Source organism: Bifidobacterium catulorum, assembly GCF_003129925.1.
Taxonomy (GTDB): Bacteria; Actinomycetota; Actinomycetes; order Actinomycetales; family Bifidobacteriaceae; genus Galliscardovia; species Galliscardovia catulorum.
In genome coordinates, this window is sequence record NZ_QFFN01000011.1 from 1 (window position 1) to 57,671 (window position 57,671).

The window sequence follows — 57,671 nt, forward strand, 5'->3', positions numbered from 1 at the left end:
AAGGACTAGGATTTCGCGCTCACCCCAAGTGAGGCACCACTCCGGATTACGCGCTCACTTTCAAATGAGGCACCTCGGTGTTTCCGGGGAGGCCGCGGAGTCCATGCGGCGAACCGTCCCGGACGTCCGACGCGCGGACATGTCACCGGGCGCGCGGATGCGAGGCGGCGTAGGTCTCCATGAGGGTCTGCGGGCTGACATGCGTATAGATCTGCGTGGTGGTGACGGAGGCGTGGCCGAGCAGCTCCTGCACGCTGCGCACGTCGGCGCCCCCTTGGATCAGATGAGTGGCGAAGGAGTGCCTCAGCGTATGGGGGTGCAGGGGTTTGGTTATGCCGGCCCGTCGCCCGGCGAGGCGGACGATGTCCCATACGGACTGCCGGGAGAGACGACGCCCGCGCTTGTTGAGGAATATGGCCCTCATCTCCGGATTGGTCTTCGACCGGCCCATCAGATCGGTTCGTGCGCCGGCCAGATAGTCGCGCATGGCGGCACATGCGTAGGAGCCCACGGGCACGAGCCGCTGCTTCGACCCCTTGCCCATGAGTCTGGCCACATGCGATTCGAGGTCGATGTCGGACAGGTCCGCGCCCACGGCCTCGGAGACGCGGCATCCGGTGGCGTACATGAATTCGAGCAGCGCCCTGTCACGCACCCCGACCGGGTCGTCGGACCCCTGCGGGCAGGCGGCGTCGAGCAGGGAGGCCACTTCGTCGATGGTGAGCACATCCGGCAGGGTTCCAGGGCTTTTCGGCGCCTTGACGTCTTCGGAGACGTCGGCAGGGGCCTTGCCTTCGGCGACGATGAACCGGTGCAGCTCATGCACCGCGGCGAGGCGGCGCGCACGGCTCCGGGCGCTTTCGCCGGCGAGCGATGCGATGAAATCCTCGACGTCCCGTCTGTCGATGCCGTCCGGAGAGTCGATGCCGCGTGAGGCGAGCCACGCCGTATAGCGCGTGAGATCGGAACGGTATGCGGCTATGGTCGACTTCGCCAGCCCCCGTTCCACGTCGATGTGCGCGAGGAACCGTTCGACGAGTCCTTCCAATTCGGTCACCGGGATCGCCCCCACGTCGTGCATGAATATCGGTGTGTATGGATGATATGGAAAACCCCGCAGAACGATGCTGCGGGGTTTATCGCGATGCTGATTCGCACCTGCGGGATCAGGCCTCGACCGGGGCGTTCACGTCCTCGGGGAGGGCGGCCTTGGCGGCCTCCACGATCGTCTTGAACGTGTCGGGGTCGGAGACGGCGATCTCGGCGAGGGCGCGGCGGTCCAGGTCGATGTCGGCCAGACGCAGGCCCTGGATGAAGCGGTTGTAGGTGATGCCTTCGGCGCGGACGGCGGCGTTGATGCGCTGGATCCACAGCTTGCGGAAGTCACCCTTGCGCGCCTTGCGGTCGCGGAAGTTGTAGTTGAAGGAGTGCAGCAGCTGTTCCTTGGCCTTGCGGTACAGGCGGGAACGCTGGCCACGGTAGCCCGAGGCCCTTTCGAGAACGACGCGGCGCTTCTTGTGGGCGTTTACTGCGCGCTTTACACGTGCCATATGTTATTTCCTCAGCTTTCTAATACGTCTTCTATGCGTGCAATCCACTGATCAGTGGTTGAGCATGTTCTTCAGGTTCGCGGTCTGGGTCTTGGCGAGGACCTTGTCGGCCTTCAGGGCGCGACGGACGCGAGCCGACTTGTGCTCGAGGTTGTGGCGCATGGAGCTGCCAGCGTGCATCAGCTTGCCCGTGCCGGTGACGCGGACGCGCTTGGATGCAGCGGAGTTACTTTTCATCTTCGGCATTGCTGCCCTCCTTGTGAGTGGTGTTCTTCGAGGAAGAGTTCTTCAGTTCGGCGCCGGCCGCGGCCGCGGCCTCGGCCTGGGCCTCCTTCTTGGCCGCCAGACGTGCGGCCTGACGGGCCTGACGCTCGGCGCGGGCGGAGGCGCCACGTCGACGCTGCTCGGACTGGGTGTGGACCTTCTTGCCCTTCGGGGCCAGCACCATGATGATGTTGCGGCCATCCTGGCGCGGCTGGGACTCGATGGTGCCCACTTCGGAGACCTCGTCGGCCAGACGACGCAGCAGCTCGACGCCGCCGATGGGGCGGGACTGCTCACGGCCGCGCAGCATGATGGTGACCTTCACCTTGTCGCCGCCGGAGAGGAACCGCTCCACGTGGCCCTTCTTGACTCCGAAGTCATGGTCGTCGATCTTCAGGCGGAAACGAATCTCCTTGATCTCGGCCGTGCTTTGGTTGCGACGGGCCTCACGCGCCTTGATCTTCTCGTTGTACTTGTACTTGCCGTAGTCAATAAGCTTGGCCACCGGCGGCTTGGCGTTCGGCGCCACCTCGACGAGGTCGAGGTTGGCCTCACGCGCCAGATTCAGCGCGACCGAGGTTGCGATGACGCCCACCTGCTCGCCCTTCGGGCCGATCAGGCGTACTTGCGGTACGCGAATCTCTTCGTTGATACGTGGTTCGGCGCTAATGATGACTCCAATCCCTATTGCCCGGCGAAATTCCATCTGCGTCCGAAACCACAGCCGTCGTATATGGCGCGCCCGTTCGGCTCATGCACGGCATATCACCGGACTCATGGAACAAGCGTCAATCATATGCGGACGCATTCGTATCCGATCGAATCGCCGCAATCAGGCTGTAGGCCTTGGACCCGAGGCCATGAGAGGCTTCCAGGTGGGATTTCTCCACTTTCTTGATTACTCAAGCCTTGAAGATATTACCACGGTTTTTCCGATGCGCAACCGGCGTGTCGAGTCATCGCACCGCCTTGAGCAATCCGGGGATGCCCTGCTCCCTGAGCAGCTTGCGGTACGGTCCCGCCTCCTGCGCGATGAGCTGGTCGATGGCCCTCATACCGAGCACCTCGACGGGCGCCTTGTCGTCGGTGAGGATAAGCCCGCTGCCGGAGGCGGGTTCGGGCACCTGCCTGAACCTGTGGGCCACGTCGGTCATGAACATGGCCAGTTCGGTATCGTGCGTGTTCATCACGGTCATGGCGCGCAGCGCCGCGGCCTTGGAATCCTTGGACAGGGAGCTCGTGCCGCGGAACGACCTGTCGTCGCCGATGGTCTTGGCGAACAGCTCACGGTTGGTGGTGCCCGGCACGTCGGCGGTGATCACGTTGCCCTCCTTGAACACGGAGGCTATGGTCGCCTGCAGCGCCTCGTTGATGGAGCCCTCGCCGTCGGAGATCATGTTCATGTTGACGACCATCACGCCGCCGGGGTTGAGATGCTCCTTGACCATCGTGAAGAATTCGGTGGAGCTCATCTGGAACGGGATGGTGATGTCCTGGTACGCGTCGACCATGATGACGTCGTATCGTCCATGGGTGGCCGCGAGCCATGCGCGGCCGTCGTAGGTGCTGACGGGGATGTCGGAGGGCTCGTCGAAGTACTCCCCCGCCAGCCGGGTGATCTTCCCGTCGAGCTCCACGCCCTGTATGCGCATCCCCGGATAGTATCGTCTGAGCTGACGGGCGTATGTGCCGGTGCCCATGCCCAGGATCAGCGCGGAATCGGCATGGTCGGCGAGGGACGGCGCCGCGAGCGCGGTGTCGTAGTACATGCCGGTTAGTCCGTCGCTCTTCATGGCGACGGACTGCACGCCGAACAGCACGTTGGTGGAGAGTATCGTCCGGTCGGAGAGGTTCTTGACCTGCAGGTAGTTGTAGATGGACTCGCCCTCGTAGGCGAGCGTGGCCCTGTTCTCCCAGAACGCGAATCCGGTGAGCGGCGAGACGATGGCCGTGCCGACGAACACGACGACGGAGACGGCGGATACGACGAGTCGGGTCCTTGCGGCGACGAAATACGCCAGCGGCAGAAGCAGCAGCAGTCCGGAGAAGATGAGGAACGTCACGAACGTACCGGCGGCGGGGATGGTGACGAACGTGGGCAGGAACGTGCCGAGGATGGACCCGACGGTGTTGCAGGCGGAAAGACGGCCCACGACGGACGCGTTGTCGTCGAGCGAGTCGGTGGCGAACTTGTTGAGCCCGGGGGTGACGGTGCCGAGCAGGAACAGGGGCGGCACGAAGACGACCATGCAGCTGACGAACGCGGCGATGACGAGGAAGTTCGTCGACACGGTGACGATGAGCAGTCCCGAGACCAGCAGGATGACGTACTTGCCGACCAACGGGATCAGCGATATCCATACGGCGGCGGCGAGGATGCGCAGATACAGGCGGTCCGGGTCGGGGTTGCGGTCGGCCCATCGACCGCCGAACACGGCGCCCAGCGCCAAGGCGATCATGATGGTGCCGATGATGATGGTCCACACGATCTGCGAGCTGGAGAAATACGGGGCGAGCAGCCGGGATGTGCCGAGTTCGGCCGACATGACCGCCATGCCGGAGAAGAACTCCGTGACGTATAGGAATATCTTCGACCGCAGTATCGGTCGCGCGTCCGTCGTCGCCTTGCGCATCATGCCCGCCTTTCCCGTCATTGCCCGTCCTATCATGGCCGGCCCTATCATGGCCGGTCCGACTTGACCATTATGCCGCCGTAGTGACGATTCCGTCACGCGTTTCGCTCCTACAATGAGACGTGAGTGTTCCATCGACGACGAAGGAGAGCCATCATGATCGACCATCTGACCATCAAGGTCAAGGATTTTGACAGGGAGGCGGCGTTCTACGAGGCCGCGCTCGCACCTCTCGGCTATGCGAAGGGCGTGGAGTTCCCCGGTGCCGTGCAGTTCGTGTCCGAAGACGGATCCAGCGTGTGGGTGAGTCGCACGGATGGCGACGTGCAACCGATGCACGTGGCGTTCACCGGCGACGAGGATGCGATAGCGGCGTTCCATGCCGCCGCATTGGCCGCCGGCGGCACCGACAACGGCGCCCCGGGCCCGCGTCCGAACTACGGTCCGACGTATTATGCGGCGTTCGCGCACGACCCCGAGGGCAACAACATCGAGGCCTGCCGGCATTAAGGGCCGGCCCGCCTAGAGCACGCCGAAATGACGTAGCGCCTTGATGACGCCGTCGTCGTCCACCGCGGCGGTGACGTAGTCGGCGGCGGCCTTCGCCTTGTCGCCGCCGGACCCCATGGCCACGCCGATGCCGGCGTAGGCGAGCATGTCGGCGTCGTTGCCGCCGTCGCCGAACGCCATGGTCTCCTCCCGGGAGAATCCGTAGAGGCCCATGAACGCCTTGATTCCCGCGGGCTTGCCGCCGTCGGCGGGTATGAAGTCGCAGAACGAGGGATGCCAGCGCACCGAGCGACAGCCGGGCAGCATGCCGACGATTCTCCGCTCCTCGTCCTCGCCGACGAATGCGGAGAACTGGAAGGTGGGGTGGTCGAGCACGCGGCGGACGTCGTCGACGACCAGCGACGGCGCCGTGGAGCCGAGACCGGCGTATTGGTCCCGGATCTTCGGCGTGATCCGGTTGAAGTAGACATAGTCCTCCTCCGCGAAATTCGCGCCCACATCCGGATGGGCGGCCAGATAATCGAGGAAGATGCGCAGGTCCCCCTTGCCGATGTCATGGGTCTTGAGGAAGCCGTTGCGGTCGAAGCAGTACTGCCCGGTCATGGTCACGTAGCCGTCGAATTCGATGCCGAGCCGTCTGGTGACGATCGTCATCTGCGAGGGCGCGCGCCCCGTGGCGATGAACACCCTGACGCCCTTGGACTTCAACGTCTCGATGGCGTCTTTGGTGGATTGCGGCACCTCATGGGTGGTGAAACTGGTCAGCGTGCCGTCGATGTCGAAGAACACGGCCTTGATCTGCTGCGCCATGGCAAACTCCTCCGTCGTATGCGTCGCGACCAGCTTACCAACGGCGCACGATGCGACCGCGGCCGAATACCGGGCCGGAACGCATCGGACTGTTACGCTGGACATGACGAAGGAGGATTCGATGCGCGGGACCCCCGAACATATTTGACGAGAACAAGCCGATGTCCGGATAATAACAATTCGCCGTGTACAAGCAATAGCGATAATGGGTTTTATCTGATCATCGATTGATGCATAGGAAGGTGAGTCATTCCTTCCTCTTGGATGACTGCTCTAAAATCGGATAAATTCGATTCAATCCATGTGCTGCTTGTGAAAGATCAGCATACAACGAGGACATTGTAAAACCAAACCGGTCTAAATGAATTCCGATTCGAGACTCCCAGGATGCCCCATAATGTATTAATATACGCCTGAAGAATGGAAGTGTTTCCTCCATTCTTTCAATACTCCTGTCATCATTTCTCCACATAAGGAAAGTTCCAGACTGAGCAACTAATCGTCTGTTCATTGGAAGAACCTGTACGGGGATAGGCTGGAATTTGTCTGTTGGTTCAATATCAAGAAACGGCTTCTTGTCAGCTAGGAAAGCTACTCCATCGTCTGAAAAGGTTCTTGGTACTAGATTGTCTATGGAATTTTCTGTACTGTGATCAATGAGAAATTCTGGATAGAAGTGGACCATGTATGCGGCGGCGTCAAATGAGTAAACTGCAACATATTCGGAGTTTCCGCTTTTGCCGTCTGCAGCAAAAGCCAAGGCTGCAAGAGGATTGATGGAAAAATCTAGAAGTCGTGTTTTGAGACCGTAATGTTGGCCTAATGCAAGCCAATCTATGACGCTGGCATCGGCTGGAAGACGATTGTCTTCCAATCGTAAAGCGTTTTCCTTGAATCTTTCTAAGATTCCCTCTTCTTCCTGGTATTTGAAATTCAAAGTACCTTTATATAAGGTACGGTATATTGATGGTTCCAATTTATATTCAGGGTTGCTGTGGCCGCGAAACCATATGCTCTTCCTGTGTTGCTTGGGATGCCGTAGGGCGGTGCTGATAGAGAGTTGTGAAGGGTATTTCATCCGGATTTTCCTTATCTCCTCCGTGAACTGTTCTGTGAAATCCCTATCTGCTGACTCAATGGCAGTCAAAAATTGAGGTATATCGTTAACTTTTGTTGTCTTAATTCCTTCCTCGATATGCCATGTAATGTTGATTTGATCTTCTGAAAGAAGATTCTCTTTATTTATTGTATTTCCGCTCATTGCATCACCTTGTCGTATTGGGTGCGGACGTCGTATTCGAGGTCGGGATGATCCTTGGCGAGCTCGGCGAAGTGGACTTCGGCGCAGTCAATCTTGGAGCGTTCCTCGGGCCGGGTCGCGGCGATGCCGTTCTTGCCGCCTTTGGTTTCGATGACGAAGTAGACCTTCTGCTTGCCGCTTTTCTCCTCGACGTACGCCCAGTCGGGGTTGTATGAGCCGAACGGGGTGTCGATCACGAAGCTGTCGGGCAGTTTCGCGCAGAACAGTACGTCGTCGGCGCGGTCGAGTTGTTGTGCGTAGGGGCGCTCGATGGTCGTCGAATCATAGACCACATAGTCATACAGCCACTTGTCCACATGGCTTGGCGGGAACGCGTTCTGCTTGAGATAGCCCTTCATCCCGTGCGGGGAGAGCACGTTGACTTTGTACCATTCGTCCTCGGGCAGTTTCGTGTACGTGATGCCCTTGGGCAGTACGACGCGCTTTGCCTTCTGGATGCACGCGGCTACCTGTGTGATGAATGTGACTGGGTCGATGGTGAATTCGTCGAGTCTGCCACATTCTTCGAGTATGCGCTTCAGCGTCTTGCGGGTCAGACCGACTACGTCCTGCAGCTCGCGAATCGGGTCGGGCAGATCGTAGTGCAGTCCTTGGGCCATGTCGACCATGGACATGTGGGCGTCGCCGGCCGTGACGCCGGCGTCATCGATGTCGAGCGTGGAACGGTAGCTGTGGATTTCCACAGGGCGGATCTTCTCCATCTCCCCGATGTATTCGATCGACTTCTCCACGAGCTGGTCGCTGTCCACGTTCAGCTCGAATTTGGTGCGGGGGCGGATACGCTTCCACAGTTCGCGGAAGGCGTCGCTCTGCACTGCATCCGAGTTGAGCTGTACCTCGACCTCTTCGCTTTTGTCCTTGATCTGGAGCTTTTCGGCCTTGTGTGCGATGACTTGCTCGATCTGATCGCGCATCGGTTCGAACTCGTCGGGCAGGTCGAGCGTATCCTCCTCCACCGCGGTCTTCAGCGTCTCCGTGATCTCGCCCTTGCCTGTGATGAGGCCCGTTGACGCGAGATGGTCGTACACGGCCTTGGAGTTGTCGAAGCCGAACAGCGCCTCGGTCTGTTTGCCTTCATCGTCAAGCAGATGCAGGCTGGTGAACGATTCGGGCGTGAGTACGCCGAACCGGAACCCGGACTGCTCGAACTCGGATTGCAGGCCGTTGGCGAAATCGTTGTAGGATTCGTTCGCGATTACGGTCAGCGTGTTCGCCTCCGGCTCAAAGCAGCGGCGGCCGGTCTGGTCGACGCACAGGCGCAGTCCTCGGCCGATCTTCTGCCGTTTGGTCATCGTATCCTTGGTCTCCACGAGCGTACAGATCTGGAACACGTTCGGATTGTCCCAGCCCTCCTTCAACGCGGAATGGCTGAAGATGAACGAGTAGTCCTTCTCTGGGTCCTTGCCGTCAGGGAAGGAGATCAGCGTCTCCTTTTTGCGCATGATCAACTGGAACGTGTCCGTGTCGGCGGCTGTGTTGCCTCTCGTGTCCTTGAACCGTCTCTTGCGATCCTCGGAGAAGTATGCGGTGCGCACACGCATGGGGTCGTCGATGAGCGGGATCCCCGCTTTCTCGTAGCGACGCTCCCATTTCGTGCTGTTCACGAGGTCACGGTACTCCTCGTCGAACATGCACGCGTACTCGCCGTCCGCGGTGGTGCCGTCGTCCTGGTATTCGCGATATTTGCCGACCTTGTCGATGAAGAACAGGGACAGCACCTTTACGCCACGCGCGTGCATCTCCAACTGGGATTCAAGATGGTCCTCGATCGTGCGGCGGATCTGCGCGCGCTTGACCAGCGTCTCGGATACGTCGCCCTTCGCCTCGCCCAGTTCCAGATAGTCGCCGTTCTGGAACTCGATCGACTCCATGCCTTCTGCCGTGTCGATGTTGCTCACGATCCAACCGGCCTTGTAGTCCGTGTTGTAGCCGCTGCGCTCGTACAAGTCCTGACCGACCTTGACCTGCACGCTCTTGCGCTTCTGGCCGCCGTCCTTCTGCTTGACGTCCAATGTGACCTTTGCCCGGTAAGGGTCGCGGCTTACAGAGTCCAATCGCACGTACGAGCCGTTCAGGTTCGCCTGCGAAAGCACTGAATCCACGCAGATGCCCTTGACCAGATGCTCTTGGAACGCATCCACCGGGGTTAGCCGGTAGACCATGTTGTACGCCTCTTTATGCGTGGCCGAATAGCGCAGCACGAACAATGGGTTCAGACTGCGGATGGCCTTCTTCGCCTTCGCGGTGTTGTCCACGCTCTGAGGCTCGTCGATGATCACGATCGGATGACATTCCGAGACCAGCTCCTGCGGGGAACGGCCACCGGCCAGCTTCTCGCTCTTACGGTGGAACAGGTTTGACTTGTCGTCCTCGCCGTTCTTGTCGAACGCTTTGTTGAACGCGCCGATGTTGATGATCATCACCTGAATCGACGAGCTCATCGCGAAATTGCCCACCGGACCCATGTTGTTCGAGTCATACACGAAATAATCCAGCGGAGCACCGTCGTACAGGGTGTCGAAATGTTCCTTCATCGTCTCGAAGGATTTCTTCACACCCTCGCGGATTGCCACGGACGGCACCACGATGATGAACTTCGTCAGCCCGTAGCGTTGATGCAGCTCGTAGATCGTGCGGATATACACGTACGTCTTGCCTGTGCCGGTCTCCATCTCGACCGTGAAATCACGCAGACGCCCGTCCGTCAGCACCTGCGTGCGAGGCAGGCAATTACGCTCCTGCACCGCATGCAAACCATCCATCAGCCGGCGTTCGGATACACGCAAATCGTTCGCGAAACCGATACCGACAGTATCGTCCGATGCTGATTGCCATCGATCGACCATCCACTGTTCCGTCTCACCGGCCGTGAACCTCGACATACGGAACTGCTGATCCTGAAACAGGTCGGTTACCGCGTTGATGGCGTCAAGCTGATACTGCTGGTCACTGGAATACTGGAACTGCAATGCCATGTCACACCGTCCGCAACTCGATCTCGTCACCGTCGGCGGAAGCACGGCCGAAGATAGCTTCCGCATTCAGCTTCAACGTATCGTCGATGACGTTGTCACGCAGCAACACGCGACGCGGACGATCTTCCATTCCAGCGATGGCCTCCAGAACGGGGACAGTCAGCCCCTTGTCCATGCAGCAGATGAGCTCGCCCTTGGCCACCGACCAGCACTGGTACCCGTCCAACACCAACGGTTCGATCGGCAACGAGAGATCAAGACCCCACTTGAGCATGACCTCGAACACGAGGTCATCGACGGAACGACCGGCCTTGACCGTGTTGTCCCGCAGATCAAAAGTACCGGCCTGCTGCTCGATCTGCTCGAAATTGGAAGAATCTAACGACAGCACGCGGAACCCGATATCCGGCACCGGCTTCGGTTCCACGCCAAGTTCCAACTGCTTGTTTGACTCGTCAACCTCGGTTTTGATCTTCTGACCGGCACGGCGAATACGTTCCTCGCCAATTTCGCAAATCGTATGATATCCGGCCTTAGCTGCTTCGGATTGAACGTCGCATTGTTCTGGCAGTTGCACCATGATGAAACGTCGATGACCGCCATCATCGGCATTTAATTTCATCACCGCGTGCGCGGTCGTAGCAGAGCCAGAGAAGAAGTCAAGAATAAGAGAATCCTGTTGCGCACCCAGTTTTACCATTTCTTTGATGTAATCGACTGGTTTTGGATTGTCGAATATCGTGAGATTACCCATGTACTCGCTCATCTCTGCCGAACCTTGAGTATTGAATGGCACAAAATCCCAAATCGAAGTGTAGGTGACTCCCTGTTTTACTTCGCTAAGAAAACGTTTTACCTTGGGACGTCCCATGCCGTCAGCGCCAAAGTAGATTTCGTTGTTTGCCAGCATCTTGTTTACAGTATCCCGGCTGTACCGCCAATTACCGTTGTTTGGCGGGAAATGCTGCTCTCCAGTATTAGGGTTAGTAATCGGATAATTCAGAGAGGCAACATAACGTCCGCCTTTCACGTTTGCGGACAAATCCCCAGCCGTCCAAGGCCCTTTGGGATGATGATCAGGGTTTTTGTATTTGGCTAGTTGCTCCTTCGAACGTTCACGCAAATTAAGGCGCACCGCATCCATATTCTTAGCATAGACGAGTGCATATTCATGCGCCGCACCGATAACCTGGTCATTGGGGGGAGTGCTTCGTTTCTTCCAGATTATTTGGACGATAAAGTTTCTTTCTCCGAATAACTCATTGAGAACCAGCCGACCGTTAACGACTTCATGGTCATCAATGCTGACGAATATGACTCCGTCATCACTGAGGAGTTCCCTTGCAAGCCTGAGTCGCGGGTATATCATGCTGCACCAGTTGGAGTGGAACCTTCCGTCGGTTTCCGGGTTGGCTTTGCTTTCCTGCCCGGTCTGACGTTTGTAGTTCTCGATCGGGTCGCCGAACTTGTCGTTGTAGACGAAGTCGTTGCCGGTGTTGTATGGCGGGTCGATGTAGATCATCTTAACCTTGCCATGGTAGGAGCGCTGGAGGAGCTTCAATACTTCGAGGTTGTCGCCTTCGATGTAGAGGTTCTTCGTGGTATCCCAGTCGACGCTCTTGTCCTTTTGCGGACGCAGGGTCGCGGTGGATGACGTCTGGGACTGGCGGATGGCATCGCGTTTGCCGGGCCAGATGAACGCATAGCGTTCCGGCGAGTCGTCGACTTCGCCGCCGAGGATCTCGCGCAGCTTGTCGAAGTCGATTTTCCTGTCCTCCATGATTTCGGGGAACAGGGCTTCGAGTTTGCCGATGTTCTCCTTGACGAGGTCGGCCGATTCGAGCGGCAGCTTCGTTGGTTCCTTACTCATGGGACAGCTCCTTGATGTGGTCCACTATGGTTTGCGCTTCTTCTTTTTTACCGGATGCGAGCACGCGCAGTTCGGCGGACTCGCCGAACGAGGTGTCCTTGTCGTATCGTCTGGCGTCCAGGCCGCGGATCTCCGTGTCCACCCGTTTCAACCGGACAAGTTCCCTGCGGATCTCCGCGCGGTGGATGAGGCCGGGCTTGGGAGTGAATCCAAGCCGGGGGTGCAGGTTGTGGAATAGGATGGCGTCCTGCATGCCGTGCACGTAGTCGAGCAGGTCGGTCTGCGGGAGCCGTTCGTAGGCGAACAGGTCCCAGAACGCGGCCGTGGAGCCGTCCACCGGGTCGAGTGTGGTCGTGGTGTCCACGTTCTCCACGACGGACGCACCCGTCTCGGCAAGGCTCTTGCGTTTCGTCGCGACGGATACCGCACACCCGTCCAACGGGCTTGCGGTGCGCATGAGCAGCACGGTGGGGTTGGCGAACGCGCGGTGCAGGATCAGCGCAAGTTCGCTGGTCCTGTCCCATGAGCCAAGCAGGCAGTCGAGGTAGATGACGGCGCGGATGTCGTACGTGTCGTCGCAGTGCGGCAGGATGCCCGTGTTCGATTTGCCGAGCATTGCGTAATTGCCCAGCTCCCTGAGATTGGCAAGAACCTTCTGCTCCTTTTTAGACAATTTCGCACGAACCGTGAGCACGGTCTTCGGGATGCGTTTGCCTCCTTGCAGTGTCATTTCGGGCAGCTGCAGGTATCGGTTCCACGTATCGGCCATAATGATTCACCTCATAATGACGAACGAAACGAGCGAATAGTCGTCAAACCCAAGATTCTCGGCCGTGCCAACAGGTTCACCGAACCCGAACAGACTATCGATGCCGTTCTTCTCTTCCGTGCCGCCTATGCGCTTGACGGCCGCGTCGAGCAGCTTGGTGTAGCGGCCCATGTCCTGCCCGTCGTTGGTCTGCCGGTTGAACCGGTCGCACAGTTCTTTGATCGGTTCGGTTTTGCCGGCGCATACGGCCCTCATGTAGTCGAGTGCGGTCTTGGGATGCGCGTGCGTGGTCTTGGTCTCGCCCTTGTCGGTCACGTAGATGATGCAGTACGGGAACGTGGGGTTCGATTCGTGGGAGCCCTTGGACTCGTCGTTCTGTTTGAGGCAGAAGATCACGCCCGGTTCAATCTCGCCGTGCAGCTGGTCGGGGATGCGGGTGACGGCGTGCAGTCCCGTGGGCGCTTCGTCGAGCAGGCCCGGATGGGCGTCGACGTAGCGTTTGAGCTCGACGCGGAAATCGTCCAACGCGAAATCGGTGATGGAGATGTTGCCCGAGATATCCTCCAAGTCCAACACCTGCTGCTGGAGCTGCTGGAGCTGACGTTTGCGGTATTGCAGGTCGTTCATCTCGTCGTTGCGTTTGCCTTCGAGCACGTTCTCGTCGCCGGTGGCCGATGAGTCGAGCAGCACCATCCTGTTTTTCACACGTCCCTCGAGTCGGATGTATTCGTCCAGATCGATGTCGGGCCAGAAGTCGACCAGTTGGATACGCGTGTTCTTCGAGCCGAGACGGTCGATGCGGCCGAACCGTTGGATGATGCGCACCGGGTTCCAGTGGATGTCGTAGTTGACCAGGCAGTCGCAGTCCTGCAGGTTCTGGCCTTCGCTGATGCAGTCGGTCGCGAACACGATGTCGATTTCGCCGTCCTTGCGGCGTTCCTCCGGCAGTTCCTTCGACCGAGGCGAGAAGTGTGCGAGCACGTCCTCGAACGTGGTGCGGGGAAGTTTCAGCGTGGACTTCGTGCCGCCGGCGCCCGTGACGAGGGCGCTTTCGACCCCGTAATCCGCTTTCAGGGCCGTGGCCAGCGTGTCGTACAGGTAGCGTGCGGTGTCGGCGAACGCGCTGAACACGAGGATCTTGCGGTTGCCCTTGTTGTACGGGGTCGTCTCGATCTTGGTCTGCATGAAATCGCATAGTTCCGCGAGCTTCTGGTCCCGTTCCGGCGTGACCAGACGCGCGTAGCCGAGCAGCCGCTCCAGCAGCTCGATGTCCCCACGCAGCTCCTCGCGCACCTTGACCGCGTCCACGTCGCGCAGGTCGACCTGCACCTTGCCGGCGGCCTGGAACTCCTCGGCGTCGTCGTCCTCGTCGAACGAGTCCGACAGACCCTGGTCGTCGAACCGGGACAGGCCACTTGACTTGACTTTCGCGAGCTGCGCGTCCAACTTGTGCGCACCGTCGAGGATCCGCTCGAGAGAAAGCCGGAAACTGGAGATGCTGCTTTCGAGGCGCTTGAGCAGGTTCACGCGCATCAGTCCGGCGATCGCCTGCGTACGGTCCTTCTGCGCCTGGAAGCTCTTGCCCCACGAGTCGCCGTACTGTTCGACGTATTTCGCCTGCCTGTTCGGCAGCACGTAGGCGAGAAGCTGGTACTGCGGGAACCTCAATGCGGCGATTAGGTCGTTCAGGTCCGCGATGGGCGGCAGTTCACCCTTCACGTCAATGCCGGGATGCTTCGAGATCGGCTTCAGCCGTTCCGGGAACCGGTCGCCGCCGTTCGATGCATAGTATTTCGCGATGTGCTTGCGTCCTCGCGCGATCGTGAAGATGTCCAATAGCTTGAAATAGTCGGCGTTGAGGGACTCCACGAACGATTGCGTCGTACGCTCGGAGTCGGGCAGTTCGCTCCACTCCTTGAACCGCTGTTGCGCGGTCTTCGTCACGTAGTTGATGCTCGGGATGCCATCCGTTTCGGCCAGGTACGCGTCGTCGTCCTCGGTGATGATGTCCAGCTGGTTGCGCAGATCCAGCAGCCGGTTGTTCACCGGCGTGGCCGACAGCATCAGCACCTTCGTACGCACGCCTGCCTTCACGATGTCGTTGATCAGACGATAGTAGCGGGATTCCGTGGTCGTGTCCGTGGGACGGTTGCGGAAGTTGTGCGACTCGTCGATCACGACCAGATCGTAGTTCGCCCAGTTCAGGGTCTCTAGATCGATGTCGCCGCTCATGCCCCGATGCCGTGACAGATCGGTGTGGTTGAGCACGTCATAGTTGAACCTGTCGGCCGCCAGGATGTTGCGCGTATCGTTGCCACGGTACATGGTCCAGTTGCCGCGCAGACGCTTCGGCGCCAGCACGAGCACGCGGTCGTTACGCAGCTCGTAGTATTTGATCACCGCCAACGCCTCGAACGTCTTGCCCAAGCCGACGCTGTCAGCTATGATGCAGCCCTTGTACTTCTCCAGTTTGCGGATCGCGCCCACCACGCCGTCCTTCTGGAAGTCGTACAAACGGTTCCACACGACCGTGTCCTTGAAGTTCAGACCCGGCTTGATCGGGTCATCCTCGGTCTCCTCCAGAAACTCATGGAACACATGGAACAGCGTGAGGAAATACACGTATTCGGGCGCGTTCTCCCGGTACAGCGTTTCCACCTGCTCGATCACCTGATCGGTCACGTCCTCCAACAGGCCCGGCGTATCCCACAACGAGTTGAACATGGACAATTGCGGCTGGGCTTCACCCGTGGTCTCGAAATGAGAAATCGGCGAGACCACGCCGGCTTTACGCTCATACCCCAGTCCCTCAAGCGTAAACGGCGCATTCATGCCCGTGAACGCCTCCACGTTGCGTGTCCCGTCCTCCACCACATACACCGATCCGGTCTGCAAACGGTTCGCCGACTTCGCCGACTTGAACCGCGCATGCCAGCGCAGCCATTCCGCGCACTCGTGCGCCAAGGCACGCTGGCTCAGGTTGTTGCGCAACGTAAGCTCCAAGCCCACCCCGCCGACGCCGCGCTCACGCGACCGCTGCAACAGCTCGAACTCCTTCGGCTCCTTCGCGTCCGCCATGCGTTTGACGAACGTCGGCTCGCTGAAGATGAACCGCAACTCCTCCACGTCCTGCAGCTCATCACGCATGCGCCCGTATGCGAAAATCGTGAAATATGAGGCAATCACCGACAGCTTTGCATTGACATCCAACGCCCTTCCCAATGCTTCGCCCAACTTCTTTGGACCGATATTGTCAAGCAGCTCCATAATCCCTGATTATATGCGACTTGTGCCATGGCCTTCGAATCCCGCCCCAGCAGAGACGGCCCAACTGACAGGCCACACCGTCCATACTCACGACGACGGAAAACAAAAAATGCCGATTACTTGTCGAAGTGGCAGTTGCCGAAGAAACTGCGCCACGCCTGTACGAAACCGTTCCAGTTACGGCGCATGTACAGCTGGATCTTCCTGGTGGTCTTGGCGTCCAGCGTGGTCGAATCCACAATAACATCCCCATCCGCTGCCAGCACGAACTTGGCAAGCCGGTACGAATTATTCCGTTTGATATGGAAATGCACACCGTGCCCGCCGTCGTTGCTGGTCACGTAGAACTCATACCCGGCGACGTCTTCAAACCATATCTCAGGCATATTCGCGATCCACTTCTCGCGCATCTTCCACGAACGGATAGGAACGCTTGAAATATCCTTCCACCAGGGGAAGCGACTCGGCAGGGAACGTGTTGCTTTTCACAGTGCCGTCGTTGTTGAACACGATCTTGAATCCGGTGGCGGGTTCGGTAACCGTCACCGTCCTCGCCGTGTAGCCCAGACGAAGGCCGTTCGCCTCCAGCAGGTTGCTCATACCGACCTTTGCCATAGGAGCCTCCCTAACGCGTCATACGGAAATTGCCGGTTCCATTGTATTTTGCCTTCACCCGTCGAATCAACCCGCCCATCGTCGGAGACGAAAAACGAAAAACGGCCCGCCCCTCCTGACGGAAGAGGCGAGCCGTCTGGTGACGATCGTCATCTGCGAGGGCGCGCGCCCCGTGGCGATGAACACCCTGACGCCCTTGGACTTCAACGTCTCGATGGCGTCTTTGGTGGATTGCGGCACCTCATGGGTGGTGAAACTGGTCAGCGTGCCGTCGATGTCGAAGAACACGGCCTTGATCTGCTGCGCCATGGCAAACTCCTCCGTCGTATGCGTCGCGACCAGCTTACCAACGGCGCACGATGCGCCCGCGGCCGAATACCGGGCCGGACGCATCGGACTGTTACGCTGGACATGACGAAGGAGGATTCGATGCGCGGGACCCCCGATGACGGACGCGGCGCGGAACGACGCTGGAGCAGTCTGCCGGCCGCCGTGAAACGGGTGTGGCTGCTCAGGGCAGTGGCGAGGGACGGCGGAGGCATCGCCCTCTGCGCGACCGCGGCCGTGATATGCCGATTCGCCGGCTGGTGGACGTTCTGGCATTGTCTGGTATTGGCTATCGCGGCCGCGGCATTGCTGCTGGACCTGCTCACCCGGCCGCTGCGCACGACATACTCATACGCGTTCAACCGCTATTCCATCGGAAAACACGACGTGATGCTGCACAAGGGCTGGCTGCTACGCGACACGACGACCATCCCCTACAACCGCGTGCAGCATGTGGAGACCAAGCAGGGGCCGCTACTGCGACGGTTCGGCCTGACCGCGGTGGAAATCCACACCGCCGTGGGCGAACATGAGATCGCCGCATTGGAAAACGCCGATGCGGCGGGGATCGTCGAACAGATCAGCGCCCGCGTGCTCGCGTCGAAGGACGACGTATGACATCCGGGAACACGGGGCATGACCCCATGGGCGTCGACGGATCCTGGCACCGCATCCACCCGTTGTCGCTGGTCATCGACATCACGGAACGCGTGCGTTCCATGATCGGCACGATGATCTCCCTGCTCGTCATCGTCGCCTGGACGCATCCGCCGCGGAGAATCGTCTGGACACTCATCGCGTCCGTCGTGGCGGCGACGGTGCTGTGGCGAATCGCGGCATGGATGCGCAAACGCTATCGGCTCGGAGACGACGACGTCGCCCTGCGGACCGGCGTGTTCAACACCGTCGTCACCACCATCCCCTATGACCACATCCATACCATCAAAGTCAGCAGTCCGGTGTTCTTCCGCCCGTTCGGCCTGGTCGGCGTCACCATCGACTCCGGAGGCACCTCCGACGGATCGGCCATCGTGCTCGCCGCGGTTCCGGCACGGCTGGGCGAGACGCTGGAACGGCTCCGTGAACAGGCCGCAAGCACGGAGGTTCCGGGAGGCGACGCCGTCTTCGGGCGACACTCCCCCGCCGTCGACGCCGAGCACGGGACCGTCGGAGCGGACCATGACGGCGGCCGCCTCGTATTCCGCGCCTCGTTCCGAGACACGGTATTGTTCGCACTCACCGATCTGGGGTTCCTCGCCGCGTTGGCCGTCATCTACGGTTTCTCCCAGAATCTGCGCGACCTGCTGCCCGAGGGCATGGTCGACAGGGCCGAATACGCGGTCTTCCGGTTCGCCGCCGGCAGCGTCCCGACCGCGGTCATGGTAGTGGCGGCCATGGTGGCGTCGATGCTCGTCATCAGCGTCGTCAAATCGCTGCTGCAATACCACCGGTTCGAAGTATGGCGGCGCGGCGACGACCTCATCATCGTCCGAGGCCTGCTGACACGTCGCTCCGTCACCATTCCGGTGAGCCGCGTGCAGACCATCATCATCCGGCAATCGGTGCTGCGGCGCGCATTGCATCTGAGTTCCGTACAGGTCGGGCTCACCACCCCGGGCACCGGAGGAGACGGGGACGACACCAGCACCCGGGGCGATATCCTGCCCGTCATCGCGGACGGCAGACTGTACGACACGCTTCGCGGCATGCTGCCCGAATGGGATCCGCATGAGCCGGCCGTACGACGCACCGCACGGGGGCTGGGCCGGTATCTGCTGGCCATGCCCGTGGCGTGCACGCTTGCGTCCATGCTCGCCGTGGCCGTGGCGGTGATGGCGACCGCGACGGTCCATGGATCGACCGCAGGACTTCCCCCGTCCGAGGCCACGTTCCCTGACGGCGATCCGCTGTTCGAGCCATGGTTCCATGTGATGTGGCTGATGTGGCTGGTGCTTCTGCCCGCGACGGCCGGGGCGTACGCCTGCGCCGGACGTTGGCTGCGATGGCGCACGGAGGGGTATGAGCTGCGTCCCGGAAGACAGATCATCGTCACCGGGGCCCGCGGCCTGAATCTCGTCACCATGGTCACGCACAGGTCACGCATCCAATACGTACGGCGAAGAACGTTCCCCTGGCGAATTCGGACCGGCGTGGAGTCCATGGTCATGCCGCTGTTCGTGATGAACGGCTATTCATGGCTGCGGTTCACCGTCATCCGCTCCCGCGAGGCCCGACGGCTGCATGATTGGGCGACCGGCCCGGCATCGTGATCCGATCCGGAAACGCCGGCGAATGAAAAAGGGCTTGGCCCCCTGACGTGAGGGGGCCAAGCCGTCACATGGGACCGGACGATCAGTCCTTGGCGATGGTCTTGCCGGCGTTGGGGCCGGAGGCCAGGTCCTCGATCTCGGTGATCTCAAGCACCGGGATGGCGGCGGGCTTCTTGGTGCCCTTCTCCTCGGCGACCTTCACCTGCTCCTCGTAGATGGCGTCGTCGGTGTGCAGCACCACGTTGCCGCGGAAGCGGTAGCCCTTCTTCTCGGCCAGGTTGGCGAAGGCGATGACGAGCTTGCCGTTGGCCTGCAGGTTTTTGTAAGCCTGCCCCGCGGTGCGCTCGTGGTAGGCGATGTGGTTGTCGTCGAGCACGAACAGCGACATCTTCGGGCCGAGGTCGAGCGTGCCGTCCTCGTTCTGGGTGGCGATCCAACCCAGGTTGTTCTCGATGAAGGTCTTCATCTCAGCGGTGAGCGTTGCCATAATGCGATCCTTTCAGCGTCGTTCATTATCCGGTTCCAGCGTACTCGCAAAGCATGATGACACGCATGATCGCCGCCTGTGAGAAACATCACGCGGCCGCGACGCGTCTCATTCCGGGCTCTTCAGCGCGCCGACCATGTCGATGCGGTCGAGCATCCGGTTGGTGACTAGCATGACCATCGCGGCGAACGCCAGCGCCAGAGCGCCGGAGATCACATAGCTGAGCCAGCGCACGTGCACCGCGAAGTATATCCCCGGCATGCGCAGCACCATGGTCAGCCCCTCCCCCGCGAGCCGCCCCAGAGGCAGTCCCACGGCCACGCCGATGACGGTGAGGATGAGCATCTCCTTGTTCACGTAATGCCGCACCTCGCGACGGCGGAATCCAAGCACCTTGATGGTGGCAAGCTCGCGTTCGCGTTCGGATATGTTCGTGGTGGACAGCGTGAACAGCACCACGAAGGCGAGCGCGCCGGCGAGGACGAGCAGCACGTACACCACGGTGTTGATGAGCCGGAAGTTGCCGGAGAAGTCGCGCACCAGCGCATCGGTGGATGTGACCGACAGATACCGGCCGTCCTTCGCCAGCTCGTCGCAGAACCGTATCCGTTCCGTGGCGTCGCCTTCGAGATGGGCGAGCATGGCGTTGGCGTGATAGTCGCCGTACAGCCGCTCATACAGGCTCCGTGTCATGAACACCGTATTGCCCAGATAGTTCTCGACCACCGCATCCACGGTGGCCGTGGCGTCGTGGAGCGTGGAGTCCCTGATGGTCACGGGGTCCCCCACCGCAATCCCCAGCATCTGCTGCGCGTTCTTGGTGACCGCCACGCCGGAGCCGTCGGGCCTCACCGCCGCTCCGCCTCCCATAGCCGCACTCCAGTCGCTCTGCGCCTCGCGCAGATGGATGTAGTCGGCGATGCTAGTTCCGTCGGGAATCACGACCAGCTGCACGCCCTCCTCGCCGTCGTCCGGGGCGTCGGTTCCCAGCGTGGCGGAGTCGATGCGCACGGCGATGGCGTCCTTTACCCCTGCATCGTCCCGAAGGCTCTTGAACGCCGCGGGATTGTCGTCGTCCGAGGTGACGGCCATGAGGTCGTAGGCCGTGACTCCCCCGTATTGGGCGGGGGACAACGCCACGACCGAATCCCTGATGGCGAAGCCGCACATGAGCAGCATCGTGCATCCGGCTATGCCGGCTATGGTCATCAGAGCCCTGGTCTTGTAGCGGAACAGGTTGCGTGCGGTCACCTTGCCGAGGAACGACATGCGGCGCCACACAGGCCGCACGCGCTCCAGCAGGATCGTTCTCCCCGCCTTCGGCGCCTTGGGGCGCATGAGCGCGGCCGGCGCAAGACGCAGTTCGCCCCTGCAGGCCGCCACCGCGGCGCCGACCACCACCGCAGCGAACAACGCCACCGCCCCGATGCCATACAGCCAGTCGAAATGAAGGGTGAACACCGGCAGCAGGTACATGGTGGAGAAGATGGTGAAGATGATCTTCGGCAGGGCGATGAAGCCGAGCAGGTCGCCCAGCAGTCCTCCAAGCAGGCATGCGAGACCGGCGTAGACGACGTATTTGCGCAGGATCTCGCCCCGGCGGTATCCGAGGGCCTTGTAGGTGCCGATCAGCAGACGCTCCTCCTCCACCATGCGGGCGATGGCGGTGAGGCCGATCAGCACGGCAACGAGCAGGAACAGCACGGGGAACGCCGTGCCGATGGATTCGATGGATTCGGCGTCGCTGTCGATGCTGGCGTAGCCTCCCATGGCGGTGCGGTCGCGGACGTGCCATTGCGCGTCGGCGATGCCGTCCACCTTGTCTCTGGCGTCGGAGATTCTCCGTTGCGCGTCCTTTTCCGCCTTGTCGAGTTCTCCGTATCGCGCGTCCAGCGTGTCCCGGGCTGCATCGAGACGGCTGCGCGCGGATTGCAGCTGGACGGCGGCGCCTACTCCATTGGCCACCGCCTGTTCCACGGTCACTCCCCCGCTCGCCTGTTCGAACCGCATGATTCCGGTCTGCAATTGCGCCCACTGCCCATCGAGGTCGCTTCGTGCCCGGTCCAGCCTCGTTCGTGACTCCGTGAGCTTCCGGGTTGCCGACCGCTCCTCCTTGTCGATTTCGGCGTTCATGTCGGCCTTGACCTCGTTGGTCCTGGCACGCTCACGACCTGCCTGGATGTCGGCGATCCGCGTCTTCACGGCGTCCACCGACGTGTCGTATCCGTCCGTGTATGCCTGCTTGTCACGGGCCCCGTCGACGGTGAGGTACGCGACGGTGTAGATGCCTCGCGCGGAATCGTCCACCGCGGATGTCGTGACGAAGAAACCGTAGTCGGCGTCGGAGGGGTTGTCACGGAACGCCGTGGCCCCTTCGCCGTTGTTGACGTCCATGGGGTCGATGACCGTGCCGACGATCGTATAGCCGTGCCGTGAGAACACCTCGCCGGAGCCCTCCTTCGCGGTGCCTTCCCCGTCCTGGGCACCGACCGTGTCGCCGAACGTCACCGTGTCGCCGATTCCTGCGCCGGAGTCCCTGAGATACGGCGCCGTGACGGCCACCTCGCTGTCGTCCACGGGCAGACGGCCGTCGATGACGTATGGCATGTTCATGCCCGAGCCGTCAAGCGACGACACGTCCGCCTTCGATGTTGCGCCGTCCATCTCGATGGAGACCTGTTCCGAGTAGCCGCCCGCCGCCCTGTGCACGCCCTCGACGCCGCCCATAGCGGAGAGGTCGGCGTCGGTGAGGCCCAGCGTGGAGACCACGGCGATGTCGTGGAGGTTCTGCGCGTCGAAGAACGCATCCGCACTGCGACGCAGGTCCACGCACGCCGCCTTGAGACCGGTCGCCATGGTCACCCCCAATGCGGTGATGACGAGCAGCGCGAGGAACCGCTTCCACCCATGGCGGATGGTGCGCCATATGTCCTTTCCGGCGGCGCCCGAGCCCGGGATCATGCCGCGTCTCTTCGTTCCCATGACGCCCCCCTACCATTCGATCCGGGATATCGGTACGGGCTCCGGATTGACGGACTCGTCGACCACCCTGCCCGAACGGAACCGTATGACCCGGTCCGCCATCGGCGCGAGCGCGGAGTTGTGGGTGATGACGAGCACGGTGATGCCGTCGCGGCGGCAGGTGTCCTGCAGGAGCTGGAGGATCTGCTTGCCGGTGGCGTAGTCGAGCGCGCCGGTCGGCTCGTCGCACAGTAGCAGCTTCGGGTTCTTGGCGATCGCGCGGGCGATGGCCACGCGCTGCTGTTCGCCGCCGGACAGCTGTGCGGGGAAGTTGCCGAGACGTTCGCCGAGGCCGACCTTGTCGAGGGTCTCGGCCGGGTCGAGCGCGTTCTCGCAGATCTGCGAGGCGAGCTCCACGTTTTCGAGGGCGGTGAGGTTGGGCACGAGGTTGTAGAACTGGAACACGAAGCCCACGTCGGCCCGCCGGTAGTCCACGAGCTCGTCCTCGTCGAACCTGGTCACGTCGCGCCCGTCCACGGTCACCGAACCGGATGTGGCGCGGTCCATGCCGCCGAGGATGTTCAGCGCCGTGGTCTTGCCCGCCCCGGACGCGCCGAGGATGACGGCAAGCTCCCCTCTGCCCACGCCGAACGTCGCATGGTCGAGCGCCGTGATGGCGGCGGCGCCGGTGCCGTACCGTTTCGTCACGCCGGCGAAGTCGATGTACGCCGTCCGAACCGCCTTGTCCTCCGTCGTTGCCATGCCGCCCCCGTCTCCCGGAACAATCATCACTACACATCATGTTGTGTTATACAATCACGATATCGCCAACGGACGAGCCCATCAATCGACATCGCCGCCGAACGATGTTGAGCGATGACGTGCCGGCCCATGCGGGCGTCGGCCATGCAGAACGGAGCATATGATGAAGAAACAGCCTCAAGTGACGGAACGCACCAAAGCCAATCTGTGCAAGGCGTTCTGGAAGCTCTATCGCACCCGGCCCATCGACAAGATCACCGTCAGGGAGATCACCGAGATCGCGGGCTACAACCGCGGCACGTTCTATCTGTACTATCGCGACGTGAACGACATGTTCTCCCAGATCGAGGACAGTCTGCTCAACATCGTCGAGGACCTCATCGACGACATGCTCGCCCAGGAGGGACGCATCGACATCGCGTCGAACATGGGCACGATCCTGACGATGGCGAAATCGCATTCGGCGTACATGTCGGTGCTGCTCAGCGACCATGGCGACCCGACGTTCGTGACCAGGTTCAAGGAGCTGCTGTGGCCGTTGGTCGACCGCTATCTCGGCATCACGCAGTCGGTGGAGATGACAAGGGACGAACGGGACCTGCTCAAGCAGTTCTATCTGGCGGGATTGATCGCCGTCGTATCGGCGTGGCTGAGCTCCGGCAACCGCATGCCGTTGGACCGTTTCATCGCGTTCGCTCTGGCGACGATGTTCCCCAGCCAATCCGAGAACATCCGATGACCGGCATGCTGAAAGACGACTGCACCATGACGACCGAGGGACGACAAACGACCGACGACCAAGGGGCGACAAACGACCAATGCCTCATCCTCGGCGCCGGCGAATACTACGACGGGACCCCGCGCATCCCCCGGGGAGCCCATGTGATCGCCGCCGACGGCGGATTCGACCATGCCAGTCCGCTGGGCATCACCCCGGACGAGGTCATCGGCGACTTCGACTCCGTAGCCGGCGAATCCCTCGAATACGTCCGAGGCGACGGCGTCATGCGTCTGCCAAGCGAGAAGGACGACACCGACATGCTCGCCGCCGTGAAACTCGGATGGTCGCGTGGCCTGCGCCGGTTCCACATCTTCGGCGGACTTGGAGGGCGGCTCGACCACACACTGGCCAACATGCAGATGCTGGCGCGGATCTCCCGTCACGGCGGCATCGGATTCCTGTACGGCGACGGCTTCGTCGCGACGGCGATCACCGATGCGACGCTGTCCTTCCCCGCATGGGACCCGCCTGAGGGGGCCGGACGTATGGTATCGGTGCTCGCCCACTCGGATGTGGCAAGGCACGTATCCATACGGGGGTTGAAATACGAGATCGATGACGCACAGCTACGCAACACGCGTGCGTTGGGGGTGAGCAACGAGTTCCTCGACTCCGCCGACGCCGTCATCACCGTGGCCGACGGCACGCTGGCCGTCACCTACCCGCTTGCGGCACCCGAACCCGGATGGCGGACGAGTCGCGGGCCGGAAGGACCGGACGCGTTGGGCGCCATCGACACCCATGTGTCGAATCTTCTGGCGCGGAGAAAGAGAATACGACCGGCCTGCGGGGCCGGAGACGAAAGGAGTGCATCATGACCGAGCCATTGTTCATCTGCTACGCACGCTGCTCCACATGCGCCAGGGCCCGCGCGTGGCTGGACGGACACGGCATCGCCTACAGGGAGCGCGACATCAGGGAGGACAATCCGAACGCGGACGAACTCGCCTTCTGGCACCGGGCCAGCGGCCTGCCCATTCGCCGGTTCTTCAACACCTCCGGCCAGCTGTATCGCGCCATGAGGCTCAAGGACCGGCTGCCGGGGCTGAGCGACGCGGAGGCCATCGAACTGCTCGCCACCGATGGGATGCTGGTACGCAGGCCCCTGCTCGTCGTTCCCGGCGCCGATGGGGATTCGCCGACCGTGCTCGTCGGCTTCCGCGAGGCGCAGTGGGAGCAGACGCTGGTGCGGGACTGACCCGCGGCGGCCGACGTCCGGCACCGAAGACGAAAAACGGCCCTTCCCCATGAGGGGAGGGCCGTTTCGCTTTCCTTACGATACGAGGCTACCGTCGCCTCGCCGTTCTCACTCGGAGATCTCGGCGAAGTACAGCAGGGTACGGATCATGTTGGAGGTGAAGCCGTACTCGTTGTCGTAGAAGGTGACCGTACGGGCCAGGGTCACGCCGTCGACGGAGTTGACGTCGGTCTGGGTCGGGTCGAAGACGCCACCGTGGGTGTCGCCGAGGATGTCGGAGGAGACGATGCCCTCATCGTTGTAGCCGAAGTAGTCGGTGTCGGAGAAGGCGGCCTTGAAGGCCTCGTTGATCTCGTCGGCGGTGGCGGGCTTCTCCAGCACGGAGGTCAGCTCGGTGACGGAGCCGTCCGGGACCTGGATGCGCTGGGCGTGGCCCTGCAGCTTGCCGTTGACCTCCGGGACGACCTTGCCGATGGCCTTGGCGGCGCCGGTGGAGTGGGCGATGGTGTTGATGCCGGCGGCACGCAGGTTGCGGCCGGTCTTGGTGCCGCGCGGGCCGTCGAGGATCATCTGGGTGCCGGTGTAGGCGTGGATGGTGGTCATGAAGCCGGCCTTGATGCCGAACTTCTCGTTCAGCAGCTTGACCATGGCGGCCATGGAGTTGGTGGTGCAGGAGCCGGCGGAGACGATGACGTCGGTCGGCTTGAGAATCTCGTGGTTCACGCCGAACACGACGGTCGGGGTGGTGTCGTCCTTGGCCGGGGCGGAGATGAGGACCTTCTTGGCGCCGGCGTTGATGTGGGCCTGGGACTTCTCGGCGGAGGTGTAGAAGCCGGTGCACTCAAGCACGTACTCGACACCGTCGTTCTTGACCCACGGGATGTTGTTAGCGTCCTTCTCGGCGTACACGGTGTATTCCTTGCCGTCCACGACGATGGAGGTGTCGGTGGAGGTGACCTCGACCGGGGTGCCGTCATCGTGACGGAAGGTGCCGTGGGTGCTGTCGTACTTCAGCAGGTAGGCCAGGGTGGCCGGGGTGGTCAAATCGTTGATGGCGGCGACTTCAATATCACCGGCCTGGCCACCGCGAGCCTGCAGCTCGAAGATGCGGCGGAAAGCGAGACGACCGATGCGGCCAAAGCCGTTGATACCAATCTTTACTGTCATTTATGTATCTCCTGAATGGAAGTTGCCCAAACGTGGGAACGGCGCTGTGCGTACGCTCACATGCTTGTGCCAGCTGTTGCCAACGCCTCTCATCCTACTGGATATTCTGTACTTTTTGGTCCTTTACGCTGAAAGTTTGTTCATTGTTTTATTCCACATGTCGTGAAAATGGCGCATTCGCCCACGACAGCCCCGGACGACGGAACGGCAAGATTCGCGGCGGCGTGTATTACTGTGCCCATGGGCAGGAAAAAACATGACAAGGGCAAGGGGTCCACGCCGGCGACGCTCCAGTTGGAGCGCGCCGGGGTGGAGTTCCGCCTGTACGAGTACGAGCATTCCAACGACCACATGGACGACGGCTATGGCGTCGAGGCCGCGGAGAAACTGGGTTTCGACCGCCATCAGGTGTACAAGACGCTGCTTGCCGACACCGGCGACGAACTGGTGACCGGCGTCGTCCCGGTGAGCGGGCATCTTGACATGAAGGCGCTGGCCGCCGCCGTGGGGGCGAAAAAGGCGGCGATGGCCGACCCGAAGAAGGCCATGCGCCAGACCGGATACGTGGTCGGCGGCATCTCGCCGCTCGGACAGAAGACGCGGCATCGCACGGTGCTGGACGAGGGCGCGCTCGAATTCGGGGAGATCCTGGTGTCGGGAGGCAAGCGGGGATTGAGCGTCGGCGTGGACCCGCGCGACCTGGTCTCCGTGCTCGACGCCGTCGTCGCCCCCATCGCCACCTGGTGACGGGCCTCGGGGCTACGGCCGCCGCCCCGCCTTGCGCAGTTCCGCCGGCAGTACGAAATGCATCCGCTCCTTCGTGGTGGTCACGTAGGACACGTCGTCATACCCCAACGGGCGCAGCGCCTGCACGACCCCGGACACCAGCTCCTCGGGTACGGATGCGCCCGACGTGACGCCCACCGTTCCGACGCCGTCGAACCATGACGGATCCAGCTCGCCGGCGTCGTCCACGCGGTGGGCGTGGCCTCGGCCGGCGAGCGCCTGCTCGGCGACCTCCATGAGACGCACGGAGTTCGAGGAGTTCGACGATCCCACGACCACCACGCAGTCGGATTGCTCGGCCACCGACTTCACCGCGGTCTGACGGTTCTGCGTGGCGTAGCAGATATCGGAGCTCGGCGGCTCGATGATCCAGGGGAAGCGCGTCTTCAACGCCTCGATGACCGCGCGGGTCTCGTCGATGGACAGCGTGGTCTGCGAAAGGTAGACGAGTTTCGTCTCCGGGCCGAATCCAAGGGCCTCCACGTCGGCGGCATGCTCGACCAGATGCACGTGCTCCGGGGACTCCCCCACCACGCCGACCGCCTCGTCGTGCCCGCGATGGCCGATGTAGACGATCTCATAGCCTTCGCGCACGTAGCGCAGCACCTCGCGATGGACCTTGCTCACCAACGGGCAGGTGGCGTCCACCACATGCATGCCGCGCCGCTTCGCCTCACGCTGGATCGCGGGCGAGACGCCGTGGGCGGAGAACACGACGGGCACGCCGTGCTCGACGGCGGAGTCGGGGATCTCGTCCAGCTCCTCGACGAACACCGCCCCCTGCGCGGCGAGGTCGCCCACCACGTGGCGGTTGTGCACGATCTGGCGGCGCACGTAGACCGGAGGCACGCCTTCGGGCAGCGAGGAGCCGTGCGCGGTCCGCAGTATCGTCTCCACGGTCTGGATGGCCCGGTCGACCCCCGCGCAGAAGCCCCGGGGATCGGCCAGAACGATTCGATTTCCCATGTCGCCGCCTTCCACGAACGTCCATCATAACGAACTCATAACATAGTAGGGCATCGGGATTCCACGGGGTAGACTTGGGCGATGACGATACCATTCGTCCAACCGCACGATTCACTATGGGAGTGATGTGATCATGGCAAAGAACCTGCCTCCGCGCACCGGCCAGCAGTATTCGATTTCATACGGCGACTACAAGGCCGTCATCACCGAGCTTGGCGCCGACATGCGCAAGGTGACGTACAAGGGCAAGAACCTGATCGTTCCGCTTGGGCCGGACGATCCGATCACCTGCTGCCACGGGCAGCTGCTCGTCCCCTTCCCGAACCGCATCGAGGCCGGCACCTACACGTTCGAGGGCAAGACCTATGAGCTGCCGATCGACGAGCATGAGCGCAACACCGCCATCCACGGCTACGGCTACCGCTCCTACTGGAAGCTTGAGGAGCTCACCGAATCATCCGTCACGCAGTCGTGGCGCGTGCCGAACATGAACGGATACCCGTTCGACGTGATCGTCACCGCGAAGCACGAGCTCGCCGAGGACGGCCTGCACATCACGGTGAGCGCCTACAACAACGGCGACGCGAACGCCCCGTGGGCCCTGGCCATCCATCCTTGGCTCGACAACGGCTTCAACGGCTACGGCGACGAGATCGACGGCCACAACGCCCAGTGCCATCTGACGGTCCCCGCCGACACGCACGTGACCGTGGACGAGAACCTCATCCCCACCGGCACCGAGGCCGTGGACGGCACCAAGTACGACCTGCGCGACGACCCGCTGCTCGTCAACCAGCCGTTCGACGACGCATGGACCGACCTGCACCGCGACGCCGACGGCGGCGCGCACGCGACGTTCACCCGCCCCGACGGCCTGCAGATCAAGGTCGGCGGCGACGAGACCATCACCTCCTTCCAGGTGTGCACCGGCACCGGCTTCCCGGCGTTCCAGCATCCTGCCGGAACCGCCGTCGAGCCGCAGACCGCCTACGCCAACGCCTTCAACACCGGCAAGGACCTCATCGTCATCAAGCCGGGCGAGACGAGCGAGACGAAGCTGTTCATCAGCGCCGCCGAGGTCTGATCCGACCGTCGCGTCCACGTTTTCCGCCCCAGGTTGTAAACTGGTGCGATGTGTGAGATAATCCACAAGGCTTATCTATCAAAGTAAAGGAGTCCAACATGGGCAAGCGCGGACGTCTGCGTCGTGACCGCCGCAAGAAGGCTGCAAACCACGGCAAGAGGCCGAACGCCTGATTCGCTCAGGCTTCATTCGAGCTCAAAGGCTCCACGGATTCCCTATGGATCACCGTGGGGCCTTTTTCATACCCGTCCATACCCGTCCGCCAGCGGGGCGCATGACCTGCCCCGCACCGCCCGTGGCCGCCGACAGTGGCCGCCGATGCCGGTTCACTGATGCCGGTTCACTGATGCCGATGAAAACCGGGATGCGACACACCCTCCTGCGCCGCGGACTGGATGCAGCGGTGAAGCCGTTCTATGAGGCATTCCGGGGCGTTGACCGGCCGCAGATAGGCGCGCAACGCCTGGATCATGGCCTTCTCCCGCGCATCGCAGCACGCGTCGATGTCAAAACAGTCACCCGTGACGCCCGCCGCATCCGAACCGGAGGGGGATGCAGGAGCGTCATCGGCCCCGTCGACCCGGACGACCGTCTCCTCCACCACCGTGCGCCGTATGTTGCCGGAAGCGTCGCCGGTGACGCTCACGCTGGTATGACGTTCCACATGCCCGTTCATCATCGCTTCCCTTTCTCGCCGTTCCCGCCGTCGTTCCTGTTCGCCGCGACGCTCTCGTGCAAGGCGACGCCGCGCGGGGCGGTTCCGCCTCCATTATCGCCCGGACGGCGTCCCCCGTCGTTCGCGGTCGGTGAAACCGCCCGTCTCCCGCGCCCGGATTCGCCGCCGTACCCGCGTTCGCGGGCGTAGGATGCGAGCTGCTGCTTGAGCTGGGCCCGTGCACGGTTGAGCCGGCTCATCACCGTGCCGATCTTCACCCCCTGCTCGTCGGCCACCTGCTGGTACGACTTGCCGTCGATCGCCGCATCGATGAACACCTGTCGGCGCTCGGGGCTGAGCTTGTCCAGGGCCGCCATGATCTCCTCGGGCGCGAACGCGTCCTGATACGTCTCCTCGGCGGATTTGAGTCCCTCCGAGCTGTGCTCGGACGCGGAGTAGATGTCCCAGTCGTCGTATTCGCCGGTCGAATCGTTGGCCCGCAGGGGGCGGCGCTTTGCCTTCTGATACTGGTTGAAATAGAGGTTGCGTTCGATGGTGGTCATCCACGCGGCGAAGTTCGTGCCCTGCTTGAACGAGCCATAGTGCTTGTACGCCCGCTCGAACGTGTCCTGCACCAGATCCTGCGCATCGTCGGGATTGTTGGTGAGCTTCATGGCCTGCCGGTAGAGCCCGTCGACCACGGGCATGGCAAGCCGTTCGAATTCGGCGCGCCTCGCGCCGTTCCCCGTCGCTCCGAGAGTCTTCGCATCAACCACGACTCCATTGTGCCACGTCGGATCGCGCCGGACCCGTATTTGTCGCGCTACGTCCCGACAATACCGTACATGACCGATTTGCTTCAGGCTATTGACAACGCATCCCCGCAGCCCGACGATTGCACGCTTGCGCAATCGTGGCTGCTCGGATTCGACACGGAGACCACGGGCGTCGCCCCCGGCAGGGACGCCATCTGTTCGGCCACGCTCGTCCTGCGCGATCCTGAGAAGGGGCATGACGGCGACGTCATCGGCGAATGGCTCATCGACCCGCATCGGCCCATCTCCCCCGGCGCATCCCGCGTCAACGGATTCACCGACGAGTTCCTCCAGGCCAACGGCGGAGACCCGGTCGAACTCGTCGAACGGATCGCCGGCATCGTGGCGGCCGCACAGAACAAGGGCATTCCGCTGCTCGCATACAACGCCCCGTTCGACGTGCACATGCTCGAAGGCGATCTGCGACGTTGGGGGCTCGCCCCGCTTGCGAAACGCCTCAACGGAGGCATCCGCGTCGTCGACCCGCTGGTCATCGACCGCAAGGTGTCCCACCGAGGCGGCAAACGCACGCTCACCGCGACGACGGAATACTACGGGGTCGTCCCGCACGGCGATTTCCACGACGCCACGGCCGACACCGTGGCCGCCGTGGACCTGATGCCACCCATCACGCGGCTCCACGCCGACGTCGCCGCATTGCGCCTCGACGAGATCATGCCATGGCAGCGGGCCGCCCACGAGCAGTGGAGGGAATCCTTCAACCGGTGGCTCGCCGACCGCGGCCGCCGACCCGTGCACGAGGACTGGTTCCCCGTCGACTGAGGCACGGCCGGAGTCCCGCGCCGACGAGCCATCACCAAATCGGTACACGTACGGCATCGCCCGACGACACGCGGGATGTAGACTGGCAGTTGGTTTCCGTGACCATTCGGCTGCGGACGTCGAACGATGCATACCCCACCGGCGCATGAAAGAACTATGGAGAACATGACCCTTACACTCACTTCGGCCGTAGACCTGCTCAAGAAGCATCATCTGCTCCGCGAAATCATCACCCCGACCACGTGGACCACCGACCCGGGGCGTCTGCCCGACACCGAGTTCACTGCGGTCTCCTACGATTCGCGGTCCATCGACGGGGGCACGCTGCTGTTCTGCAAGGGACGGTTCAAGCCGGAATACCTGGCGAAGGCCGATGAGGCGGGCCTGCCGTGCTACGTGGCGGAGACCGACTACTCCGACGCGACCGCGGCGACGGGGCTCATCGTGCAGGACGTGCGCAAGGCCATGAGCCTGCTGTCGGCCGAGTTCTACGGCCGCCCCCAGGATTCGCTCACGGTGATCGGCGTCACCGGCACCAAGGGCAAGACGACCACATCGTACTTCACCCAGGCCATCCTCAACGCCGTATCCCACGGCAGGGCCGCGCTGTTCTCCTCCGTCGACAACTGCCTCGACGGCAGGCATTACGAGGAGTCGGATCTTACCACGCCGGAATCGATGGACGCGTTCCGCATGATGCGCGCCGCGGTCGACAACGGCATGGAGTATCTGGTCATGGAGGTCTCGTCGCAGGCCTACAAGGTCGACCGTGTCTACGGTCTGACGTTCGACGTCGGTGCGTTCCTCAACATCTCCCCCGACCACATCAGCCCCATCGAACATCCCACGTTCGAGGACTATCTGTACTGCAAGCGCCAGCTGATCGCCAACAGCAGGCGTCTGGTGCTGAACGCCGATGCCATGCATGCCGACCTGCTGCGCGAGGACGCCGCGGCGCATGGCATCGACGTCGACACGTTCGCCCTGCATGGCGCCGACGGTTCCGGCACGCCCGCCGACGTGACGGCGGCCCCGGCCGACGCCGACCACATCGACTTCGACATCACGTGCGGGAAGGACGATCTCGGCAGGTTCCATCTGTCGATCGACGGCGACTTCAACTACGCCAACGCGGCGGCGGCAATCGCCATCGTCCGCGCGGCCGGCGTGCCGATCGACGATGCGGAACCGCTGCACGCCCTCGAATCGGTGCGGATCGCCGGACGCATGGAACAGTTCACCGACCCGCAGAGCGACACGCTCGCCATCGTGGACTACGCGCACAACTACGCCAGCGTCACGGCCCTGCTGGACTTCGTGGACGAACGGTACGGCGCCAGGAACCCCTATGTCACGTTGGTCACGGGCTCGGCGGGAAACAAGGCGTACGACCGTCGCGAGGAGATCGTCAAGGCGGCGCAGGACCGCATCGGGGCCTTCATCTTCACCGCCGAGGACACCGACACCGAACCGTTCATCGACATCTGCATGCAGATGCAGGGCTACATCACGAACCGGAACGTCGCCTCGACGGTCATCTCCGACCGTACGACCGCCATCACGACGGCGGTGTACGATGCGCGCGCCCATCAGGACCGTTTCGATGTGATCCTTGCCATCGGCAAGGGGGACGAGCGCTGGATCAAGGAGCATAACAGGCACGTACCGTTCGAGGGCGACGACCGCGTCATCGGCCGTCTGTTCGGCCTGGACGATGACAAGTGAGGGATCCGTCGCGTCCGTGCCGCGATCGTTTCGCTCCGCGGCCGTTGAGTAGACCATTGAATTGAGCGAACCATTGAATGGAAGACCCGAGTGGAGGTTTCATGATTTCCGTTGAGAAGACGTCGTTCGAGGAATGCGACCGGCTGGCATCGGAGGCCGGTGTAACGTTGCCGATCGAGCAGACCGAGGTATGGGCGGGATTCCAGAAGGACATCCCCGGACGTGAGCCATGGGGCGTGCTCGTCGCGAAGCGCGACGACGAACCGGTGGCCGTGCTGCTGCTCATCGACATGGAGACGCACGGCTATCATTACCTGCGTTCCATGCACGGACCGGTCTGGCTGGCGGGCAAGCCCGAGCAAGCGCTGGAACGCGACGTGGTGAAGGCCATCGTCGACTTCGTGCACGCCGAAGACAAACGTCAGGCGTTCGTGCGCCTCGACGTCTGGTTCGGGGACGACTACGACACCGTATTGTCCACCGTGCCCTACGACCAGACCGTGGTCATCGATGTGACCGGAGGAGACGAGGAGATCCTCAAACGCATGAAGCGCCGAGGACGCCGTGACGTGCGCAAGGCGCTGCGCGAATGCCCTGCCACGAGCGCGGACGAGACCGCCCAGGCGCTCGGGGACTTCTCCGAATACTACGACGTGATGGTGGAGACCGGCAAACGTGACGGCTTCACCCCGGCGCCCATCACCGACTACTCCGACATGATCGGCGCGCTCGGCGCGGACCACTGCCGCGTGTTCGCCGCCCGCATCGACGACCGCGTGGTCGCCTGGTCGATCGTCACGGTGAACGGCACGCATGCGGTGCGCTACTATGCCGGCATGCGCAACGAGGTCATGCGCCTGCACGTGACCGACAAGCTGCTGTACAACGAATGCTGCATGCTGGGTTCGCAGGGCATCACCGAATACGACCTCATGGGCATCGGCTCCGACTTCGCCCCGAGCCTCAAGGGACTCAACGAGTTCAAGTGCAAGTTCACCGATGAGATCACACCCGTGGCCGCCGGTCACGACATGCCGATCAAGAAGGCGTTCTACCGTTCGCTGAAGGTGGCCAAATCCGTGAAGGACGCGCTGAGGAAGTAGCCCGCGTCGCCGGGAGCGGGGCGCGTCACGCGGCGGCGCTGCGCACCGCGGTCACGATGCGTCCCGCCTTGTCGTCGCTGACCTCCGTGGGCAGGCTCACCGCCCCGGCGACGAGCCTGCCCGTGACCGGCACCGTCGAACGGTCCAGCACGTCAAGCCCGTAGGCCCTCTCATCGGTGACGCCGGGGAACAGCTCGGGGCGATACCAGCGTTCGGCGTATCCGCCCACGGCCCTCACCGCGGCGATGATGCGTTCCGCCTCCATGGTGTCGTGCGCGAACAGCGGGAACCGCAGCAGCGGCTGAGCCTCCCCTTCGAGGATCCGGGCGGGGATGTGAAGACCATGGCGGTCGCTCAGCCCCATGCGGTATATCTCCGTCACACGACGGCGCCCCTCCTCGTTGGCATCCAATTCGCCGATGCCCGCCACGGCGCGGCGAATCATCCACGGACTCATGCCCATGGGCTCGTAGGCAAGCTCTCCGCGTCGCTCGGACGAGGCGATCGGCGGCTCGTACAGCCCGATGTCCGTCAGCAGCGAACGCATGCGTCCGCCCAATCCACCGGGCAACCGGCCCAGTACGCGGTTCTCGTTCACATACAGCCTGGTGACCACGTCGATGCCGCGTGGAAGGGATGGCAGGAGGTCGAGATGGCGCCGGAGATGGGCGTCGAGCCGGGGATCGGTCTTCTTCAGCCTCGGATTTACCCAGATGGCGCCGCCGAACCGTGTGGGGAGGATCTTCTCCACGCCGAAGGAGTGCACGGACACATCGGCCAACGGCTCGCCGCCCGGGGTGTGGGCCATGCGAGTGACGCAATGCGCGCAATCCTCGATGACCAGGGCGCCCCGCTTAGACGCAAGGCCGGCGAGGCTCCTTGACGAATCGTCGTCGAGCAGTCCGAACGTATGCTGCAGCACGACCGCCCGAAGGGCCTGCGCGGAATCCTCCGATGCGCGACCAGCGGCGTCCACGTCGATCGACAACGTGTCGGCGTCCACGTCGACGTACCGGGGCGTGAAGCCGCAGCACACGATGGGATCGACGGCGGTGCAGCAGGTGAACAGCTGGGTCAGCACCGCCCCACGGCCATATAGCCCGTCGATGGAGCGGAACACCGTCTGCATGCCATAGCGGGCCTTGAACACGGGGAACCAGTCCCCCGCGTCCGTCCCCGTCCGTTCGGCGAGAGCGGCGCACAGCCTTGAGGCACGCTGCCGAGACGTCGGTCGATCATTCATACATCCTCTTTTCCTGACGACAACGACACCATTGTAAAATGGCCTGAGCCTCGCGGCGGGGCATCCCCTCCCGGGATGTCGCAAAACCCGCGGACGGACAGCGGAACACGACAAAGGACGTATCATCTATGGCAACCTTCCAGCCGGTAATCCTCGGCGGCGACCTCGGCGCATATGCGCTGGCCCGCGAACTCAACGACGCGTACGGCGTCAAACCTATCATGGTGACCGCATACAACCCGAACGCGATCAGGGATTCGTCGATTCTGACGCGGCACGAGTTCGCCGAGGCCAACGAGGAGCGCCCGCTGGTCGACGAACTGCTGCGGCTGGGCGAGGACCTCAGACGTCGCAATCCCCGGCGCAGACTGCTGCTGCTGGCCAACACCGACTGGCGCATCCGCGTGATGGCCACGCACCGCGAGGAGCTGGAGCGCCACTATGTGGTACCGATCCCGCCGTTGGACGTCATCGAGAAGGTGAGCGACAAACAGGAGTTCGAACGTCTGGCCACCGCACAGGGCATGCCTGTGCCGAAGTCGTTCTATGAGGACTTCTCCCATGCCGGGGACGCGGGGTGGACCCCGCAGCCGACGCCCGCGGACCTGACGTTCCCCGTGGTGGCCAAGCCCGCCGACAGCTCCGAATACGAGAACCTGGTGTTCGAGGGACGGCAGAAGGTGTACCGCATCGACACGGACGAACAGCTGACCGCGCTGTGGCGCACGCTGGCCGACGCGGGGTTCCGCGGCACGTTCGTGGCGCAGGAGCTTGTGGAGGGCGACGACACCGGGATGTATTCGGTGACCGCATACGTCGACTCCACGGGCACGGTGTCGCTGCTGTGCTCGGCCCACGTGCTGCTGGAGGAGCACCATCCCGCCACCCTGGGCAACCCATGCGCCATGATCACCGAGCCGATCGACGAGATCCTCCGGCCGGCGAAGCGGTTCCTCGAATCGCTCCCCTACCGCGGATTCGCCAACTTCGACGTCAAACGCGACCCGCGCACCGGCAGGTTCTATTTCCTTGAGGTCAACCCGCGCATCGGCAGGAACAGCTTCTATGTGGCCGGCGCCGGCATCAATCCGATGGAGGTGCTGGTCTCCGACGTGATCGACGGGCATCCGATGGCCGCACGCACGGCCGACGGCGAGGTGCTGTACTCCATCATCCCCGACCGTCTGCTGCTACGCTACGTGACGGATCCGGACCTCAAGGCGCAGGTGCGCAGGCTCCAGAAGGCCGGACGCATCAATCCGCAGCGCAATCCGAGGGACGCCGGCTTCAAACGCCGGCTTCATCTCCTCGAATCCGAGCTCAACCAGTACCGCAAGTTCGGCAGGTATTATCCCAAGCCCACCGACACCGGCTTCTAGACACGCGAACAAGGGTGCCGGGTCTGCTTTCCCAGGGGATCAGGCCCGGCACCCTTGTCGTTCAGCGCTTCGACGAACGGTCAAGCCGTTGGGAGATCACCGCGGTGACACCGTCGGCGCGCATCGTCACGCCATAGAGCGCGTCGGCGATGCTCATGGTGCGCTGCTGATGCGTGATGACAATGAGCTGGGCGTGTTCGCGCAGCCGGTCGAACGCGTCAAGCAGTCGGGTCAGGTTCACATCGTCGAGGGCGGCCTCCACCTCGTCCATCACGTAGAACGGGCTGGGACGCGCGGTGAATATGGCGAACAGGAACGCCAGGGCCGTCAGCGAGCGCTCACCTCCGGAGAGCAGGCTCAGCTGCCTCACTCGTTTGCCGGCCGGCCTTGCCTGCACGAGCACGCCGGTGGTAAGCAGATCGTCCGGGTCCTCAAGCTTCAGCGTGCCATGCCCGCCGGGGAACAGGATGGAGAACATCCGTTCGAAGGCGGTCGCCGTGTCGTCGAACGCCTTGCGGAACACGTCGACCATGGTGGAGTCGAGACGACGGACCAACGCCATCAGGTCGTCGCGGGAGGCGATGACGTCGTTGCGCTGGTCGTTGAGGTATTTGTTGCGTGCTTCCAGCGCCTCGAACTCCTCGGTGGCGAGCGGATTCACCCTGCCGAGTCTGGCGAGGTCGCGTCTGGCCCGTTCGAGTCTCGTGGCCTGCCCTTCGCGGGAATACGGTTCCGTATGGGGTTCCTCCCCGCCGTCTCCGTCGGTTCCGGCCACCGGCACCGGCTTGTCGGGACCGTATTCGTGCATGGCGTCGTCGACGCTCATCCCGAGGACATCGTCGATCTTCTGCGCCGTCTGCCGGTATTCGGCGGCGATGCGCTCCCGTTCGAGGTCGAGTTCGTGCTCACGACCACGCAGACTGGCGACGATGGGGGCGAGTTCGTCCCGCCGGGCGCGAAGGCTGACGAGCTCGTCCGCCTTGGCGTCGAGGTCCCGCTGGATCTCGTCCCGTTTGCGTTCCGCGGCGGTGATGCGTATGTCGAGCCGTGCCGCGGCGGCTCGCGCCAATGAGGCGATGGAGCCGGCGCGATCGGCCTGTTCGCGCCGTCGCCGGTTGAGTTTTTCGACGCGGTCGCGGCGCTCTGCGGCCTGCTTCGCATCGTGTCGCAGAAGGTCGGCCTGCCGCTTGTAGGACTGCACCCGATGTTCGGCCTCGGTCCATTGCAGTCTGGCGTCGGCCTCGGTACGCCGCAGTTCCGTGAGCGATGATTCGAGCTCCCGCTCGCGTTCTGCGAGTTCGTCGATGTCGGCCTGCGCGGTGTCGTGCCGCTGTTCCGCGGACAGTGACCGATGAAGCTCGTCGAGGGTGCGTCGGCGCGCCGCGACGTTTTCGGCGAGGGAATGTAGCCGGTCGCGTGTTTCGGATTGCCGGGCGGCGATGTCGTCGATGCGCCGCTGCGCCGCGTCGAGCTGCGTCTCCAACTGACTGGCCGCGATGCGTCGTTCGTTCGCCGCGGCCTGCTCGCGTTGCACACGTTCCGCCGCGGAATCGTTGACGCGTCGGGCTTCGTCCAGAAGTTCGACGAGATGCCGCCGTTCCTCCCGGAGGGATTCGGCCTGGGCGATCGTCTTGTCCCGTCGTGCGGCGAGGCTGAGGTCGCTGTGGGCCGCGGCCCCTCCACCGGTCGCTGCCACGCCGGCGGCGAAGAGCTCGCCGGTGACGGTGGCCGCCCTGCGCCATCCTGCAGCCATGGCGGCCATAGCTTCCTCGCGTGTGCGGACCGCGGCCGTGTCGATGACCAGTCGGCGTGCGGCGTCGGTGACGGCGTCGCCGACGGTTTCCGCGGGGGCGTTCGGATTGGTGTGGATCAGTTCCGCAAGGCTTCGGCCGGGTGGGTTGCCGGCCGTGTGCGGATTCCCCGCGGATGCATCCGTTGCCCGCGTCGCGTCGTCGGTGGCGTGGATGAGCACGGCACGGCCGGAGCGGTCGTGTTCGGCCGTTTCCAGGATTCGTAGCATGGTCTCGTCGTCGCGCACGACGATGGCGTCGGCGAAAGCGCCGAGCGCACGGGAGACGGCGTCCTCCCAATGCTCGTCGACATGCAGGAAGTCGACGAGACGCCCCAACGGCTTCACGGTGCCTGATGGCACGGCTTGGGATGCGCCGCGCGATTCGAGGGTGTCGGAGAGCGCGTCGGCCTTGGCCTGCAGGGAGATGATTCTGCCATCAAGCTCCCGCTTGCGCCGTTCGATGCCGTCGAGATCGGCACGGGACCGTTCCGATGCGGCCTTCGCCTCGGACAGACGGCCGTCGTCAGGCCGCCAACCATCGGACAGGGCGCGGCGCAGACGGTTTCGCGAGTCCGTGGCCTCCTCCAACCGGCGATCCGACGAGTCCAGCTGCGCGGTCAGATCGGTCTGCTGCGTCTCGATCGATTGGATGGTCGCCTCCTCGCGTGCGATGAGCTCCCGAAGACCGGAGAGACGCGCCTCCTGCCGTTGGACGCTGCTGCGGAGCTCGGCGGTTGCGGCGCGAACCGACGACAGCCTGCCTTCGGCATCGGTCCGCGCCTTCATGACCTCGTCGAACCGCGTTTTCGTCTCGTTGGCGAGGCCACGCTGCGCCTGCGCCTGACGGTCCAGTTCACTGGCCCGGGCGAGCATCGGCCCGGGGTCGTCTCCGACCGGGGCGATCTGTTCGTTCAGGGAACGCTGTCGTTCATCGGCGAGCGAGGCCAGTGAGCGCAGCCGCTCCTGGACCTGCCCCATGTCATGCCACATGGCGGTGATCCTAGCCATGGCCGGATTGGATTCGCCGGTCTGCGCCTCGATTCCTGCGATGCGCAGGCCCACATCCGCCAGCGTCTGCTGCGATCCGCGCAGTTCGCCGCGGATGCGGGTGAGCTCGTCGCGGTTGCGGATGCGCCGCGAGACCACTTGGGAGGCGTCGTCGGCGAGCAGCCTTGCCTGTGCGTCGCGCAGGGTCGCCCTGATGACGTCCGCCTTGCGTGAGATGCGGGCCTGCCGTCCCAGCGGCTTCATCTGTCGGCGGATCTCGCCGAGCAGGTCGTCGAGGCGTGCCAGGTTCGCTTCGGTGGCGGCGAGCTTGCGCAGGGCCCGCTCCTTGCGCCTGCGGTGCTTGAGGATGCCGGCGGCCTCTTCGATGAATGCACGGTGCCCGGCCGGCGTGGCGTGCAGGATCTGGTCGAGCCTGCCCTGCCCCACGATGACGTGCATCTGCGCGCCGAGGCCCGTGTCGCTGAGCAGTTCCTGGATGTCGAGCAGACGGCACGGCGCGCCGTTGATGGCGTATTCGGAGCCGCCGTTGCGGAAGATGGTGCGGGATATCGTCACTTCCGTGTAGTCGATGTCGAGCGTGCGGTCGGTGTTGTCGATGGTCAGCGACACCTGTGCGCGGCCGAGTGCCGGTCTCGATGCGCTTCCCGCGAAGATGACGTCCTCCATGGACGTTCCGCGCAGGTTCTTCGCGCCCTGTTCGCCCATGACCCAGGTCAGGGCGTCGACGATGTTGGATTTCCCCGATCCGTTGGGACCCACGACGGCGGTGATTCCCGGCTCGAACCGCAATGTGGTGGACGAGGCGAAGGATTTGAACCCCTTGAGGGTGAGTTCCTTGAGATACATGTGGTGATGCCTATGTGATGATGCGGACATCACGCATAATATGCGAATGTGCGTGTGTTACGTATGCATTCATGCGTAATGTCCGTAAGCGTGGATGGTGACGTCGCGGCCGACGCGTTCACTCCCGTTCCCCGTCGGCGCGTTCGGACTTCGGCTTGGCAAGATCCTCGTTCGGCCGTTCCTTGAGCAGGTGCCGGGCGTCGCCCGCGGTGACGAAGCTGCCGCAGACGAGCACGCCGTGACCGTAGCCGACGCCGGTCTCGTCGGCGGAGTCGACCAGGTCTACCGCGGTCTGGATGGCGTCGGGCAGGAAGTCCTTGCGGATCACGCGGTCCGGCCCGAACACGTCGACGGCGACCTTCTCCAGATCCTCGGCCGACATGACGCGACCCTTCCACGAGTTCTCGGTGACGACGATGGTGTCGAGCATGGGTTCGAGCACGCCGAGCACATCCTCCACGTCCTTGTCGGCCATCATGGAGACCACGCCGACGAGCTGCTGGAAGTCGAAGTTCTCCTCGATGGCGTCGCGCAGCGCGGTGACCGCGTTGAGGTTGTGCCCGCCGTCCACGATGATGGTCGGCGAGGTACGTACCACCTCGATGCGTCCGGGGACCTTGACGGAGCCCAGCGATTCGGCGACGACGCCGCCGTCGAGCGGCCCGTTGACGGGCACGACGACTTCGGCGGCGGCCAATGCGCTGAGCGCGTTGTGCGCCTGATGCTCGCCGAACATGGAGACGGGCACGTCCTCGTAGAGTCCGTTCGGCGTGCGCAGCGTGACGAGCTGTCCGCCGACAGCCGGCATGCGGGAGACGACCTCCATCTCCTTGCCGTCTCGCACGAGGCCCTGCGCATGCCTGTCGTGCGCCGTCTTCTCGATGATCGGCATCACGGCCTCGGCTTGCGGCTGGGGGCCGACGATCACCGTGGAGTTCGATTTGATGATTCCCGCCTTCTGCTCGGCGATCTGCTCGACGGTGTCGCCGAGCCACTGCATGTGGTCCATGTCGACCGGGCCGATGATTGCGGCGTCGCCGTCGAGCACGTTGGTGGCGTCCCACAGGCCGCCCATGCCGACCTCGACGACGGCCACGTCGACGGGGGCGTCGGCGAACGCCCAGAACGCCATGGTGGTGAGCACTTCGAAGAAACTCATCTTCGGATCGCCCACTTCGGCGGATTTGGCGTCGAGCAGGTCGATGAAATCCTTCACCTGATCCCAGATGTCGACGAATTCGTCGTCGGAGAGCTGCTGGCCGTCGATGCGGATGCGTTCGGTCACCTTCTCCACATGCGGGGAGGTGTACAGACCGGTGCGAAGACCGTAGTGGCGGCACAGGGACTCGACCATGCGGGCCGTCGACCCCTTGCCGTTGGTGCCGGTGATGTGCACCACACGGAACGATTGCTGGGGGTTGCCCAGCATGTCCATGATCGTGGCCATGCGGTCGATCTTCGGATCAAAGTCATGCTCCGGGGCACGCCCCATGATCGTGCGATACACTTCGTCGAGGGTCTTGCCCTCCCTGTTGGGATGTTCGAACGACATACTCCGCCTTCACGCCTTCCCGTATACTGCCTGCTGTCGCGCATCGAATAAAAACGCTCGTAGCATTCTAGACAACAGCTGTGACCGCCGTCCGCCTCTTCGACCTGGGCGAACGCCGCCCCTCGCCGGGACGCGGAACCGCGGATTTACGGAACAACGTCTGTCATGTTCGCGCGGATCGCGTCCGATTGCTCCTAAGATGAACGGTATCATTCGTGGTTCATCGAAAGGAGTCCAAGGTGTCGGCAGACGACGAGGCGAGGCGCCAGCAGGCGGCGAAGCGGTACGAGGCGGATGAGGAAGAGCTGACGGCGCAGGCGGTGGGCGAGCGCGTGACGAACCGCACGCTCTCCCCCAGGTCCGAATCGTTCAAGGCATTCATGACCGAAGGATGGGGCGAGGTGGACCCGGGCATCGGGCCGCTGGAATCCAGCAGGTATGTCCCGGCGCGTCTCGAAGCCCTGGGCAGGCGATTCCCCGACAGCCGCATCGTGTTGCCGGCGGGACGGCCCAAGGCCCGTAACAACGACTGCGACTACGCGTTCCGCGCCGACACCTCATTCGCCTACTATACGGGGCTGGGCGAGGATTACGAGGCAGGCGCCGTGCTCGTGCTCGACCCGGTGGCACCGGACTCCCCGGAGGCGAGGGAGGGTAAGACCCATACGGCCACGCTGTATCTGCGTCCCCGCGCCGATCAGAGCACCGAGGACTACTACCGTTCCGGCTACGGCGAATACTGGGTTGGCGCACGCCCCGGCTTGTCGGAGTTCACGACGATGACCGGATTGGACACGCGTGACATCTCGCAGCTCGACGATGCGCTGAGCAAGGACGTCGGCCCGGAGGCCGGCGCGGTGCAGCTGCGTGTGATCCGCGAGGCGGACGCCGCGGTCACCGGCGAGGTGGAGCGGATCCGCGAGCAGAACGGCTGGGATGATCCGGACCGCAACCGCGCCGCCGATGACCGTCTGCACGAGTTCGCCGCCGAGGCCCGCATGGTCAAGGACGAATACGAGGTGGGCGAGATCCGCAAGGCCGTGGCCGTCACCAGACGGGGCTTCGACCGCATGCTCGCCGCCCTGCCGCGCGCGCTCGACAGGCCGCGCGGCGAACGCATCCTCGAAGGCGCGTTCAACGCGAACGCCCGAGAGGAGGGCAACGACGAGGGATACGGGACGATCGTGGCCTCCGGCCCGCACGCCGCCACGCTGCATTGGGAGCGCAACACCGGCAGCATCGGCAGCGGCGAGCTGCTGCTCATCGACGCCGGCGTGGAGGTCAACAGCCTATACACGGCCGACATCACGCGCACCTTCCCCACCAACGGCAGGTTCACGCCGTTCCAGCGCCGGCTCTACGAGGCGGTGCTCAAGGCCCAGCAGGCCGGTTTCGACGCGGCCCGGCCGGGCGTGACCTATCATCACATCCATGATGCGGTGATGCGCTCCATCGCCGAGTCGCTGCACGAATTCGGCATTCTGCCGGTGAGCGTGGAGGAGTCGCTCTCCCCCGAGGGCCAGCAGCATCGCCGTTGGCTCGCCTGCGGCGTGGCGCATCATCTCGGCCTGGACGTGCATGACTGCGCGCAGGCGCGCTTCGAGTCGTATCAGGAGCGTCCGATCACCCCGGGCATCACGTTCACCATCGAGCCGGGCCTGTATTTCAAGGAGAACGACCTGCTGGTGCCGCCGGAGTACCGTGGCATCGGCATCCGCATCGAGGACGACGTGCTCATGACCGAGGACGGCCCCGAATGGATCAGCCGCGACATTCCGAAGCGGCCCGACGATGTGGAGGCGTGGATGGCCGCCCAGGCCTCCATCGGCGAGGCCCCCAGGAAGGACAAGTGACATGGCGACCCCGGAATTCATACTGGACCTGAGGAGGAGGATCGGCCATGACCCGCTGTGGCTCATCGGCGTCTCCGCCTATGTGGAGGACTCCGATGGGCGGGTGCTGCTCGGCCGCCGCGCCGACACCGGTGAGTGGGCGATGGTCTACGGCATCAACGAGCCCGGCGAGGAGCCCGCGGTCACGGTGGTGCGCGAGGTGAAGGAGGAGACCGGCGTGGACTGCGTTCCCACGGAGCTGGTCTCGGTCAAATCCTCCACCCGCCTGATCACATACGCGAACGGCGACCAGGCCATGTACATGGACCATCTGTTCCTCTGCACGACGAAGAACGGCGGCGAGGTGGAACCGTTCGTCGGAGACGACGAAAGCCTTGAGGTCGGCTGGTTCCCCCTCGACGACCTGCCCGAGCCGTTGGCGAAGACCACGGTGGAGCGCATGGGCTATGTCCGCGAGTTCAGGCGGCGCGGCGACCATAGGGCGCTGTTCTCCGTCGAGGGGTAGCCTCATTCAGCGGAATCGCATCGATGTCCCTTTGTCCCACATACAGGGACAAAGGGACATATTGTTCCCCCAATATCGCTTGCATTGATACAATTTTGCCTTTCTTAACATAAAAAGATACTATCTTTGCATCATATTCCGCATCGTGCGCACACCACGAAACTCAGCCCACATTCGCTATATCAAGCCATATCTCATAGCACATATTCAGCACATCACACAACGATGTCGAATGTTACCTACACCACATCGTTGACCCTGGTTATAATCAGGATGCAAAATAAATATCATTTCTCGTTATCAATGCCCGCTACATGACGCATTTTCCCAGCCTACGATATTGACAACGCCAACGACGGCGCGCCGATCCTCGAAGTAGAGGAACGGCCTATCAGCAAACAGGAGGCATCATGAAGGCAGTGGTTCTCGAACATCAGGGCCTGATCAACATCCGCGAGGTTCCGGACGTCCCCGCGCCGGGACCGGGAGAGCTGCGCATCGCCCCGCACACCGTGGGCATCTGCGGCTCCGACGTGCACTACTACACGCACGGACGCATCGGACAGTTCGTCGTCAAGGCGCCGATGATCCTCGGCCACGAGGCGGCCGGCACCGTGCTTGAGGTCGGCCCCGGGGTCACCGATTTCAAGCCGGGCGACCGCGTGGCCATGGAACCGGGCATCCCCGACATGACCTCCCGCGCCAGCCGCATGGGCATGTACAACGTCGATCCCGCCGTGCGCTTCTTCGCCACCCCGCCGGTGGACGGATGCCTGTGCGAGCAGGTCATCCATCCCGCCGCGTTCACCTACAAGCTGCCCGACTCCATGAGCTTCGGCGAGGGCGCGCTGCTCGAACCGCTGTCGGTGGGCATGCATTCGGCGACCAAGGCCGGCATCAAGCCCGGCGACATCGCCGTCGTGGCCGGATCGGGCACGGTCGGCATCCTCACCGCGGCCTCCGCCCTTGCCGCGGGTGCGGCGAAGGTGTATGTCTCCGACGTCTCCGACGTCAAGCTCGACATCGTCTCGCAGATCCCCGGCGTCGTCCCGGTCGATCTCAAGAAGGAGGACCTCGTCGAAAAGGTCAAGGACGAGACCGGTGGCTGGGGTGCGGACGTTGTGTTCGAATGCTCCGGCGCCGAGAAGTCGTTCGAGACGATCCTTGAGGTCGGCGCCCCCGGCAACACCACCGTGTTCGTGGGCATGCCCGTCGACAAGGTGCCGTTCGACGTGGTCGCCGCGCAGGCCCGGGAGACCACCATCATGACGATCTTCCGCTACCGCAACGTCTACCAGAAGGCCATCGATCTGGTGGCGGCCGGCAAGCTCGACCTCAAGCCGTTCATCACGAAGACCTACGCCATGGACGACTCCATCGCCGCGTTCAAGCGCGTCGAGGAGGTCCATCCCGAGGACGTCAAGATCCAGATCACCGTCGACCAGCAGTAGTCTCCATCGACGATTCCTTCTCCTTCCTTTCCATCGACGTCCGCCGGCCGTCCCACAGGACACGGGCCGGTAACCCGATCGCGACCCATGGGCCAGCCATGCGCCGCGGGCCGGCGGACGTCGGATTACCATTACATTCTTTCCAAGGGGTCACTTATGCTGTTCGGCGTCAACAAGAAACTCATCGCCGGTTACATCGCCATCGCCATCTTCATGACGGGCGACGGCTTCGAACTCACCTTCCTCTCCCGCTTCATGGTCGACCAGGGGTTCTCGGCCGTCCAGGCCTCCATGATGCCCACCATCTACGGTCTTGTGGGCGCATTCGCCGCATGGGCGTCCGGAGTGGTCTCCGAACTGTGCGGCACCAAGCGCGTCATGATCTTCGGCGGCGTCTCCTGGGTCGTGCTGCAGGTCATCCTGCTCGGCGCGGCCATCCCCTCCGGCTCATATCCGTTCATCCTCACCGTGTACGCCATCCGAGGCATCGGATACCCGCTGCTCATGTACTCGTTCCTGGTGATGATCACCGAGGTCACCGACAAACGCCATCTCGCCTCCGCCGTCGGCCTGTTCTGGGCCGCATTCGAAATCGGCATCGGCGTGCTCGGCACCTACGTGCCCAGCGCGGTGATCCGCGCATTCGGCGAATACACCACGCTATGGGTGGCCGTGCCGTTCGCCGTGATCGGCACGCTCGTGGTCGTCTTCTGCCTGAAGCCGACCAGTGACGCCAAGGGCGCCGGTATGACCGGCAGGGAGGTCGGCCGCGAGCTCGCCCGAGGCGTGACCGTGATCTTCCAAGACCATCAGGTGTTCCTCGCCGTCTGCGCCCGCGCCATCTGCAATTTCTCGCTGTATGGCCTGCCCGTCATCATGCCGCTGTATCTCGCCAGCCACACGAACGGCGGCGGCGCATGGTTCGAGGTGACCGACTGGATGGTCATCTGGGGCACCATGAACGTCATCACCGTGTTCACCAACGTGATGTGGGGACGCATCGGAGACAAGCACGGCTGGATCCGCCAGATGCGCTGGTTCGGCGCCGGCCTGTGCGCGCTCGGCACCCTGTGGTTCTACTATGTGCCGCAGTTCTTCGGCAAGAGCTGGCCACTGATGATCGTCGGCGCCGTGATTCTCGCCTTCGGATTCACCGCGTTCGTGCCCATGGCCGCGATCTTCCCGGCCCTCATCCCCGACCACCCGGGCGCGGCCGTCTCGGCGAACAACCTCGCCAGCGGCCTGTCCACCTTCGGCGGCCCGCTGATCGCCACCCTGCTCATCCCGGTCGTCGGATTCGGCGGCGTATGCTGGGCGTACGCGATCTTCTACATCATCGGTTCGCTGCTCACCTGGTTCATCCATCCCAAGCAGCCCGGCTTCGACCTCAACGGCAAGCGCCTGCCCGAGGAGGAGCGCCGCAGGGAACTGGAGCTGGAGTCCGCCGCGTTCACGGCGGTGCAGCCCGCCTGAGGCGTCGGCGCGCAGGGCCCGTCGAACCGTCACGACACCGGACGGCGGGCCCTGCGCCATGTCATACGCGAATGGGGTATGGTAAGACGGGATTCCCGGGTGCCTCCGGGGCGGCGGGAACGATTCGGGCCTGTGATATGGGCGTAAGGGGTGGGACATGGCATCGTCGATGAGCGGCAACGGGCAGCTTGAGGTCATCGTGCCCGACTACAACACGTCGATCCGATGGGTCGAACACGGATACCCCTGCAATCTGGCCAAATGGCATTACCATCCCGAAATCGAGTTCCATCTCATCCGCCGATCCACCGGCTTCATGATGGTGGGAGACGGACTCATACCGTTCGAGCCGGGGCAGGTCACGCTAATCGGCAGCAACGTGCCCCACCACTGGATCTCCGACATCGGCGCCGACGAGGTGCTGGAGAAACGCGACGTCGCCTGCCAGATCCGTCCGAACAAGCTCGCCTCCCTGGTGCGTCTGTTCCCCGAGGCCGCCCCCATACACAACGTACTGGAACGCTCCCGGCACGGCATCCTGCTCATGGGCGGGTCGGCGGCCCGCGCCGCGGAGCTGCTGGAATCGTCCAGAGACCATTCGTCATACCAACGGCTCATCGACGTGCTGTCGCTGCTGCAGGTGTTCGCATTGGCCCCGGACGATGAATGGGAGACCATCGTCACCCCGTCGTTCACGCCGGACACCGGATCCGACGTCTCGGAACGCATCAACGCCACGCTCGCCTACATCAACGCCAATCTCGGCGGCGACATCTCGCTGGACGACATCGCGAACCGCGTGGCCATGAACCCGGCGGCGTTCTCCCGCTTCTTCCATCAGGCGACCGGCATCAACTTCTCCGAACTGGTGTCCCGTCTGCGCATATCGCACGCCTGCAAGCTGCTGGTGACCACGAACCTGCCCATCAGCCGCATCCGCATAGACAGCGGCTACCGCAACGCCTCGAACTTCAACCGACGGTTCCTTGAGGAGATCGGCATGACGCCGTCCGCATACCGCGGGTCCTATGGCAAATGACCGATACCAGAACGGATTTCCATGCCGGACCTTCAGTCGAATCCCCACGTCGCATCCCCGCTTAGGTCGGGGGCGGGAGGACAATGGAACGCATGTCCTATGCAATCATCGCCATTCTGGTCGTCGCCGCGTTCCTCATCGGCGTGCTGCTCGTCTCGCTGCCTCGTTCGGCGCGTCTGATGAACCGCGCCCAGCTCATCGTCATGCTGCTGCTGACTATCCTGCTCATCGGCGTGCTGGCCGCCACATACATGCTCCGCAGCGAACCGGCGTCGTGGGCCGTCATCGTCTCCGCGTTCGCCGGCAGCATCGTCGGCCGCATACGCGCGGTCAACGAATCCGTCGTCGGGCACGACCCCTGGGACCTGTTCGAGCTGCGCTGACGCAACGGCCCCTACCCGGCCTTCAGACCTCCAGATAACGGGCGGGATGCTCGATGAACCGGCGGAGCCCATGGCATGCCGCCCCGTACAGCGCGGGACGGTCCGCCGTCCCGCAGTCGAGGACGCGGACGTTCAGCGCGTACCGGGCCAGTATCTGCGGGGCGATGCGCAGCCGGAGCTTCGCCGCCAGGTCCCCTTCGAACGTGGACCAGAATCCGCCGAGCACGATGGTGCTCACGTCCATCAGGTTGATGACCGACACCGCCACCGACGCCATGGCGTCCAATGCCTGCTCGATGGCGTGCACGGCCTGTACATCACCCTCCCGCCACCGTCTGCGGAGCACGTCCACGTATTCGGCCTTCGCGGCATCGCTTCCGTCCGCCACGCCGGCCGCGCGCACGAGCTCGCGCCTGCCCGCGTACATCTCCAGGCATCCGCGCCGGCCGCAGCGGCATCGAGGCCCGTTCATGTCCACGGATACGTGGCCGAGCTCGCCGCCGAACCCGTGGTCGCCGCGCAGCACGTTTCCCGCGCGCACGATGGCGCCGCCGACGCCGACGTCCGTGGACACGTAGAGGAAGGAGTCGTCCGGACCGAGCTGCGACTCCGACTGGGCGCGGCGCACGGCGTATCCCGGCACCTGTGCGATGGCGGCGAGGCTCGCCTCGTTCTCGACGGCCACGTCAAGGCGACGGATGACGTCGAACCGGTCGAGATCGAGATTCGACCATCCGAGATTCGGCGCCATGATGAGGTTCCGTCCCGAGGCCACCAGACCGGGGAGGGCCAGTCCCGAGCCGACGATCCGGTACTGGCGGCGTTTCAGCCTAGCCTCCATGGAGGAGACCAATCCGTCGAGTCGCGTGAAGACAGCTTCGGGATCCGTGTCCGTCATGTCGCGGTCCACCCATTCCCTCGCCACGGTCCTGCCGGCGATGTCAAGCACCATGCATCCGTATCCGTCGGTGTTGACCTGCATGCCGAGTCCCGCCCACCGTCCGGAGCGGAACCCCAACGGCGTGCTCGGGCGCCCGTTCGACGACTCCTGCTGGGGGCTCAGCTGCTCGACGACGCCGTTGCTCAGCAGGATCTCGGCGAGCAGCGACATGGTCGCCTTGGTCAGCCCCGTCTCCTTGGCCAGCTGGGCGCGCGACAACGGCGAGGCCGACTGCAGCAGCGTCGAGAGCACCACGGACAGGTTATGGTTGCGCAGATCGTCCTGATTGATGCTGCGGGCACGTGGCATGATCATCCACCTTCAGATTTGGGAATCGCAATGAACTAATTATCATCAATCAGAATACAGTAGGAACAAGCCGCATGCACCTACCCCGTGACGAGAAATGATATATTTTTAACCCTTTTAGTTTTTCCATCTAATAAATAAGTATACTGAAAGACGATGGAGCGACAATGTGGTTCCCATCCGGGTCCTTCCGTCAGTCTTCCCACATATAAGGAGTGTTCTCATGGTCGATCGAATTCTCGTTGCCGGCGTGGATACGTCCACGCAGTCATGCAAGGTGCGCGTCACGGACGCGGCAACCGGCGAACTCGTACGTTTCGGACAGGCGAAGCATCCCGAAGGCACGAGCGTGGATCCCGAAGCCTGGTGGAAGGCGTTCCTTGAGGCGTCCGAGCAGGCGGGCGGACTCGACGACGTGTCCGCCATCGCGGTCGGCGGCCAACAGCACGGCATGGTGCTGCTCGACGAGCACGGTGCCGTGATCCGCGACGCTCTGCTATGGAACGACACGCGCAGCGCCCCGCAGGCGGATCAGCTCATCGACATGCTCGGCGAGGCACCGGCCGCGGAGGGCGAGGGCGACGACCCCCATGAGCGTGGCATTCGACGTTGGGTCGAGGCCGTGGGCTCCTCCCCCGTCGCCTCGTACACGCTCACCAAGATCATGTGGGTGGCGCAGAACGAACCCGACAACGCGGCCCGCATCGCCGCCGTATGCCTGCCACACGACTGGCTCAGCTGGCGCATCGCCGGGTTCGGACCGGTCGAGGACGGCGAGGACGCCCATCTCGACGCCCTGTTCACCGACCGCTCCGACGCCTCCGGCACCAGCTACTATGACGCCGCCCACGACGCCTACCGCCCCGACCTCATCGACATGGCACTCGGGCGCCACGACATCATCCTGCCCGTCGTGCTCGGCCCCGACGTCGCCGCCCCGGTGAAGGCCGATCACGCCATCGCCGGCAGGAACGTGCCCGGCGGATGCCTCATCGGCCCCGGCGGCGGGGACAACGCCATGGCGTCCTTCGGACTCGGAATGGCGGTCGGCGACGTGTCGGTGTCGTTGGGAACGTCGGGCGTGGCGGCGGCCATCGCCGAGAACCCGGTGTATGACCTCACGGGAGCCATCAGCGGCTTCGCCGACTGCACGGGACACTTCCTGCCCCTGGCCTGCACCATCAACGGCAGCCGCATCCTCGACGCCGGACGCCATGCGCTCGGCGTGGACTACGACGAGCTGGCGAGGTTGGCGTTCGCCGCGCGCCCCGGTGCCGACGGCATCACCCTCATCCCCTACTTCGACGGCGAGCGCACGCCGAACCGTCCGAACGACAAGGCCCGCATCGAAGGGTTGACGTTGGCGAACACCACGAAGGAGAACCTCGCCCGCGCGTTCGTGGAGTCCCTGCTGTGCTCGCAGCGCGACTGCATCGAGCTGGTGCGTGCGCTCGGCGCCCGCATCGACCGCATTCTGCTCATCGGCGGGGGCGCGAGGTCCGAGGCGATACGTCGTCTCGCCCCCGCGGTCTTCGGCATGGACGTGACCCTGCCCGCCACCGACGAGTATGTGGCCATCGGCGCCGCCCGACAGGCCGCCTGGGTGCTCGCCGCACGCGACGGCGCCACGGAGCCTCCGGCATGGGAAATCTCCATCGACGGCACGGAATCGGCCGACCCCACCCCCGAGGTCTACGAGGCCTACGCCCGTCGTCGCGGGTGAGGCGTTCACCCCTTCTTGAGATGAAGAGCGGCGGGACCATCATATGAAACGATTGGTCCCGCCGCTCTTCATGTTGCATGACGGCCCAGGAAGGTTATGTTTCGGGAATCAGACGGTCGATAATGCGCATCCATTCCCGGACAAAATCCACTCCGTCCAGATTATGCAGCCATCGCAGCTGTAATCCGTCCATGGCACCTAGCACCTCGACGGCCATGCTCTTGGGATCGTCCACGCCATCGCGTTCCGCAGCCTTCGCATATTCGTCAAGGACGCGCCGCTCCCGGTCGAGGAAATATTCGTATGCAGGATGCTCGGGAGCCAGGGCCTCCGCCTGCAGTACCGAATACAACCTCACGAATTCCGACCTCGTCTTATTGACCTGTACGTTTGCGATGGTCAGGTCGCGCAGACCGACCGGGAAGACGTTTGCTATTCCGTCATCCACCTTGTCCGGAGGAAGTCCCAGCTTCACGGCCATCCCTTGACGGGTAATCGAATCATGGTGGTCGATGACCGAAATCAGCAGGTTCTCCTTGTTGCCGAAATAATACAGGACGCCCGCTTCGGTTATCCCCTCCGCCTCGGCTACCTCCCTGATGGTGGCACCCCAATACCCGTATTTCGCCACCAGCGACATGGCGGTGTCAAGAATGCTGTTCCTTCTGTCCGCCGCCCGCATCTTGACGCTCGGCGACATTCGTGTACCGCGTGGCATGGTTTCCTTCTTCTCATATGTTCCGGTTGCAAAACAACATCATTCAAGAATATGCCGTCATTACATATGACAACGAGAAATTCGGCATTTTTTCAGCTTACCCCACTCCAGCCCCCCGGAACGAAACGAATCCCGACGCCGGAAGACCGGCGCCGGGATTCGCCCATTCCTTTGAGGTCCCCGCATGGTGGTAAGTCACACGGGAAGCATGGTTATCTGTTATTTGCCGAAACCCGCGGTGAGGCCCGCCACCATCTGACGGCGTCCGATGATGTATGCAGCGAGTATCGGCAACACCGATATGACGACCGCGGCGAGTATGCCTGGGACATCGACGGTGAATTGTCCCTGGAACAGCCACAGAGATAGTGGAATCACACGGTTCTCGGTGCTTTGCGTGAGAATCAGCGGGAACAGGAACCCATTCCACACATTGAGCGCATCATAGATGGCGACCGTGATGACAGCCGGCTTGACCATGGGCAGCGCAAGCTGGATCATGGTCTTGAACTCGGAAGCTCCGTCCACCGCCATGGCCTCGAACAGGGATTGGGGCACGTCGCGAAGGAAATTCGTCAGAATCAGGATGGTGATGGGAATGGCGAACGCCGCAGACGGAAGAATCAACGCCCAGAGGGTGTCGTACAGGCCGATCTTGATGATCAGGTAGTAGACGGGGATGATCGTCGCCTGCATGGGGATGGCCAATCCGGAGATGAATATCTTATACAACCTCCGCGTGCCAACGTCCGTGCGCCGGACGATCACGTAGGCGGCAGGTATGCAGACGAGCAAGATGACCAGTACCGTGACGAAGGTGACGATCACCGAGTTCTTGACGTACATGAGGAAGTCGTTGGCAAACACACGTTCGTATGCCGACAATGTGGGATGTTCGGGGAACGACAACGGATTGTCCGCGTATACGGCATTGGATTCGCGAAGTGACGTGACGACGATGTAGTAAATCGGCACGATGGTGACGAGCAGCCATATCCAGCCCAGAGCCCCTGCGATGATGTTGTATTCTCTGCCCTTGATACGGATCATGTCACACCCCTTCCATCTGGCTTTCCATCTTGTCCGCTCCCGACAGCCTGTTGAGCAGTAACGATATGACGATGCCCATGGCGAGAATCAGCACACCGATAACACTCGCACCACCCATGTCATAGCTTTTGAATCCCTTGATGTACATGTCGAGGGGCATAAGCCGCGTCGCATTGCCCGGCCCTCCCGCAGTCATGACGTAGACCAGATCAAAGTAGGTCAATGAACCTACAATCATCAGCGTGGAATCCGTGGCGAACGTGTACTTGAGTTGCGGCAGGGTTATGGAGAAGAACTGCCGTACGGTGCCTGCCCCGTCGATGCGCGCCGCTTCGTACAGACTGGCGGGGATCTGCCGCACAGCCCCTTGGTAGAGCAGGGAATGCAACGGTACGAAGCACCAGGAGACCACGAGGATCAGCGTCCACAGGGCCGTCTTCGGATCCCCCAGGAAGTTCTGTTCCAGCCATTTCCATCCGAACGCCTTGCCGATGCCGAACTGCGGGTCGAGGATGTTCTTGAAAGCGATGGCGACCGCCGTGGAGGAGAACAGCAGCGGGAGGAAGAAGAACACAGCCAGAAAGGCACGGTACTTCTGTTTGCCCGCCATGAAGACGCCTAGGAGAATGGAAACAGGGGTCTGGACGGCCCAGCAGGCTATGGTCAGGATGAGGGTAAGCTTCAGACCATTGAGCGTCAATGGATCGCCGAGCATCTCCTTCCAGTTGCCCAAGCCGTTCCATGTGACCGCGCCAAGTCCATCCCAGTTCATGAACGAGAGCACGACCACGCCAATCAACGGAATGAGGGCGAACACCCCGAACAAAACCATTGCCGGTGCCGCATACCACAGAGAGGGGCCTTTATGAAGGGATTCCCTGCCGCCCCCGTCGTGGAGGCCGCGTCTGCGCCCTCCGGTCTTCTTTGCTTTTTCCGTCATCACCATTCTCCTTTAGACGCCTTTGTCCTTTTACCGTCAAGCAGCCGAACCGGAGCTACTCAAGGGTCTTGTTCATGTTGTCCACGAACTGCTGCGGAGTGATCTGCAGCAGGAACACCTGTTCAAGATTGTTCAGCATCGTCTCTGCCTGATCGGATGGCAGCGCCTGATCCCAGGACAGCTGGTAGGCCGGAGCCTCGGAGGCCGCCTCATAGATGAACGAGTAGAAGCCGGATTTTGTGTCGTTCTTCTTGACGGTGTCCTCGACGTTCTTGACCGGGGGGACCGAGCCGGTCTCCAACATGGAAGTGACCATGGAATCCGAATAGGTGTTGTTCTTCAGGAAGTCGATGGCGTTCTTCTGCTGGCTCTCACTCGCCTTCGAGGAGATCGAGAAGTAGTTGGAGAGGTTCCCCGTAAGATCCTTCGGATCGCCCTTGCCTCCCTTGACGGAGGGGAATGCCGAGAAGGAAAGCGTATTCTCCGCGAAATCCTTGTTCAACGCCACGAAGTCCGGATAGGCCCAGGAACCCTGCATCTCCATCGCCGAGCTGTCGTTGACGAGCAGGGCCACATCCTTGCGGTCATCCGCCGTCAGGGACTGGTATGTGTTGCCGAAGGCACCTGCCTTGACGAGGTCCTGGATCTTGGTCATGGCCTCGACGACGGCCGGATCGTCCCAGGATCCCTTTTCACCGTTCTCTATCTTCTGGAAGACCTCGGGCCCTCCGATGCGGTCGACCAGATAGGCGGCCCACATCAGATACGGCCATTTGCTGCCTCCCGCCAAGGTAATCGGGGTCTTACCTGTGGCCTTGACTTTCTCAACCGCGGCAAGCAGTTCGTCCCACGTCTGAGGCTCCTTGGAGACACCGGCCTCCTTGAGCACCTTGGTGTTGAAGAACAGCACGGCCGGTTGCACACCGTTAAATGAGGTACCATACAGCTTGCCGTCCACGTAACCGCCTTCGGCCACGGAATCAAGAACCGTCTCGTCGACGGTGTCCTTGAGATCGTCGGTCAAATCGACGATCGAACCCTGGTCCGCGTAATCCTTGAGCGAAGCTCCGCCCCAGCTCATAATCATCGTCGGCGCGTTGCCGGAACCGATGGCCGTGCGGATTTTCTCCTTGTAGGCATCATTGGCAAAGGTCTCGGAGGATATCTTCTTGTCCGGATTATCCTTGTTCCACCGCTCTATGGCGTCCCGGACCGGCTTGGTGTTGTTGTCGTTGAACACCCACAGGGTGGCATCGCCCGACGAGGAAGCCCCCCCCCCGGAGTGGATCCGCATGCACCCAACGGGACAAGCATGGCCAACGAGGCGGTAACCGCCAATGCCTTCGTTACTGATTTCATAATGAACACTCCTCACTGAGTCGCTCATATCCCGCTGCACCTCGACCGGGCTTGACGGGATTTATTGTGACAATCGTTTCCCAACGACGGTTTTTAGTATATACTAAGTAATTACTAAGTGCAAATCTTAGCTTCATTAATTCATCCGTTTAACCTAAAGAAAGGTGATATTTCAGTATCTATCCATCTTTTAATCATTTATTTAAAACGTTCATTTATCTAATATCATCATCCAGTTTCAATACTGAACCATGAAAGAGGACATCATGACTCATTCACTGCAACGAGGCAGGGAATTGCACGTACGCGCCGGGGTTCCGGAATCCCGTCAGGACGGCTCGAAGGAAGCGCCCTTCGCCACGATCCAGCAGGCCGCCGACATCGCTCGCCCCTACGATACGGTCGTCGTCCATGACGGCATATACCGGGAGAACGTCAATCCGAAAAGAGGGGGATTCCGCGACGATGCGAGAATCACCTACACGGTCGCCGAAGGTGAGCACGCAGTCATCAAGGGGTCTGAAATCGTCGAGGAATGGGAAAACGTCGAAGGCACCGTATGGCATGCCCGCATCCCCAACATGGTGTTCGGCGACTTCAACCCCTACGACACGGCGTTGGAGGGCGATTGGCTGGAGCAGCCCTCCAATTGGAAGCCAAGTCTCGGCGACGTCTATCTCAATGGACGATCGCTGTATGAGGCGCCCGATCTCGACGCGGTCATCCGCGCCGAACGGCGTGAGACCGGTCCGGGACCTGATTGGATGGAGATACCACTGACCATCCCGCGAGCGGACGAGACCATTTTCCAGTGGTACGCGAAGGTCGAGGACAACCACACCGACATCTGGGCCAACTTCCATGAATTCGATCCGAACCGCGAAACCGTGGAAATCAACGTCCGCAAGGAATGCTTCTATCCTCAACGAACCGGCATCGACTATATAACCGTGAGGGGCTTCGAAATGGCTCAGGCGGCCTGCCCCTGGGCACCGCCGACGGGAGACCAACCCGGACTGATCGGCCCGCATTGGAGCCGTGGATGGATCATCGAAGGCAACGATATACATGATGCCAAATGCAGCGCCGTCAGTCTCGGCAAGGAGTACTCGACGGGAGACAACGAGGCATTTCGGTGGGATCTCAAACCCGGATACCAGTGCCAGCTTGAGACGGTGTTCCGCGCCCGCCACATCGGATGGGACAAGGAGCACGTCGGCTCGCACATCGTGCGGAACAACACCATCCACGACTGCGGACAGAACGGCGTAGTCGGCCATCTCGGATGCGTGTTCTCCACGATCGAAAACAACGAGATCTATAACATCGGCACCAAATACGAGTATTTCGGTCATGAAATCGCCGGAATCAAGCTGCATGCCGCCATCGATGTGCAACTGCGCAGCAACCGTATCCACGACTGCACGCTCGGCACCTGGCTTGACTGGCAGGCACAGGGTACAAGGGTATCCTCGAACGTGTACTACGCCAACGTACGCGATTTCATGATCGAGGTGACACACGGCCCCTGCCTGTTCGACAACAACGTGTTCGCCTCTCCATACAACTTCGACAACATGGCATGGGGTTCGGCTTTCGTGCACAATCTGTTCCTCGGCTCCACACGGAAACGCGACGTGCGGAACCGTTTCAC

49 protein-coding genes and 1 pseudogene (1 of these 50 running past the window's edge) are annotated in these 57,671 nt (G+C 62.6%); 21 read left to right on the forward strand and 29 right to left on the reverse strand.

The window, feature by feature from the left end; genetic code table 11:
* Positions 1-142: 142 nt before the first annotated feature.
* The 5 genes from xerD to DF200_RS05300 form a co-directional block, all read right to left on the reverse strand.
* The gene (xerD, locus tag DF200_RS05280) at positions 143-1,081 is read right to left on the reverse strand and encodes a site-specific tyrosine recombinase XerD (protein WP_109137243.1); all 939 of its coding nucleotides are present in this window, start codon (positions 1,079-1,081) and stop codon (positions 143-145) included.
* Positions 1,082-1,166: 85 nt separating this feature from the next.
* Positions 1,167-1,550 carry a 50S ribosomal protein L20 gene (gene rplT / locus DF200_RS05285; protein ID WP_109137244.1) on the reverse strand — a complete coding sequence of 128 codons (384 nt, stop codon included), beginning with the start codon at positions 1,548-1,550 and terminating at the stop codon, positions 1,167-1,169.
* 51 nt (positions 1,551-1,601) lie between these two features.
* The gene (rpmI, locus tag DF200_RS05290; RefSeq protein ID WP_109137245.1) at positions 1,602-1,796 is read right to left on the reverse strand and encodes a 50S ribosomal protein L35; all 195 of its coding nucleotides are present in this window, start codon (positions 1,794-1,796) and stop codon (positions 1,602-1,604) included.
* Positions 1,777-2,520 (reverse strand): translation initiation factor IF-3, encoded by a 744-nt coding sequence (gene infC / locus DF200_RS05295; RefSeq protein ID WP_109137246.1) that lies wholly within the window; start codon positions 2,518-2,520, stop codon positions 1,777-1,779. Before infC ends, rpmI begins: the two co-directional genes overlap by 20 nt.
* A gap of 250 nt (positions 2,521-2,770) precedes the next feature.
* Positions 2,771-4,468, reverse strand: a complete 1,698-nt coding sequence (locus DF200_RS05300) for a fused MFS/spermidine synthase (protein WP_241520139.1) — start codon at positions 4,466-4,468, stop codon at positions 2,771-2,773.
* A gap of 135 nt (positions 4,469-4,603) precedes the next feature.
* Here DF200_RS05300 and DF200_RS05305 point away from each other — a divergent pair, with 135 nt between their 5' ends.
* Positions 4,604-4,957, forward strand: a complete 354-nt coding sequence (locus DF200_RS05305) for a VOC family protein (protein ID WP_109137247.1) — start codon at positions 4,604-4,606, stop codon at positions 4,955-4,957.
* A gap of 12 nt (positions 4,958-4,969) precedes the next feature.
* Here DF200_RS05305 and DF200_RS05310 read toward each other — a convergent pair whose 3' ends face one another.
* The 9 genes and pseudogenes from DF200_RS05310 to DF200_RS05350 all read right to left on the reverse strand — a co-directional run.
* A complete protein-coding gene (locus tag DF200_RS05310) occupies positions 4,970-5,767 on the reverse strand; it encodes a Cof-type HAD-IIB family hydrolase (protein ID WP_109137248.1) in 798 nt (265 codons plus the stop codon).
* A 247-nt stretch (positions 5,768-6,014) separates the two neighbouring features.
* The gene (locus DF200_RS05315) at positions 6,015-7,028 is read right to left on the reverse strand and encodes an FRG domain-containing protein (protein ID WP_109137249.1); all 1,014 of its coding nucleotides are present in this window, start codon (positions 7,026-7,028) and stop codon (positions 6,015-6,017) included.
* The gene (locus tag DF200_RS05320; RefSeq protein WP_109137250.1) at positions 7,025-10,063 is read right to left on the reverse strand and encodes a restriction endonuclease; all 3,039 of its coding nucleotides are present in this window, start codon (positions 10,061-10,063) and stop codon (positions 7,025-7,027) included. Before DF200_RS05320 ends, DF200_RS05315 begins: the two co-directional genes overlap by 4 nt.
* 1 nt (position 10,064) lies before the next feature.
* Positions 10,065-11,933, reverse strand: coding sequence for a site-specific DNA-methyltransferase (locus DF200_RS05325; protein WP_109137251.1), 1,869 nt, complete (start codon positions 11,931-11,933; stop codon positions 10,065-10,067).
* A complete protein-coding gene (locus tag DF200_RS05330) occupies positions 11,926-12,702 on the reverse strand; it encodes a DUF4391 domain-containing protein (protein ID WP_109137252.1) in 777 nt (258 codons plus the stop codon). The genes DF200_RS05325 and DF200_RS05330 overlap by 8 nt, the downstream gene beginning before the upstream one ends.
* Positions 12,703-12,708: 6 nt before the next feature.
* The gene (locus tag DF200_RS05335) at positions 12,709-15,849 is read right to left on the reverse strand and encodes a helicase-related protein (protein ID WP_206603416.1); all 3,141 of its coding nucleotides are present in this window, start codon (positions 15,847-15,849) and stop codon (positions 12,709-12,711) included.
* A gap of 236 nt (positions 15,850-16,085) precedes the next feature.
* A complete protein-coding gene (locus tag DF200_RS05340; protein WP_158275785.1) occupies positions 16,086-16,355 on the reverse strand; it encodes a DUF4160 domain-containing protein in 270 nt (89 codons plus the stop codon).
* Positions 16,348-16,584 (reverse strand): hypothetical protein, encoded by a 237-nt coding sequence (locus tag DF200_RS05345; protein ID WP_146192019.1) that lies wholly within the window; start codon positions 16,582-16,584, stop codon positions 16,348-16,350. The genes DF200_RS05340 and DF200_RS05345 overlap by 8 nt, the downstream gene beginning before the upstream one ends.
* A 141-nt stretch (positions 16,585-16,725) precedes the next feature.
* Positions 16,726-16,893 (reverse strand): annotated as a pseudogene (locus tag DF200_RS05350) (HAD hydrolase family protein); the annotation flags it as partial.
* Positions 16,894-16,995: 102 nt separating this feature from the next.
* Here DF200_RS05350 and DF200_RS05355 point away from each other — a divergent pair.
* A complete protein-coding gene (locus DF200_RS05355) occupies positions 16,996-17,529 on the forward strand; it encodes a PH domain-containing protein (protein ID WP_158275786.1) in 534 nt (177 codons plus the stop codon).
* Positions 17,526-19,181: a PH domain-containing protein gene (locus DF200_RS05360; protein ID WP_109137258.1), complete on the forward strand. Its 1,656-nt coding sequence runs from the start codon at positions 17,526-17,528 to the stop codon at positions 19,179-19,181. Before DF200_RS05355 ends, DF200_RS05360 begins: the two co-directional genes overlap by 4 nt.
* 82 nt (positions 19,182-19,263) lie before the next feature.
* Here the strand turns inward: DF200_RS05360 and DF200_RS05365 are convergent, their stop codons facing one another.
* The 3 genes from DF200_RS05365 to DF200_RS05375 form a co-directional block, all read right to left on the reverse strand.
* Positions 19,264-19,668: a pyridoxamine 5'-phosphate oxidase family protein gene (locus DF200_RS05365; RefSeq protein ID WP_109137259.1), complete on the reverse strand. Its 405-nt coding sequence runs from the start codon at positions 19,666-19,668 to the stop codon at positions 19,264-19,266.
* Between the two features lie 108 nt (positions 19,669-19,776).
* Complete coding sequence (locus tag DF200_RS05370) at positions 19,777-22,650, reverse strand: FtsX-like permease family protein (RefSeq protein ID WP_206603417.1); 2,874 nt, start codon at positions 22,648-22,650, stop codon at positions 19,777-19,779.
* A 9-nt stretch (positions 22,651-22,659) separates the two neighbouring features.
* Positions 22,660-23,391, reverse strand: coding sequence for an ABC transporter ATP-binding protein (locus DF200_RS05375; protein ID WP_109137261.1), 732 nt, complete (start codon positions 23,389-23,391; stop codon positions 22,660-22,662).
* A gap of 160 nt (positions 23,392-23,551) precedes the next feature.
* Between DF200_RS05375 and DF200_RS05380 the strand changes: the two genes are divergently transcribed.
* The 3 genes from DF200_RS05380 to DF200_RS05390 are packed head-to-tail and all read left to right on the forward strand — an operon-like array spanning position 23,552 to position 25,370.
* Complete coding sequence (locus DF200_RS05380) at positions 23,552-24,130, forward strand: TetR/AcrR family transcriptional regulator (protein WP_206603418.1); 579 nt, start codon at positions 23,552-23,554, stop codon at positions 24,128-24,130.
* A 26-nt stretch (positions 24,131-24,156) separates the two neighbouring features.
* Positions 24,157-24,990 (forward strand): thiamine diphosphokinase, encoded by an 834-nt coding sequence (locus DF200_RS05385; RefSeq protein WP_109137284.1) that lies wholly within the window; start codon positions 24,157-24,159, stop codon positions 24,988-24,990.
* Positions 24,987-25,370, forward strand: a complete 384-nt coding sequence (locus DF200_RS05390; RefSeq protein ID WP_109137262.1) for an arsenate reductase family protein — start codon at positions 24,987-24,989, stop codon at positions 25,368-25,370. Before DF200_RS05385 ends, DF200_RS05390 begins: the two co-directional genes overlap by 4 nt.
* A gap of 108 nt (positions 25,371-25,478) precedes the next feature.
* On the opposite strand, the gene gap is transcribed toward DF200_RS05390, so the two are convergent.
* Positions 25,479-26,537, reverse strand: a complete 1,059-nt coding sequence (gap, locus tag DF200_RS05395; RefSeq protein WP_109137263.1) for a type I glyceraldehyde-3-phosphate dehydrogenase — start codon at positions 26,535-26,537, stop codon at positions 25,479-25,481.
* A 240-nt stretch (positions 26,538-26,777) separates the two neighbouring features.
* Between gap and ybaK the strand changes: the two genes are divergently transcribed.
* A complete protein-coding gene (gene ybaK, locus DF200_RS05400) occupies positions 26,778-27,284 on the forward strand; it encodes a Cys-tRNA(Pro) deacylase (RefSeq protein WP_109137264.1) in 507 nt (168 codons plus the stop codon).
* Between the two features lie 12 nt (positions 27,285-27,296).
* Here the strand turns inward: ybaK and DF200_RS05405 are convergent, their stop codons facing one another.
* Positions 27,297-28,289: a 4-hydroxy-3-methylbut-2-enyl diphosphate reductase gene (locus DF200_RS05405; RefSeq protein ID WP_109137285.1), complete on the reverse strand. Its 993-nt coding sequence runs from the start codon at positions 28,287-28,289 to the stop codon at positions 27,297-27,299.
* 130 nt (positions 28,290-28,419) lie between these two features.
* Here DF200_RS05405 and DF200_RS05410 point away from each other — a divergent pair, with 130 nt between their 5' ends.
* Positions 28,420-29,373, forward strand: coding sequence for an aldose 1-epimerase family protein (locus DF200_RS05410; RefSeq protein ID WP_109137286.1), 954 nt, complete (start codon positions 28,420-28,422; stop codon positions 29,371-29,373).
* Positions 29,374-29,471: 98 nt separating this feature from the next.
* The gene (locus tag DF200_RS11350) at positions 29,472-29,546 is read left to right on the forward strand and encodes a 50S ribosomal protein bL37 (protein ID WP_369299097.1); all 75 of its coding nucleotides are present in this window, start codon (positions 29,472-29,474) and stop codon (positions 29,544-29,546) included.
* 167 nt (positions 29,547-29,713) lie between these two features.
* Here the strand turns inward: DF200_RS11350 and DF200_RS05415 are convergent, their stop codons facing one another.
* Both DF200_RS05415 and DF200_RS05420 read right to left on the reverse strand, forming a co-directional pair.
* Positions 29,714-30,052 (reverse strand): hypothetical protein, encoded by a 339-nt coding sequence (locus DF200_RS05415; RefSeq protein WP_241520140.1) that lies wholly within the window; start codon positions 30,050-30,052, stop codon positions 29,714-29,716.
* Positions 30,049-30,735 (reverse strand): sigma-70 family RNA polymerase sigma factor, encoded by a 687-nt coding sequence (locus DF200_RS05420; protein WP_109137287.1) that lies wholly within the window; start codon positions 30,733-30,735, stop codon positions 30,049-30,051. The genes DF200_RS05415 and DF200_RS05420 overlap by 4 nt, the downstream gene beginning before the upstream one ends.
* Before the next feature lie 138 nt (positions 30,736-30,873).
* Here DF200_RS05420 and DF200_RS05425 point away from each other — a divergent pair, with 138 nt between their 5' ends.
* The 3 genes from DF200_RS05425 to DF200_RS05435 all read left to right on the forward strand — a co-directional run bounded on the left by DF200_RS05425 (position 30,874) and on the right by DF200_RS05435 (position 34,454).
* Positions 30,874-31,626 carry an exonuclease domain-containing protein gene (locus DF200_RS05425; protein WP_109137265.1) on the forward strand — a complete coding sequence of 251 codons (753 nt, stop codon included), beginning with the start codon at positions 30,874-30,876 and terminating at the stop codon, positions 31,624-31,626.
* A 165-nt stretch (positions 31,627-31,791) separates the two neighbouring features.
* Positions 31,792-33,351, forward strand: coding sequence for a UDP-N-acetylmuramoyl-L-alanyl-D-glutamate--2,6-diaminopimelate ligase (locus DF200_RS05430; protein WP_109137288.1), 1,560 nt, complete (start codon positions 31,792-31,794; stop codon positions 33,349-33,351).
* Between the two features lie 101 nt (positions 33,352-33,452).
* Entirely contained in the window at positions 33,453-34,454 is a 1,002-nt protein-coding gene (locus tag DF200_RS05435) for a lipid II:glycine glycyltransferase FemX (RefSeq protein ID WP_109137266.1), read from the forward strand.
* A 25-nt stretch (positions 34,455-34,479) separates the two neighbouring features.
* On the opposite strand, the gene DF200_RS05440 is transcribed toward DF200_RS05435, so the two are convergent.
* Positions 34,480-35,697 carry a DegT/DnrJ/EryC1/StrS family aminotransferase gene (locus tag DF200_RS05440; protein WP_109137267.1) on the reverse strand — a complete coding sequence of 406 codons (1,218 nt, stop codon included), beginning with the start codon at positions 35,695-35,697 and terminating at the stop codon, positions 34,480-34,482.
* A 128-nt stretch (positions 35,698-35,825) separates the two neighbouring features.
* On the opposite strand from DF200_RS05440, the gene DF200_RS05445 reads away from it, so the two are divergent.
* Positions 35,826-37,076 (forward strand): carboxylate--amine ligase, encoded by a 1,251-nt coding sequence (locus DF200_RS05445; protein WP_109137268.1) that lies wholly within the window; start codon positions 35,826-35,828, stop codon positions 37,074-37,076.
* 61 nt (positions 37,077-37,137) lie between these two features.
* Here the strand turns inward: DF200_RS05445 and smc are convergent, their stop codons facing one another.
* Together smc and DF200_RS05455 are read right to left on the reverse strand one after the other, a co-directional pair.
* Complete coding sequence (gene smc / locus DF200_RS05450) at positions 37,138-40,722, reverse strand: chromosome segregation protein SMC (RefSeq protein ID WP_109137269.1); 3,585 nt, start codon at positions 40,720-40,722, stop codon at positions 37,138-37,140.
* A 118-nt stretch (positions 40,723-40,840) separates the two neighbouring features.
* Positions 40,841-42,274 (reverse strand): bifunctional folylpolyglutamate synthase/dihydrofolate synthase, encoded by a 1,434-nt coding sequence (locus DF200_RS05455; protein WP_109137270.1) that lies wholly within the window; start codon positions 42,272-42,274, stop codon positions 40,841-40,843.
* A 239-nt stretch (positions 42,275-42,513) separates the two neighbouring features.
* Here DF200_RS05455 and DF200_RS05460 point away from each other — a divergent pair, with 239 nt between their 5' ends.
* The 6 genes from DF200_RS05460 (at position 42,514) to DF200_RS05485 (ending at position 48,978) form a co-directional block, all read left to right on the forward strand.
* Positions 42,514-44,127 carry an aminopeptidase P family protein gene (locus DF200_RS05460; protein ID WP_170112483.1) on the forward strand — a complete coding sequence of 538 codons (1,614 nt, stop codon included), beginning with the start codon at positions 42,514-42,516 and terminating at the stop codon, positions 44,125-44,127.
* Position 44,128: 1 nt separating this feature from the next.
* A complete protein-coding gene (locus DF200_RS05465) occupies positions 44,129-44,632 on the forward strand; it encodes an NUDIX hydrolase (protein WP_109137271.1) in 504 nt (167 codons plus the stop codon).
* A 410-nt stretch (positions 44,633-45,042) separates the two neighbouring features.
* Positions 45,043-46,083, forward strand: coding sequence for an NAD(P)-dependent alcohol dehydrogenase (locus tag DF200_RS05470; protein ID WP_109137272.1), 1,041 nt, complete (start codon positions 45,043-45,045; stop codon positions 46,081-46,083).
* A 156-nt stretch (positions 46,084-46,239) separates the two neighbouring features.
* Complete coding sequence (locus DF200_RS05475) at positions 46,240-47,556, forward strand: MFS transporter (RefSeq protein ID WP_109137273.1); 1,317 nt, start codon at positions 46,240-46,242, stop codon at positions 47,554-47,556.
* A 157-nt stretch (positions 47,557-47,713) separates the two neighbouring features.
* Positions 47,714-48,595, forward strand: coding sequence for a helix-turn-helix domain-containing protein (locus DF200_RS05480; RefSeq protein WP_109137274.1), 882 nt, complete (start codon positions 47,714-47,716; stop codon positions 48,593-48,595).
* Positions 48,596-48,687: 92 nt separating this feature from the next.
* Entirely contained in the window at positions 48,688-48,978 is a 291-nt protein-coding gene (locus DF200_RS05485; protein WP_109137275.1) for a hypothetical protein, read from the forward strand.
* Between the two features lie 22 nt (positions 48,979-49,000).
* Here the strand turns inward: DF200_RS05485 and DF200_RS05490 are convergent, their stop codons facing one another.
* Entirely contained in the window at positions 49,001-50,227 is a 1,227-nt protein-coding gene (locus tag DF200_RS05490; RefSeq protein ID WP_109137290.1) for an ROK family protein, read from the reverse strand.
* Positions 50,228-50,450: 223 nt separating this feature from the next.
* On the opposite strand from DF200_RS05490, the gene DF200_RS05495 reads away from it, so the two are divergent.
* Positions 50,451-51,950, forward strand: a complete 1,500-nt coding sequence (locus DF200_RS05495) for a xylulokinase (protein WP_109137276.1) — start codon at positions 50,451-50,453, stop codon at positions 51,948-51,950.
* Positions 51,951-52,044: 94 nt separating this feature from the next.
* On the opposite strand, the gene DF200_RS05500 is transcribed toward DF200_RS05495, so the two are convergent.
* The 4 genes from DF200_RS05500 to DF200_RS05515 all read right to left on the reverse strand — a co-directional run bounded on the left by DF200_RS05500 (position 52,045) and on the right by DF200_RS05515 (position 55,898).
* Positions 52,045-52,668 (reverse strand): TetR/AcrR family transcriptional regulator, encoded by a 624-nt coding sequence (locus DF200_RS05500; RefSeq protein ID WP_241520141.1) that lies wholly within the window; start codon positions 52,666-52,668, stop codon positions 52,045-52,047.
* A gap of 219 nt (positions 52,669-52,887) precedes the next feature.
* The gene (locus tag DF200_RS05505) at positions 52,888-53,718 is read right to left on the reverse strand and encodes a carbohydrate ABC transporter permease (RefSeq protein WP_109137277.1); all 831 of its coding nucleotides are present in this window, start codon (positions 53,716-53,718) and stop codon (positions 52,888-52,890) included.
* Position 53,719: 1 nt separating this feature from the next.
* A complete protein-coding gene (locus DF200_RS05510; protein WP_109137292.1) occupies positions 53,720-54,658 on the reverse strand; it encodes a carbohydrate ABC transporter permease in 939 nt (312 codons plus the stop codon).
* Between the two features lie 55 nt (positions 54,659-54,713).
* A complete protein-coding gene (locus DF200_RS05515; protein WP_158275787.1) occupies positions 54,714-55,898 on the reverse strand; it encodes an extracellular solute-binding protein in 1,185 nt (394 codons plus the stop codon).
* A gap of 385 nt (positions 55,899-56,283) precedes the next feature.
* Between DF200_RS05515 and DF200_RS05520 the strand changes: the two genes are divergently transcribed.
* On the forward strand, positions 56,284-57,671 hold the 5' portion of the coding sequence (locus tag DF200_RS05520; RefSeq protein WP_109137293.1) for a right-handed parallel beta-helix repeat-containing protein. 571 nt of this gene lie beyond the right edge of the window; 1,388 of the gene's 1,959 nt are visible here — the first part of the coding sequence; the start codon lies at positions 56,284-56,286; its stop codon lies beyond the right edge, outside the window.

Bases quoted from the DNA above. Each gene is read 5' to 3' on its own strand.
- DF200_RS05385 (WP_109137284.1), top strand. From the start codon at position 24,157: ATGACGACCGAGGGACGACAAACGACCGACGACCAAGGGGCGACAAAC.
- DF200_RS05345 (WP_146192019.1), bottom strand. From the start codon at position 16,584: ATGGCAAAGGTCGGTATGAGCAACCTGCTGGAGGCGAACGGCCTTCGT.
- DF200_RS05505 (WP_109137277.1), bottom strand. From the start codon at position 53,718: ATGATCCGTATCAAGGGCAGAGAATACAACATCATCGCAGGGGCTCTG.
- DF200_RS05490 (WP_109137290.1), bottom strand. From the start codon at position 50,227: ATGCCACGTGCCCGCAGCATCAATCAGGACGATCTGCGCAACCATAAC.
- DF200_RS05360 (WP_109137258.1), top strand. From the start codon at position 17,526: ATGACATCCGGGAACACGGGGCATGACCCCATGGGCGTCGACGGATCC.
- DF200_RS05425 (WP_109137265.1), top strand. From the start codon at position 30,874: ATGACCGATTTGCTTCAGGCTATTGACAACGCATCCCCGCAGCCCGAC.
- DF200_RS05310 (WP_109137248.1), bottom strand. From the start codon at position 5,767: ATGGCGCAGCAGATCAAGGCCGTGTTCTTCGACATCGACGGCACGCTG.
- DF200_RS05375 (WP_109137261.1), bottom strand. From the start codon at position 23,391: ATGGCAACGACGGAGGACAAGGCGGTTCGGACGGCGTACATCGACTTC.
- DF200_RS05430 (WP_109137288.1), top strand. From the start codon at position 31,792: ATGACCCTTACACTCACTTCGGCCGTAGACCTGCTCAAGAAGCATCAT.
- gap (WP_109137263.1), bottom strand. From the start codon at position 26,537: ATGACAGTAAAGATTGGTATCAACGGCTTTGGCCGCATCGGTCGTCTC.
- DF200_RS05480 (WP_109137274.1), top strand. From the start codon at position 47,714: ATGGCATCGTCGATGAGCGGCAACGGGCAGCTTGAGGTCATCGTGCCC.
- DF200_RS05300 (WP_241520139.1), bottom strand. From the start codon at position 4,468: ATGACGGGAAAGGCGGGCATGATGCGCAAGGCGACGACGGACGCGCGA.
- DF200_RS05380 (WP_206603418.1), top strand. From the start codon at position 23,552: ATGATGAAGAAACAGCCTCAAGTGACGGAACGCACCAAAGCCAATCTG.
- DF200_RS05320 (WP_109137250.1), bottom strand. From the start codon at position 10,063: ATGGCATTGCAGTTCCAGTATTCCAGTGACCAGCAGTATCAGCTTGAC.
- ybaK (WP_109137264.1), top strand. From the start codon at position 26,778: ATGGGCAGGAAAAAACATGACAAGGGCAAGGGGTCCACGCCGGCGACG.
- DF200_RS05485 (WP_109137275.1), top strand. From the start codon at position 48,688: ATGTCCTATGCAATCATCGCCATTCTGGTCGTCGCCGCGTTCCTCATC.
- DF200_RS05305 (WP_109137247.1), top strand. From the start codon at position 4,604: ATGATCGACCATCTGACCATCAAGGTCAAGGATTTTGACAGGGAGGCG.
- DF200_RS05470 (WP_109137272.1), top strand. From the start codon at position 45,043: ATGAAGGCAGTGGTTCTCGAACATCAGGGCCTGATCAACATCCGCGAG.
- DF200_RS05415 (WP_241520140.1), bottom strand. From the start codon at position 30,052: ATGATGAACGGGCATGTGGAACGTCATACCAGCGTGAGCGTCACCGGC.
- DF200_RS05465 (WP_109137271.1), top strand. From the start codon at position 44,129: ATGGCGACCCCGGAATTCATACTGGACCTGAGGAGGAGGATCGGCCAT.
- DF200_RS05335 (WP_206603416.1), bottom strand. From the start codon at position 15,849: ATGCGTGATGAGCTGCAGGACGTGGAGGAGTTGCGGTTCATCTTCAGC.
- DF200_RS05355 (WP_158275786.1), top strand. From the start codon at position 16,996: ATGACGAAGGAGGATTCGATGCGCGGGACCCCCGATGACGGACGCGGC.
- DF200_RS05390 (WP_109137262.1), top strand. From the start codon at position 24,987: ATGACCGAGCCATTGTTCATCTGCTACGCACGCTGCTCCACATGCGCC.
- DF200_RS05475 (WP_109137273.1), top strand. From the start codon at position 46,240: ATGCTGTTCGGCGTCAACAAGAAACTCATCGCCGGTTACATCGCCATC.
- rplT (WP_109137244.1), bottom strand. From the start codon at position 1,550: ATGGCACGTGTAAAGCGCGCAGTAAACGCCCACAAGAAGCGCCGCGTC.
- DF200_RS05510 (WP_109137292.1), bottom strand. From the start codon at position 54,658: ATGACGGAAAAAGCAAAGAAGACCGGAGGGCGCAGACGCGGCCTCCAC.
- DF200_RS05455 (WP_109137270.1), bottom strand. From the start codon at position 42,274: ATGTCGTTCGAACATCCCAACAGGGAGGGCAAGACCCTCGACGAAGTG.
- DF200_RS05495 (WP_109137276.1), top strand. From the start codon at position 50,451: ATGGTCGATCGAATTCTCGTTGCCGGCGTGGATACGTCCACGCAGTCA.
- DF200_RS05435 (WP_109137266.1), top strand. From the start codon at position 33,453: ATGATTTCCGTTGAGAAGACGTCGTTCGAGGAATGCGACCGGCTGGCA.
- DF200_RS05330 (WP_109137252.1), bottom strand. From the start codon at position 12,702: ATGGCCGATACGTGGAACCGATACCTGCAGCTGCCCGAAATGACACTG.
- smc (WP_109137269.1), bottom strand. From the start codon at position 40,722: ATGTATCTCAAGGAACTCACCCTCAAGGGGTTCAAATCCTTCGCCTCG.
- rpmI (WP_109137245.1), bottom strand. From the start codon at position 1,796: ATGCCGAAGATGAAAAGTAACTCCGCTGCATCCAAGCGCGTCCGCGTC.
- DF200_RS05445 (WP_109137268.1), top strand. From the start codon at position 35,826: ATGGCAACCTTCCAGCCGGTAATCCTCGGCGGCGACCTCGGCGCATAT.
- xerD (WP_109137243.1), bottom strand. From the start codon at position 1,081: ATGCACGACGTGGGGGCGATCCCGGTGACCGAATTGGAAGGACTCGTC.
- DF200_RS05440 (WP_109137267.1), bottom strand. From the start codon at position 35,697: ATGAATGATCGACCGACGTCTCGGCAGCGTGCCTCAAGGCTGTGCGCC.
- DF200_RS05340 (WP_158275785.1), bottom strand. From the start codon at position 16,355: ATGCCTGAGATATGGTTTGAAGACGTCGCCGGGTATGAGTTCTACGTG.
- DF200_RS05325 (WP_109137251.1), bottom strand. From the start codon at position 11,933: ATGAGTAAGGAACCAACGAAGCTGCCGCTCGAATCGGCCGACCTCGTC.
- DF200_RS05365 (WP_109137259.1), bottom strand. From the start codon at position 19,668: ATGGCAACGCTCACCGCTGAGATGAAGACCTTCATCGAGAACAACCTG.
- DF200_RS05500 (WP_241520141.1), bottom strand. From the start codon at position 52,668: ATGCCACGCGGTACACGAATGTCGCCGAGCGTCAAGATGCGGGCGGCG.
- DF200_RS05405 (WP_109137285.1), bottom strand. From the start codon at position 28,289: ATGGGAAATCGAATCGTTCTGGCCGATCCCCGGGGCTTCTGCGCGGGG.
- DF200_RS05370 (WP_206603417.1), bottom strand. From the start codon at position 22,650: ATGGGAACGAAGAGACGCGGCATGATCCCGGGCTCGGGCGCCGCCGGA.
- infC (WP_109137246.1), bottom strand. From the start codon at position 2,520: ATGGAATTTCGCCGGGCAATAGGGATTGGAGTCATCATTAGCGCCGAA.
- DF200_RS05315 (WP_109137249.1), bottom strand. From the start codon at position 7,028: ATGAGCGGAAATACAATAAATAAAGAGAATCTTCTTTCAGAAGATCAA.
- DF200_RS05420 (WP_109137287.1), bottom strand. From the start codon at position 30,735: ATGCCCGTGGTCGACGGGCTCTACCGGCAGGCCATGAAGCTCACCAAC.